This window comes from Polaromonas sp. CG_23.6, assembly GCF_029892315.1.
GTDB lineage: Bacteria > Pseudomonadota > Gammaproteobacteria > Burkholderiales > Burkholderiaceae_C > Polaromonas.
In genome coordinates this window covers 459939-515922 of sequence record NZ_JARXUY010000001.1, presented here as the reverse complement: position 1 = coordinate 515922, position 55984 = coordinate 459939, and the positions used below count along the sequence as shown (strand labels likewise).

General features: G+C 63.0%; 49 protein-coding genes and 1 pseudogene (1 of these 50 running past the window's edge). 27 read left to right on the top strand and 23 right to left on the bottom strand.

Features of this window, described 5'->3' with window-relative positions:
• A protein-coding gene (gene minC / locus H4V98_RS02505) for a septum site-determining protein MinC (RefSeq protein ID WP_196862571.1) crosses the window boundary here: on the bottom strand, window positions 1-257 show its 5' portion. 487 nt of this gene lie to the left of the window's left edge; only the first 257 of its 744 coding nucleotides appear in the window; the start codon lies at window positions 255-257; its stop codon lies beyond the left edge, outside the window.
• Window positions 258-503: 246 nt separating this feature from the next.
• Here minC and H4V98_RS02500 point away from each other — a divergent pair, with 246 nt between their 5' ends.
• Entirely contained in the window at window positions 504-1670 is a 1167-nt protein-coding gene (locus tag H4V98_RS02500) for a metallophosphoesterase (protein ID WP_196862572.1), read from the top strand.
• A 290-nt stretch (window positions 1671-1960) separates the two neighbouring features.
• Here H4V98_RS02500 and H4V98_RS02495 read toward each other — a convergent pair whose 3' ends face one another.
• Complete coding sequence (locus tag H4V98_RS02495) at window positions 1961-2809, bottom strand: fumarylacetoacetate hydrolase family protein (protein ID WP_196862573.1); 849 nt, start codon at window positions 2807-2809, stop codon at window positions 1961-1963.
• A 36-nt stretch (window positions 2810-2845) separates the two neighbouring features.
• Window positions 2846-3577, bottom strand: coding sequence for an SDR family oxidoreductase (locus H4V98_RS02490; RefSeq protein WP_196862574.1), 732 nt, complete (start codon window positions 3575-3577; stop codon window positions 2846-2848).
• A 200-nt stretch (window positions 3578-3777) separates the two neighbouring features.
• On the opposite strand from H4V98_RS02490, the gene H4V98_RS02485 reads away from it, so the two are divergent.
• The 6 genes from H4V98_RS02485 to H4V98_RS02460 all read left to right on the top strand — a co-directional run bounded on the left by H4V98_RS02485 (window position 3778) and on the right by H4V98_RS02460 (window position 10277).
• Complete coding sequence (locus tag H4V98_RS02485) at window positions 3778-4509, top strand: FadR/GntR family transcriptional regulator (protein ID WP_196862575.1); 732 nt, start codon at window positions 3778-3780, stop codon at window positions 4507-4509.
• An 89-nt stretch (window positions 4510-4598) separates the two neighbouring features.
• Window positions 4599-5600 (top strand): sialic acid TRAP transporter substrate-binding protein SiaP, encoded by a 1002-nt coding sequence (locus H4V98_RS02480; RefSeq protein ID WP_196862576.1) that lies wholly within the window; start codon window positions 4599-4601, stop codon window positions 5598-5600.
• Window positions 5601-5676: 76 nt separating this feature from the next.
• Window positions 5677-6231 (top strand): TRAP transporter small permease, encoded by a 555-nt coding sequence (locus H4V98_RS02475; protein WP_280757256.1) that lies wholly within the window; start codon window positions 5677-5679, stop codon window positions 6229-6231.
• Window positions 6232-6258: 27 nt separating this feature from the next.
• Complete coding sequence (locus H4V98_RS02470) at window positions 6259-7650, top strand: TRAP transporter large permease (protein ID WP_196862578.1); 1392 nt, start codon at window positions 6259-6261, stop codon at window positions 7648-7650.
• Between the two features lie 30 nt (window positions 7651-7680).
• Window positions 7681-9207 carry an altronate dehydratase family protein gene (locus H4V98_RS02465; RefSeq protein WP_196862579.1) on the top strand — a complete coding sequence of 509 codons (1527 nt, stop codon included), beginning with the start codon at window positions 7681-7683 and terminating at the stop codon, window positions 9205-9207.
• A gap of 14 nt (window positions 9208-9221) precedes the next feature.
• Window positions 9222-10277 (top strand): malate/lactate/ureidoglycolate dehydrogenase, encoded by a 1056-nt coding sequence (locus H4V98_RS02460; protein ID WP_196862580.1) that lies wholly within the window; start codon window positions 9222-9224, stop codon window positions 10275-10277.
• Window positions 10278-10310: 33 nt separating this feature from the next.
• Here the strand turns inward: H4V98_RS02460 and H4V98_RS02455 are convergent, their stop codons facing one another.
• From H4V98_RS02455 to H4V98_RS02435, 5 genes are all read right to left on the bottom strand, one after another.
• The gene (locus H4V98_RS02455) at window positions 10311-11372 is read right to left on the bottom strand and encodes a TAXI family TRAP transporter solute-binding subunit (RefSeq protein WP_196862581.1); all 1062 of its coding nucleotides are present in this window, start codon (window positions 11370-11372) and stop codon (window positions 10311-10313) included.
• 26 nt (window positions 11373-11398) lie between these two features.
• Window positions 11399-12538, bottom strand: coding sequence for a hypothetical protein (locus H4V98_RS02450; protein ID WP_196862582.1), 1140 nt, complete (start codon window positions 12536-12538; stop codon window positions 11399-11401).
• A gap of 251 nt (window positions 12539-12789) precedes the next feature.
• On the bottom strand, window positions 12790-13992 hold the full coding sequence (locus H4V98_RS02445; protein WP_196862583.1) for a fumarylacetoacetate hydrolase family protein: 1203 nt from the start codon (window positions 13990-13992) through the stop codon (window positions 12790-12792).
• 46 nt (window positions 13993-14038) lie between these two features.
• Window positions 14039-14881, bottom strand: a complete 843-nt coding sequence (locus tag H4V98_RS02440) for an amidohydrolase family protein (protein WP_196862584.1) — start codon at window positions 14879-14881, stop codon at window positions 14039-14041.
• Window positions 14878-15882 (bottom strand): aldo/keto reductase, encoded by a 1005-nt coding sequence (locus H4V98_RS02435; protein WP_196862585.1) that lies wholly within the window; start codon window positions 15880-15882, stop codon window positions 14878-14880. The genes H4V98_RS02440 and H4V98_RS02435 overlap by 4 nt, the downstream gene beginning before the upstream one ends.
• Before the next feature lie 147 nt (window positions 15883-16029).
• On the opposite strand from H4V98_RS02435, the gene H4V98_RS02430 reads away from it, so the two are divergent.
• From H4V98_RS02430 to H4V98_RS02400, 7 genes are all read left to right on the top strand, one after another.
• Window positions 16030-16485, top strand: coding sequence for an RbsD/FucU domain-containing protein (locus H4V98_RS02430; RefSeq protein WP_196862586.1), 456 nt, complete (start codon window positions 16030-16032; stop codon window positions 16483-16485).
• The gene (locus tag H4V98_RS02425) at window positions 16482-17192 is read left to right on the top strand and encodes a GntR family transcriptional regulator (RefSeq protein ID WP_196862587.1); all 711 of its coding nucleotides are present in this window, start codon (window positions 16482-16484) and stop codon (window positions 17190-17192) included. Before H4V98_RS02430 ends, H4V98_RS02425 begins: the two co-directional genes overlap by 4 nt.
• A complete protein-coding gene (locus tag H4V98_RS02420) occupies window positions 17189-18133 on the top strand; it encodes a dihydrodipicolinate synthase family protein (protein ID WP_231374619.1) in 945 nt (314 codons plus the stop codon). The genes H4V98_RS02425 and H4V98_RS02420 overlap by 4 nt, the downstream gene beginning before the upstream one ends.
• A 67-nt stretch (window positions 18134-18200) precedes the next feature.
• The gene (locus H4V98_RS02415) at window positions 18201-19208 is read left to right on the top strand and encodes a sialic acid TRAP transporter substrate-binding protein SiaP (RefSeq protein ID WP_196862588.1); all 1008 of its coding nucleotides are present in this window, start codon (window positions 18201-18203) and stop codon (window positions 19206-19208) included.
• 11 nt (window positions 19209-19219) lie between these two features.
• Entirely contained in the window at window positions 19220-19690 is a 471-nt protein-coding gene (locus H4V98_RS02410; RefSeq protein WP_196862589.1) for a TRAP transporter small permease, read from the top strand.
• Entirely contained in the window at window positions 19687-20982 is a 1296-nt protein-coding gene (locus tag H4V98_RS02405; protein WP_196862590.1) for a TRAP transporter large permease, read from the top strand. Before H4V98_RS02410 ends, H4V98_RS02405 begins: the two co-directional genes overlap by 4 nt.
• A complete protein-coding gene (locus H4V98_RS02400; RefSeq protein WP_196862591.1) occupies window positions 20979-21902 on the top strand; it encodes a ribokinase in 924 nt (307 codons plus the stop codon). Before H4V98_RS02405 ends, H4V98_RS02400 begins: the two co-directional genes overlap by 4 nt.
• Before the next feature lie 34 nt (window positions 21903-21936).
• Here H4V98_RS02400 and H4V98_RS02395 read toward each other — a convergent pair whose 3' ends face one another.
• The 5 genes from H4V98_RS02395 to H4V98_RS02375 all read right to left on the bottom strand — a co-directional run bounded on the left by H4V98_RS02395 (window position 21937) and on the right by H4V98_RS02375 (window position 26211).
• Window positions 21937-22158, bottom strand: coding sequence for a YdcH family protein (locus H4V98_RS02395; protein ID WP_036807443.1), 222 nt, complete (start codon window positions 22156-22158; stop codon window positions 21937-21939).
• 659 nt (window positions 22159-22817) lie between these two features.
• Window positions 22818-23837, bottom strand: a complete 1020-nt coding sequence (locus H4V98_RS02390) for a TRAP transporter substrate-binding protein (RefSeq protein WP_196862592.1) — start codon at window positions 23835-23837, stop codon at window positions 22818-22820.
• A gap of 58 nt (window positions 23838-23895) precedes the next feature.
• Window positions 23896-25188 (bottom strand): TRAP transporter large permease subunit, encoded by a 1293-nt coding sequence (locus H4V98_RS02385; protein ID WP_196862593.1) that lies wholly within the window; start codon window positions 25186-25188, stop codon window positions 23896-23898.
• Between the two features lie 4 nt (window positions 25189-25192).
• On the bottom strand, window positions 25193-25705 hold the full coding sequence (locus tag H4V98_RS02380; RefSeq protein ID WP_196862594.1) for a TRAP transporter small permease subunit: 513 nt from the start codon (window positions 25703-25705) through the stop codon (window positions 25193-25195).
• Entirely contained in the window at window positions 25687-26211 is a 525-nt protein-coding gene (locus H4V98_RS02375; protein ID WP_196862595.1) for a gluconokinase, read from the bottom strand. The genes H4V98_RS02380 and H4V98_RS02375 overlap by 19 nt, the downstream gene beginning before the upstream one ends.
• A 182-nt stretch (window positions 26212-26393) precedes the next feature.
• Here H4V98_RS02375 and H4V98_RS02370 point away from each other — a divergent pair, with 182 nt between their 5' ends.
• Window positions 26394-27419: a LacI family DNA-binding transcriptional regulator gene (locus tag H4V98_RS02370; protein ID WP_196862596.1), complete on the top strand. Its 1026-nt coding sequence runs from the start codon at window positions 26394-26396 to the stop codon at window positions 27417-27419.
• A 267-nt stretch (window positions 27420-27686) separates the two neighbouring features.
• Here H4V98_RS02370 and H4V98_RS02365 read toward each other — a convergent pair whose 3' ends face one another.
• Window positions 27687-29312, bottom strand: coding sequence for a DUF4394 domain-containing protein (locus tag H4V98_RS02365; RefSeq protein ID WP_196862597.1), 1626 nt, complete (start codon window positions 29310-29312; stop codon window positions 27687-27689).
• A gap of 393 nt (window positions 29313-29705) precedes the next feature.
• On the opposite strand from H4V98_RS02365, the gene H4V98_RS02360 reads away from it, so the two are divergent.
• Window positions 29706-31001 carry an acetyl-CoA hydrolase/transferase family protein gene (locus tag H4V98_RS02360; protein ID WP_196862598.1) on the top strand — a complete coding sequence of 432 codons (1296 nt, stop codon included), beginning with the start codon at window positions 29706-29708 and terminating at the stop codon, window positions 30999-31001.
• Between the two features lie 134 nt (window positions 31002-31135).
• Here the strand turns inward: H4V98_RS02360 and katG are convergent, their stop codons facing one another.
• From katG to H4V98_RS02335, 5 genes are all read right to left on the bottom strand, one after another.
• Window positions 31136-33319 carry a catalase/peroxidase HPI gene (gene katG / locus H4V98_RS02355; protein WP_231374640.1) on the bottom strand — a complete coding sequence of 728 codons (2184 nt, stop codon included), beginning with the start codon at window positions 33317-33319 and terminating at the stop codon, window positions 31136-31138.
• Between the two features lie 397 nt (window positions 33320-33716).
• A complete protein-coding gene (locus H4V98_RS02350; protein ID WP_196862600.1) occupies window positions 33717-36407 on the bottom strand; it encodes a bifunctional acetate--CoA ligase family protein/GNAT family N-acetyltransferase in 2691 nt (896 codons plus the stop codon).
• A gap of 74 nt (window positions 36408-36481) precedes the next feature.
• Window positions 36482-37408 carry a histone deacetylase family protein gene (locus H4V98_RS02345; protein WP_196862601.1) on the bottom strand — a complete coding sequence of 309 codons (927 nt, stop codon included), beginning with the start codon at window positions 37406-37408 and terminating at the stop codon, window positions 36482-36484.
• 227 nt (window positions 37409-37635) lie between these two features.
• On the bottom strand, window positions 37636-38820 hold the full coding sequence (bktB, locus tag H4V98_RS02340) for a beta-ketothiolase BktB (RefSeq protein WP_196862602.1): 1185 nt from the start codon (window positions 38818-38820) through the stop codon (window positions 37636-37638).
• Window positions 38821-39036: 216 nt separating this feature from the next.
• Window positions 39037-39636 carry an NAD(P)H-dependent oxidoreductase gene (locus H4V98_RS02335; RefSeq protein WP_196862603.1) on the bottom strand — a complete coding sequence of 200 codons (600 nt, stop codon included), beginning with the start codon at window positions 39634-39636 and terminating at the stop codon, window positions 39037-39039.
• 100 nt (window positions 39637-39736) lie between these two features.
• On the opposite strand from H4V98_RS02335, the gene H4V98_RS02330 reads away from it, so the two are divergent.
• The 8 genes from H4V98_RS02330 (at window position 39737) to H4V98_RS02295 (ending at window position 46252) form a co-directional block, all read left to right on the top strand.
• On the top strand, window positions 39737-39982 hold the full coding sequence (locus tag H4V98_RS02330) for a type II toxin-antitoxin system prevent-host-death family antitoxin (protein ID WP_196862604.1): 246 nt from the start codon (window positions 39737-39739) through the stop codon (window positions 39980-39982).
• 10 nt (window positions 39983-39992) lie between these two features.
• Window positions 39993-40415, top strand: a complete 423-nt coding sequence (locus tag H4V98_RS02325; protein WP_196862605.1) for a type II toxin-antitoxin system VapC family toxin — start codon at window positions 39993-39995, stop codon at window positions 40413-40415.
• Window positions 40415-42433, top strand: coding sequence for a tRNA uridine-5-carboxymethylaminomethyl(34) synthesis enzyme MnmG (gene mnmG / locus H4V98_RS02320; protein WP_196862606.1), 2019 nt, complete (start codon window positions 40415-40417; stop codon window positions 42431-42433). The genes H4V98_RS02325 and mnmG overlap by 1 nt, the downstream gene beginning before the upstream one ends.
• Window positions 42433-43098 (top strand): 16S rRNA (guanine(527)-N(7))-methyltransferase RsmG, encoded by a 666-nt coding sequence (gene rsmG / locus H4V98_RS02315; RefSeq protein WP_196862607.1) that lies wholly within the window; start codon window positions 42433-42435, stop codon window positions 43096-43098. The genes mnmG and rsmG overlap by 1 nt, the downstream gene beginning before the upstream one ends.
• Before the next feature lie 29 nt (window positions 43099-43127).
• A complete protein-coding gene (locus H4V98_RS02310; RefSeq protein ID WP_196862608.1) occupies window positions 43128-43754 on the top strand; it encodes a LysE family transporter in 627 nt (208 codons plus the stop codon).
• A gap of 55 nt (window positions 43755-43809) precedes the next feature.
• Complete coding sequence (locus H4V98_RS02305) at window positions 43810-44574, top strand: AAA family ATPase (RefSeq protein WP_196862609.1); 765 nt, start codon at window positions 43810-43812, stop codon at window positions 44572-44574.
• Window positions 44575-44699: 125 nt separating this feature from the next.
• The gene (locus tag H4V98_RS02300; RefSeq protein WP_196862610.1) at window positions 44700-45260 is read left to right on the top strand and encodes an alpha/beta fold hydrolase; all 561 of its coding nucleotides are present in this window, start codon (window positions 44700-44702) and stop codon (window positions 45258-45260) included.
• 56 nt (window positions 45261-45316) lie between these two features.
• Window positions 45317-46252 (top strand): ParB/RepB/Spo0J family partition protein, encoded by a 936-nt coding sequence (locus H4V98_RS02295; RefSeq protein ID WP_196862611.1) that lies wholly within the window; start codon window positions 45317-45319, stop codon window positions 46250-46252.
• A gap of 395 nt (window positions 46253-46647) precedes the next feature.
• Here H4V98_RS02295 and H4V98_RS02290 read toward each other — a convergent pair whose 3' ends face one another.
• Window positions 46648-47232 carry a hypothetical protein gene (locus H4V98_RS02290; protein ID WP_231374620.1) on the bottom strand — a complete coding sequence of 195 codons (585 nt, stop codon included), beginning with the start codon at window positions 47230-47232 and terminating at the stop codon, window positions 46648-46650.
• On the opposite strand from H4V98_RS02290, the gene H4V98_RS02285 reads away from it, so the two are divergent.
• The gene (locus H4V98_RS02285; protein ID WP_196868282.1) at window positions 47219-47632 is read left to right on the top strand and encodes a hypothetical protein; all 414 of its coding nucleotides are present in this window, start codon (window positions 47219-47221) and stop codon (window positions 47630-47632) included. The two genes, H4V98_RS02290 and H4V98_RS02285, sit on opposite strands and share 14 nt — an antisense overlap.
• 205 nt (window positions 47633-47837) lie before the next feature.
• Entirely contained in the window at window positions 47838-48587 is a 750-nt protein-coding gene (locus H4V98_RS02280) for a L,D-transpeptidase (RefSeq protein ID WP_231374621.1), read from the top strand.
• 215 nt (window positions 48588-48802) lie between these two features.
• Here H4V98_RS02280 and H4V98_RS02275 read toward each other — a convergent pair whose 3' ends face one another.
• Window positions 48803-51475, bottom strand: coding sequence for a CHASE3 domain-containing protein (locus H4V98_RS02275; RefSeq protein ID WP_196862613.1), 2673 nt, complete (start codon window positions 51473-51475; stop codon window positions 48803-48805).
• Window positions 51476-51880: 405 nt separating this feature from the next.
• Window positions 51881-53301: pseudogene (locus H4V98_RS02270) on the bottom strand (FAD-linked oxidase C-terminal domain-containing protein).
• A 194-nt stretch (window positions 53302-53495) separates the two neighbouring features.
• Between H4V98_RS02270 and H4V98_RS02265 the strand changes: the two are divergent.
• Complete coding sequence (locus tag H4V98_RS02265) at window positions 53496-54089, top strand: cob(I)yrinic acid a,c-diamide adenosyltransferase (protein ID WP_196862615.1); 594 nt, start codon at window positions 53496-53498, stop codon at window positions 54087-54089.
• Window positions 54090-54430: 341 nt separating this feature from the next.
• On the opposite strand, the gene H4V98_RS02260 is transcribed toward H4V98_RS02265, so the two are convergent.
• The gene (locus tag H4V98_RS02260; RefSeq protein WP_196862616.1) at window positions 54431-55981 is read right to left on the bottom strand and encodes an acetyl-CoA hydrolase/transferase family protein; all 1551 of its coding nucleotides are present in this window, start codon (window positions 55979-55981) and stop codon (window positions 54431-54433) included.
• Window positions 55982-55984 lie beyond the last annotated feature (3 nt).

The following is a 55984-nucleotide window of genomic DNA, read 5'->3' as shown; positions in this document are numbered from 1 at the left end:
TTGACGGCAATGGGCACCAGCCGATAGCTGGCCAGCAGGTCCAGCAGCGCGGGAAAGTCAATGTCGGCCACATCCCGGCCCTGCAGCGGCGACAGGTCGATGACCAGCGCGTCCTGGTCGAAAAAATCGGGAATGTCGCCGAAGCGCAGCGTCATCTCGCGCGCCAGCGCCCTCAGGTCCGTGGACTTGAGCAGCAGCGCGACCAGCGGTAAATTGGCGCTCTTGATTTCAAAGGTGGTGGGCGTGGCGACAGTCATGGGCGGGCAGGGCTTGGTGAACGAAGAAAGGCAGAAACCGACGGGGTGGTGATGCCCCTGCTGTCTGGAGACCCGAGGGTAGCGCAGGAAGCGCGGCCTTCCCGGCGGCGCGAAGCGGCATTTGTTAGCGTGTGAAACGCTGCGGAGAAATGACCCGGCGTCCGAGTCGCCTCAGGCATTGAATGCATGCAGATTGCGCCCATCTGAAAACGTTGAAAACAAAAATCGCCATTATCCCGGAACTTGATGAACTTTCTAACCCTGGCCGCCATGAGCGCCGTGCTTCATGGATACGTCGCCCTGCGCCTGATTCCGGACTTGGCGCCATTCGCGTCAGCCGAGCTTGGGCTGGGCGCTGTGCTGCTGCTCTCGGCGATGCTGATTCCGCTGGGGCTGATGGCCCGCCGGTTGGCCAATGTGCCGCTGGCCAACCGGCTGGGCTGGGCTGGCCTGCTGTGCATGGGTTTGTTTTCCACGCTGATGGTGCTGACGCTGCTGCGCGATGCGGCGCTGGGCCTGCTGTGGATGCTGAATTTTCTGCTGTCTGGCGGGCTGAAACTGGCACCCTGGCGAACGCTTTCGGCGCAAGCCGTTCCCTTGCTCGGTGGGCTGTCGGCGTTGCTGGGATTGCTGAGTGCCCGGCGCACGGCGCCGGTGGTGCGGATCGATGTGCCGATTTCCGGCTTGCCGCCAGCGTGGCACGGCTTTACCGTGGCGCAGATCAGCGACATCCATGTCGGGCCGACCATCCGCCAGCACTATGTGCGCCGCATCGTCGAGCGCGTCAACACGCTGCAGGCCGATCTGGTGGCGGTGACCGGCGACCTGGTCGATGGCCGGGTGTCTGAACTGTCAGAACACGTGGCGCCGCTGGCGGACCTGCGTTCGCGCCACGGCACGTTTTTCGTGACCGGCAACCATGAATACTATTCGGGTGCATCTGCCTGGATCGAGGAACTGCGGCGCCTGGGATTGACGGTGCTGCTCAACGAGCATGTGGTGATTCCGGCCGTGGAGGCCCTAAATGTTGCCGGCGTGGCGGCCAGGCCGCTGGTGCTGGCCGGCGTGACCGATTTCAACGCAGGGCATTTTGACCCGGCCCACCACAGCGACCCGGTGCGGGCGCTGGCGGGCTCGCCGCCGGATGCGGTGCGGGTGCTGCTGGCGCACCAGCCGCGCAGCGCTGCCGCTGCGGCTGAAGCCGGATTCGACCTTCAGCTGTCAGGGCATACCCATGGCGGGCAGTTTTACCCGTGGAATTTGTTCGTGCCCTTGCAGCAGCCGTTCACGGCGGGCCTGCACCGGTGGGAAACGCTGTGGGTCTATACCAGTCGAGGGACAGGTTACTGGGGACCGCCGAACCGGTTTGGCTCGCCTTCGGAAATTACCTTCCTGCGGTTGGTGGCCGCTTGAACTTTCGCAACCATGCAACGTCCCCTAACCCCATGCAGCCGACGGCGTCTGTTTCTGCGCAAATGACCAGGCCGCGCCTCAAGCCCTGTGAGCAAGCAGCGGCTAAAAAAATGATCTTTTGAACCCGGCCCCGCGCTTTACTCACAGGTCAACTTCACAGCAGCCACGCCGCTCAAGGACTGAGGCTGGCGTTCAAGGCAGTGCCATTGGAATGGAAGCCACAATGGCAAAAGAGCATACGAAAAGCTCTGAGGGTGTTGCGCCGTTACGCTTTTCCGTGCAACCTTCGCCTAGCGCAGGAAGGCGACCACCACCTGCCGCTGCTCGCCCAGCCCTTCAATCCCCAGTGCCATTTCGTCGCCCGCCTTCAGGTAAACCGGCGGCTTCATGCCCATGCCGACACCGGGCGGCGTGCCGGTGGTCAGCACATCGCCGGGCTCCAGCGTCATGAACTGGCTGACATAGCTGACGATTTTGGCGACGCTGAAAATCATCGTCCGGGTTGATCCGGTTTGCATGCGCCGGCCGTTGACATCCAGCCACATGCCCAGGTTCTGCGGGTCGGCAACCTCGTCGCGCGTGACCAGCCAGGGGCCAAGCGGTCCGAAGGTGTCGCAGCCTTTGCCCTTGTCCCAGGTGCCGCCGCGCTCGATCTGGAATTCGCGCTCGCTGATGTCGTTGATGGTGCAGTAGCCAGCGACGTGGTTCAGTGCCTCGCCTTCGTCCACATAGCGCGCACGGGTGCCGATGACCACGCCCAGCTCGACCTCCCAGTCGGTCTTGACCGAGCCCCGGGGCAGCATGACTGCATCATTTGGCCCCTGGATGCAGCTGGTGGCTTTCATGAAAACAATGGGTTCGGCGGGAATCGGCAGGCCGGATTCAGCGGCATGGTCGGCGTAATTCAGGCCAATGGCGATGAACTTGCGCACGCCGGTCAGCGGGCTGCCCAGGCGCGGCGAGCCGTCGACCGCCGCCAGCGCACTGGCGTCGTGCCGGCGCAGCGCGTCGAGCGCCGCATCGCCAAGCTGCTCGGGGCCGATGTCGCCGACCACGCTGCTGAGGTCGCGCAGCTGGCCAGACGCATCGATGAGGCCGGGTTTTTCCTGGCCGGGTGGGCCATAACGAACGAGTTTCATGGGTTTCCTTTTTTACTGGGGTGAATCAATTGAGCGTCAGATCGACATGCCGCCGTCGATGTTGTAGGCCTGGCCGGTGACAAACGCCGACTCGTCACTGGCCAGAAACACCACCAGCGGTGCAATTTCATGCGCCTGCGCCAGCCGGCCCATCGGCTGGCGGGCGACAAATCCCTTGCGTGCCTCGACCGGGTCGTCAAACACGTTGATGCGCTGCTGCAGCGACGGCGTATCGACGGTGCCGGGACAGACCGCATTGCAGCGCACGCCCTGCCCCACATAGTCGGCGGCGACGCTTTTGGTCAGGCCGATGACGGCAGCCTTGGAGGCGCCATACAGAAAGCGGTTTGGCAAGCCCTTGAAGCCGCAGACGCTGGCCATGTTGACGATGCTGCCGCCCTGGTTGGCCAGCATCTTGGGCAGCACCGCCTGAATCATCCAGAACTGCGCGCGCACGTTGAGCTGAAAGGCAAAGTCCCATTCGGCATCGGTGGCCTGCAAAATCGATCCGGCATGCACGAATCCCGCGCAGTTGAACAGCACATCGAGCGGCGGCAAGTCGTTGACCAGCGTTTGAATCGCCTGCTTGTCGAGCACATCGAGCACCGCCGTCCGGACATTGGCTACGCCCTCATAACCGGCCAGCAGCGCGGCATTGACATCGGTCGCCCAGACCTGGGCGCCTTCGGCAGCCATCGCCAGCACACTGGCTTTGCCAATGCCTTGGCCGGCCGCCGTGACGAGTGCAGTTTTTCCTTCGAGTCTCATGTTTGCTTCCTTGGGTTTTTCAACGACAGACCGGCCACGCGCCCTGTTTTTCACCAGCAGGCCCGCGTGCCTGATCGATAAAAAGCACAGGCTCAGGGTTTTGCCTGATGGGGAGAAACCGGTTTCATGGGATTATTAATTGGCCTTACCACTTGACCCATTCTGGCTAACCCTTAATTCTCGGTTTTACACCTTGTCGCATGAAGTCCCTGCAAACCGTCGAACCCCAGCGCCTGTACCGGCAGATTGCCGCGCAGTTGCGCACGCTGATCAGCGCAGGTGAACTGGCCGTCGGCAGCCGCCTGCCGGCCGAGCGCGACCTGGCCAAACAACTGGGCGTGAGCCGGCCGTCGGTGCGCGAGGCGCTGATTGCGCTGGAAGTCGAAGGCTGGGTCGAGGTGCGCACCGGCTCGGGCGTGTATGTGCTGGACCGCAGCAGCCAGGCCAGCCATGCCGCCGCCCGCCAGCCGCAGATTCCGGCCGACGAATGGGGGCCGCTGGAGCTGATTCGTGCCCGCCGGGTGGTCGAAGGCGAAACCGCCGCCCTCGCCGCCACCGAGGCCAGGCCCGGGCACATCGCGGCCATGACCCAGGCGCTGGCCCGGATGCAACTTGACGCCGATCAGGACGTGCTGCCGCTGGCAGGCGACCGCGACTTTCACACCGCCATCGTTGAAGCCTGCAGCAATGTGGTGCTGATCGAGACCGTCCAGCGCTTCTGGGACTCGCGGCGCGGGCCGCTGTTCGAGCGGCTGACCGGCTATTTTGAAACCCTGGATTCCTGGCGCGCCGCCATTGCCGAGCATGACGCGATCCTGCTGGCCATCCGCAGCCACGACCCGGCCGCTGCACGGCTGGCGATGCACCAGCACATGGACAACTCGCACACCCGTTTCAGCGTGAGCTGGCGGCAGGCGCAAAAGCCCCGATAGCGCCCCTACCCCACAAGCGGTGCACGACTGGCATGTGCATCGCCCGCCCCGCCCCGCCAAGCCAGCAACCCACCCATAGAGGAGACATCATGAACTGTCCAGAAAAGCGAAATACTATTAAAACCATAGCGTCCTGCGCCCTGTTAGCCTGCGCAATTGGCATATCCGGCATTGCATCGGCGCAAACCAAGCTGAAATGGGCGCATGTCTATGAAACCTCCGAGCCGTTTCACAAATGGTCGGTGTGGGCCGGCGACGAAATCAAGAAACGCACCAACGGCAAGTACGAGGTGCAGGTGTTCCCGGCGTCCACGCTGGGCAAGGAAGCCGACATCAACCAGGGCCTGACGCTGGGTTCGGTGGACATCATCCTGAGCGGCGCCAGCTTTGCCGGCAACACCTACAAGCCGCTGGCTGTCACCTACTTTCCCTTTATCTTTCGCGACGCCGAGCACCTGCTGAGTTATGCCAAGAGCGATGTGTTCAAGGAACTCGCCAAGGGCTATGACGACAAGAGCGGCAACCACATCACCGCCCTGAATTATTACGGCGCGCGCCATGTCACGTCGAGCGCGGCCAAGCCGGTGACCAAGCCCGAGGACATGAAGGGCCTGAAGATCCGCGTGCCCGACGCGCCGGCCTACCTGGCCTTCCCCAAGGCGCTGGGCGCCAATGCCACGCCGATTGCCTTTGCCGAGGTCTACCTGGCGCTGCAAAACGGCACCGTCGATGCGCAGGAAAACCCGCTGCCAACCATCGAGGCGAAAAAGTTTTTCGAGGTGCAAAAGAACATCTCGCTGACCGGCCACATCATTGACTCGCTGCTGACCATCACCTCGGGCCAGTTGTGGAGCAAGCTGTCGGCCGACGAGAAAAAGATTTTTTCCGATGTGATGCAGGAAGCCGCCGAAAAGACCGGCCGCGAGATCATCGCTTCTGAAATCCGCCTGGCCGAGGAGTTCAAGAAAAGGGGCAACAACGTCATCACGGTGGACAAGAACGCCTTTCGCGAAGCGGTGCTGAAAAACACCAAGCCGACCGACCACGGCTACCGCCAGCAGGACTACGACCGCATCACCGCGCTGAAATAAGCGATGCGCGCTGGCCGCCTTGCTTTCGGGCCTGGCGGCCCGTCTTGTGACCCGATTGACTGTTTGCGGAGTGCCCATGAGCGACAAAATCATTAGCGACGACGGCGAATTCCACACCGAGGATGAGGAATTCGACCTGTCCACCACCACACCCGAGGCCTGGCTGGCACTGGCCTTTTTCTGGCTGCTCGGGCTGACGGTGTTCTACCAGTTCATCACCCGCTATGTGTTCAACGACTCGGCCGCCTGGACCGAGGAAATCGCCCGCTACCAGTTGATTGCGGTGGTGTTCATCGGCGCGGCCATCGGCGTTGTGAAGAACAACCACATCCATGTCGATTTCTTTTACCGCCACATGCCCACACGCATGGGCCGGCTGATGTCGGGCTTCGTGGACTGGGTGCGCATCGCCTTTTTTGCCGCCGCCGTGGTCATGACGGTGCAGATGATGCTCAAGATCGGCAACCAGACGCGAATGACGGTGGTGGACCTGCCGATGAACATCGTCTATGGGTTGTGCCTGCTGGGCTTTGCCGTGATGCTGCTGCGCTCGGTGCAGGTCGCCGTGGTCCATTACCGGCGCGGCTACAGCGTGCTGGAGCGGCCCGACTCCACCATGCAGGACCGGTAAATCCTCTGTCATTCAACAGGCTACGACATGCTGAAAATTTTCTTCCTGATCTTCATGGGCGCCGGCATTCCGGTGGCCATCGCCATGGCGGGCGCATCGCTGGTCTACATCCTGTTCAGCGGCAGCTTGCCGCCGTTTGTGGTGATTCACCGCATGGTCTCGGGCATTGACAGCTTTCCGCTGCTGGCTGTGCCCTTTTTCATATTGGCCGGCAACCTGATGAACAACGCCGGCATCACCACGCGCATCTACAACTTCGCGCTGGCGCTGGTCGGCTGGCTCAAGGGCGGGCTCGGCCATGTCAACATCGTCGGCTCGGTGATTTTTGCCGGCATGAGCGGCACGGCGATTGCCGACGCGGCCGGGCTGGGCACCATCGAGATCAAGGCGATGAAAGAGCACGGCTATTCATCCGAATTCGCCGTCGGCGTGACAGCGGCGTCGGCCACGCTCGGCCCGATCATTCCGCCCAGCCTGCCCTTCGTGATTTACGGGATGATGGCCAATGTGTCCATCGGCTCGCTGTTCCTGGCCGGGTTGTTGCCGGGCCTGATGCTGGCACTGTTGATGATGGTGACCGTGGCTTACTTTGCCCACAAGAACAAATGGGGCGGCGACATCCACTTTTCAGGCAGCCGCTTTGGCAAGGCGATGGTCGAGCTGGCCGTGGTGGCGGGCTGGCCGCTGGCGATGTGGGGGCTGATCCAGGCGGGCGCGCCGTCGCAGCTCACGGTGTTTCTGGGGCTGGTCCTGCTGTTCGTGCTGGACAAGGTCTTCCGCTTTGAAGCCGTGCTGCCCATCATGACGCCGGTGCTGCTGATCGGCGGCATGACCACCGGATTGTTCACGCCAACCGAAGGCGCGATTGCGGCCTGCGTCTGGGCCATGGTGCTGGGCTTTGCCTGGTACCGCACGCTCAAGTTCAGGATGTTCGTCAAGGTCTGCCTGGACACGGTGGAAACCACAGCCACCGTGCTGTTCATCGTCGCCGCTGCATCGATTTTTGGCTGGATGCTGACGGCCACCGGCGTGACCGCCGGGATTGCCGAATGGGTGCTGGGTTTCACGCAGGAAGCCTGGGTGTTCTTGCTGCTGGCCAACCTCTTGATGCTGTTCGTCGGCTGCTTCCTGGAGCCCACCGCCGCCATCACCATCCTGGTGCCCATCTTGCTGCCAATCACGCAAAAGCTGGGCATCGACCCGGTGCATTTCGGGCTGGTGATGGTGCTCAATTTGATGATCGGCTTGCTGCACCCGCCGATGGGCATGGTGCTGTTCGTGCTGGCGCGGGTGGCCAAGCTGTCGGTCGAGCGCACCACCATGGCGATCCTGCCGTGGCTGGTGCCCTTGCTGGTCAGCCTGGGGCTGATCACCTACTTTCCCAAGGCGGTGCTGTGGCTGCCGAAAATGTTTTACTGACCCGATGAATCGATTGCAGAGGCTATTTTTATGACTCCCTTTATCCGCCTTCATCCCGCCGACGACGTGCTGATTGCCCGGGCCCAGCTGGTCGGTGGCACCCAGGTTGAGCACATCACCGTCAAGGGCCTGATCCCGCCCGGCCACAAGGTCGCCACGCGCGCGCTGGCGGCCGGCGAGCCGGTGCGGCGCTACAACCAGATCATCGGGTTTGCCAGCAAGCCGATTGCGCCCGGCGAGCATGTGCACACCCACAACCTGGACATGGGGCCCGACAAGGGCGACTTTGCACGCGACTACGCCATTGGCGCCGACGTGAGGCCGCCCGCGCCGCTGCGAGAAGCCACGTTCATGGGCATCAGGCGGGCTGACGGCCGCGTGGCGACGCGCAATTACATCGGTATTTTGTCCAGCGTCAACTGCTCGGCCACGGCGGCACGCGCCATTGCCGACCATTTCTCGCGCCAGACCCACCCGTCGGCGCTGCAGGATTTTCCGAACGTCGATGGCGTGGTGGCACTGACCCACGGCACCGGCTGCGGCATGGACACCGAGGGCATGGGGATGCAGATTCTGGAGCGCACGCTGGCGGGCTATGCCACGCATGCCAACTTTGCCGGTGTGTTGGTCGTCGGCCTGGGCTGCGAGGCCAACCAGATCAATGCCTGGCTGGCGCACAGCGCGCTGAAGGAAGGCGACAATTTTCGCGTCTTCAACATCCAGGACAGCGGCGGCACGCGAAAGACGGTGGAAAAAGGCATTGCGCTGGTGCGGGAGATGCTGCCGCGCGCCAACGACGTGCAGCGCGAGCCGTGCAGCGCCGCGCACATCACCATCGGCCTGCAATGCGGCGGCTCGGACGGTTACTCGGGCATCAGCGCCAACCCGGCACTCGGCGCGGCAGTGGACTTGCTGGTGGCTCACGGCGGCACCGCCATCCTGAGCGAAACGCCTGAAATCTATGGCGCCGAACACCTGCTGACGCGCCGCGCCGTGCGCCCCGACATCGCCGAAAAGCTGATTGCCCGCATCAAGTGGTGGGAGCATTACACCGAGATCAACGGCGGCGAGATGAACAACAACCCGTCCCCCGGCAACAAGGCGGGCGGGCTGACGACGATCCTGGAAAAGTCGCTGGGCGCGGTCGCCAAGGGCGGCACCAGCAACCTCGAAGCGGTCTACGAATATGCCGAGCCGGTCAGCACCCACGGTTTTGTCTACATGGACACGCCCGGCTACGACCCGGTCAGCGCCACCGGCCAGGTGGCGGGCGGCGCCAACGTGATCTGCTTCACCACCGGACGCGGCTCGGCGTATGGCTGCGCGCCCTCGCCATCACTAAAAATTGCCACCAACTCGGCGCTCTGGCAGCGGCAGGAAGAAGACATGGACATCAACTGCGGCGAGATCATCGACGGCGGCGTGTCGGTGCAGGCCATGGGGCAACGCATTTTCGAGCAGGTGCTGGCCACGGCGTCGGGCCGGCAAAGCAAGAGCGAGCAGCACGGCTACGGGCAGAACGAGTTTGTACCGTGGCAAGTTGGCGCGGTGATGTAAACCCAAGGATTTTTATGCAAAAAGTGATTCCGGCGCATACCCTGCGTGCGCAATGCGCTAGCGTTTTAATAGCGGCCGGCAGTTCGGCGGCAGAAGCCGAAAAAGTCGCCGCCAACCTGGTCATGGCCAACCTGAGCGGCCACGACTCCCATGGCGTGGGCATGCTGCCGCGCTATGTCGATGCAGTGCTCGAAGGCGGCCTGGTGCCCAACGCCAGCGTGCAAACGGTACTCGATGCCGGCGCCCTGCTCAGCCTGAACGGCCAGCGCGGCTACGGCCAGGTCATCGGCGAGCAGGCGATGGCACTGGGCATCGCCAGCGCCAGGCTGCACGGCAGCTGCATCATGGCGCTGGCCGAATCGCACCACCTGGGGCGCATCGGCCACTTTGCCGAAATGGCCGTGGCCGAAGGGCTGGTGTCGCTGCATTTTGTCAACGTCAAGTCGCGCGCCGTGGTCGCGCCCTGGGGCGGCAGCGACGGGCGCTTTGGCACCAACCCGTGCTGTATCGGCATTCCGCTGAAAGACCAGCCGCCCTTCGTGTTGGACTTTGCGACCAGCCGCGTGGCCCAGGGCAAGATGCGCGTCGCCTACAACCAGGGCAAGACGGTGGCGCCCGGCCTGCTGATGGACGCGCACGGCCAGCCGACCACCGACCCCGGCGTGGTCGTCGTGCCGCAGCCGAACGGATTTTTTGGTGCCTTGATGCCCTTTGGCGAACACAAGGGTTACGGACTGGCCATTGCCTGTGAACTGCTGGGCGGCGCGCTGACCGGCGGCGGCACCTGGCATTCCACCAACGTCCACAGCCGGGCGATCCTCAACAGCATGCTGACGGTGCTGATTGACCCGGCCAAGCTGGGCACCCAGGCGGCGTTTGACACCGAGGCCCGGGCTTTTGTGGACTGGCTGCGCCAGAGCCCGCCGGCAGAAGGATTTGACACTGTGCAGATTGCCGGCGAGCCCGAGCGGGCGATGCGCCTGCAGCGCGAGCAGGACGGCATTGAAATAGACCTGCAGACCTGGCAGGAAATTGTCCTGGCCGCCGGCAAGGTTGGGGCCAGCATTTGATTCCACCGGGTTGAGGTACCAATGCCTGGGGCGTTATGGACACAGGCCAAGAATGCGTTCCTGCTGCGAACACATTTTGGCCGGCTGGCGTGATTTGACCGCTGCAGCCGGCCGGGCGGTTTCGGCCACACAGTTCCGCAGTTCGCGCGTCGTCGGGCGGTAGTAGATCCAGCCCCGGCCGAGTTCGGGCAGGGCCAGTTCCACCTCGCCCCACTTCGGATGGCCTTTTTCCCTGAGCTGCGAAAAATTCTGGCATAGCGACCGCGCCATGCCGCGCAGGTGGTTTTCGGTGTCCCTGAGCTGAAAGTCGTAGGTCACCAAAAAGGCCTTGACCGCCAGTCCCGGAATGTCGGTTTCAAGCAGGCTGGGGTAATTGCTGGCGCGCACGTTGACTGGAAAGTAGGTCTTGAGAACGGCTTCGCTGGAGGCATGGCCGGGGTCGAACTTGAGCAGCTTGATCAGCTTTCGCGACTCGGGCTTCATGTCCACCAGCAGCTTGGCGGGCTGGCCCGCAATGACGGCGACCACATCGAGCGTCTTGTCGGTGACCAGTTTGGCCAGGGCTTCTTCGTTAGACAGGTAGCTGGTGCTCTCGGGCATGGTTTCTTTAAACATCAGGCGGTAAAGCGTGGCCGATGTCAGCGCCGTGCCGCTTCCGGACTCGCCGGCGTTGAGCTTGGCGTTCCTGATCTCGTGGATGAAGTTGCGCTCCGAATCGGCCCGCACGATGAAGTAGATTTCCTCGTTGTAGAGCGGCATGATCACGCGCAGTGGCTTGATCAAGTCGCGTGCGGCAGAATTTCCGGCGGCTGCCACATCAAGAAACGACTGGTAGACGTCGGACTGCACCAGTGCCAGCTTGACGCCGGGCTCGTAACGCAGCAGCTTGACGTTCTCGGCCGATCCGGCTGAAGGCACCGCTTCGAGCTGGATGTCGGCAACCGGCGCCACGAACTGCGCGAGATCGCGCCCGATCTTGATGTAGGTGCCGCGCTCAGAGGCGGTGACGATTTTGTAATTTACTTCCGCTGCCGCCATCGAGGCGTGACAAAGCATGGCGGCTGTCAGTAATGCGCTCAAGACCTGTTTGTGCATGCTGTTTTTCTTTCAGTTCATGGAGCTCAATTGCAGAGCCCCAAAGTTTCAACGGCCGGAGGACATTCTTTAAGGGCCGGCGGGGCGGGGCGGGATTTTTCCCTGGCTTGAACCGGCGGTGAAGGGCTGGCAAGCGGTTGGGCCGCCCTGTCGGGCCGTGAAGGCGCGGGCAGTTTGGCGGCTTCGGTAACACCTCTGGCACCCGGCGATGCCGCCAGCACAGGCGATGCAGGCGCGACAGACAGTACGGGTGCTACAGGGGCAGCAGGGGCTGATGGCGCTGCAGCAAGTGCAGCTTGCGGCTGCATTTTTTGCGCCAGTCCCTGACGAACAGACGCCAGCCCGCTGGCCGCAAGCCGTGACCGGTTGTCGTCGTCGCCAAATCGGGTGGAATACGTCCGCAGGCTGTCTGCCAGCAGCATTTGCGCGCGCGCCAACCATTCGGCGCGATGGGGCGCGTTTGCAGGATTTTTCCGAAGACTCAAGTCCGCATAGTGTTGTCCCAGCCGGTATTTCGCGTCGGCAGACTCGACCGAGGCCGCGCCCTTGAGCTTGTCCGAGATCCTGCACGACATCAACAAACCCACTTCGGCGTCGCGTTCGCGACCTGCCGCCGAGGCTTCATTGCTCAGGACGACGAAAGAGGCAATGTCAATGGCCGCCAGACCGGTCACGTCGGCCTGCATGGGAAACTTTCCGTCCTTGTCACCCGCCGCAGGCACCACTGGCTCAGACGGACACATGACGGCTTGCGCCGATACCGGCCCGGCCGATCCGGACCGTGCAGCATTCGGGTTTTCTCCGCCAGGCAGGTTTGACGGGCCGCTGTTCAGCAGCAGCCATCCACCCAGTCCCAGGGCTCCGCCAATGGCGATAAACCACGGGGCAAAGGCCGCAAGGTGCCTTGGCTGTGCCATGACCGGCCCCAGCGCAGGGGCAACTGGTTCTCGCGGACCCAGCCCTTGCGGAAACGAAAACCCCTCGGACTTTGGTGGATCAGGCGCGTCGCTCAATGCGAACCCCTGAGCTTTCCGGGCATCCAGCAGGGCCGATGGGCCGAGGGCTGGCGTTGGTTCCGGCGCAGGTGCTGGCGGCGCAGCTTCGGCCTTGGGCAATTCACCGGTGGTTGGCGAGCGCGGTGCGTTCCACGCTTGTGCCTGAGGCACTGCGCCGGACACCGTACGCTTCGCGAAAAATTCTACTAAACGCCTGGTGATGCTCATCGGCCGACGATATCCCGGCAATGCAAGCCTTCAAGACCCCACAACAATACGTTGCAAAGTTTGCAAAAGCGTGCTTTGGCCCGCGAAGGCTGAAAGCCTGCTTGGCAGGCTTTCAGCCTTCGCGGGGATTTATTTCACCCTGATGAAAAAGTCGCAAGCAAAAAGCCATTTTGAAATGGCCATTGGTTACCCTGTCAAGGCGTCGTAGCGTCTGCGGTTTGCGTCAGAAGTCCGCGTGCCGACAGGTTGGCATAGAACGCGCGCAGCCCGAAGGTCCACGGCGCCACCCGGTCAGTGTGGTTCACTTCGTTCACCAGCCGGCCGAGTTGCGGGCTGGAAATGTGCACTGCGTCGCCCAACCGGTGGGTAAAGCCGCTGCCGGGCTGTCCCCGGTCTTGCGTCGGCGCAAACATGGTGCCAAGGAACAGCATCACGCCATCGGGATACTGGTGGTGTGCACCCAGCGTCTGCGCCACCAGGTCCAGCGGGTCGCGGCTGATCTGCGCCATCGAGCTGCTGCCCTGCAACTCGAAACCGTCAAGCCCTGCTACCCGCAGGCTGACGGTGCAGCGGCGCACGTCGTCCAGGCAATAGCTGGCGTCGAACAGGCGGATGAAGGGCCCGATGGCGCACGAGGCGTTGTTGTCCTTGGCCTTGCCCAGCAGCAACGCGCTGCGGCCCTCGAAATCGCGCAGGTTCACGTCGTTGCCCAGGCTGGCGCCCACGGTGTCGCCCCGGCTGTTGACGGCCAGCACGATCTCGGGCTCGGGGTTGTTCCAGGCCGAACCGGGATGGATGCCGATCTGCGCGCCGCTGCCGACGCTGGACAGCACCGGCGCCTTGGTGAACACCTCGGCATCGGGGCCGATACCCACTTCGAGGTATTGCGACCACAGGCCTTTTTCGATCAGCAATGCCTTGAGCTGCATCGCCTGCGGCGAGCCGGGGCGGATGGCGGCCAGGTCGCCGCCCAGCAGTTCCACCACCTGCTGGCGCACGGCAACTGCCTGACCAGCGTCGCCCCGGGCCTGCTCCTCGATCACCCGCTCGATCAGGCTGGCGGCAAAGGTCACGCCGGCCGCCTTGATAACCTGCAGGTCGCAAGGCGCGAGCAGGCGCAGCGCCTGCGGGTCGTCGGATTGCACCTGCGCGCCGGGCATCAGTTGCTCGATGCTGCCGACCCGGCGCCCGGGGGCGGCGCGCACCTCTGCCACCGGATCGGCCGCATCGAGCAGGTCGCTCATGGTGGCGAAATGCGCCGACAGGTCGTACACCCCGTCCGGGCGCAGCACGATGACCGATGGCCCCGGCACCGGGCCGGGAACCCACGCGCGGCCCACCAGTGTTCCGGTGAGTCCGTCGTCAGGCAGCCAATGCGTGGCAGGCGGTTTTTTCATGGGAATGTCTCCGTTTTTAAGTGGTGATTGCGTGAAATGGAAAGATTCAGATATCGGATGCCGGCGGCAGCCGGTAAAGCCGCCGGGCATTGCCCTCCATCACGGCGTGCTGCGCCTGCGGACTCAGTCCAGCGAGCAATTGCCGCGTTTCGGCAAACCATGGGCCAAAGCGGCCAGCCAGTTCAAGCACCGGCCAGTCGCTGCCCCACACCAGCCGGCCGGCGCCAAAGCAGGCCAGCACATGCGCCGCCCACGGCTGCACGGCGCCAGGCGCGGGTGCGGGTCCGGCCTCGGTCAGCAGGCCGGAGAGCTTGCACCAGGCGCTGGTCTGCGAAGCCAGCCGGGCCATGGCGTCGGCCCACGGCTGCCACTGGCCGGCGCCAATGTCGGGCTTGCCGGCGTGGTCGATGACGATGCGCAAATCGGGATGGCGCTGTGCCAGCGTCAGGAGGTGCGGCAGATGCACCGGCTTGACCAGGGCATCGAACACCAGATGGCAGTCGGCCATGGCCTGCAGCGCGGGTGTGAGTGCGGGCTGCAAGATCCATTCGGCGTCCGGCAGGTCCTGCAGCATGGGACGCAGGCCCTTGAGCCGGGGATGGCGCGCCAGTTGTTCGATGCGCGCGGGTGCATCGCCAGCGGCCAGATCGGCCCAGCCGACCACGCCCAGCACGGCCGGGTGGGCGTCGGCCTGCGCCAGCAGGAAAGCGGTTTCCGCTTCCGTGGGCGCGGCCTGCACCAGCACGCCGCTGGTCACGCCGTGCGGCGCTGATTGCGCCTGCCAGTCGCCAACCGTCACATCGCGGTAGAGGGGCGCCAGTGCGGGCGTCAGCCAGCCATAGTCGCCGCGCGCCAGTTGCCAGCAATGGAAGTGGGCGTCGATGCTCATGGGGTCGGTGCCTCGGCCGAAATCAGCCCCTGCGCCCGCAGCGCGGTCCAGAATTCAGGCGCCACCGCATGCCGCAGCATGGCGTGTGCGTCTTCCCATTGCGCCACGGTGCGTGCGCCCAGCATGACGATGTCCACCGCCGGATGCGCCAGGGGAAACTGCAGCGCCGCTGCCCGCAGGGGGACGCCAAAGTTCTCGCACACCGACTCGATCTGCGCCGTGCGTTCCAGCCATTCACGCGCGGCCGGTGCGTAGTTGAAGGTGGGCGCCACGGCGCGCGTGCCGGTGGCCAAAATGCCCGAATTGAACACCCCGCCCAGCGCCACGCGCACGCCGCGCGCCGTGCACTGCGGCAGCAGCTCGGGCAGGGCGCTGGGGTCCAGCAGGCTGTAGCGGCCGGCCAGCATCAGCACATCCAGGTCGCCCTCGGCGAGCACCTGCAGCACCACCTCGACATCGTTTGTGCCCAGGCCGATGGCGCCGACCAGGCCTTCGGCCTGAAGCTGCCGCAGCGCCGGCAGGGTGTCGTCCAGCACCTGCCGCAGCACGCTTGGCGCGTTCGCCCCGTGCGTGGCCGCATCGGGGTCGTGCACGTAGGCCACGTCGAGCCGGGCCAGGCCCAGGCGCTGCAGGCTGTCCTCGACACTGCGGCGCGTGCCGGCGGCGCTGTAATCCCAGCTTTGCCGGAACGGCAGGATGTCCACATAGCCATGCTGGGCGCGAGGGGCGTCCGCATCGGGCGCGAGCAGCCTTCCCACCTTGCTGGACAGCACGAAGTCGCCGCGCGGCTGGCCGCGCAGGGCCGCGCCCAGCCGGTGCTCGGACAGGCCGTGGCCGTAATGCGGCGCGGTGTCAAAACTGCGGCAGCCGCTCTGCCAGGCCGCCTCCACCAGTTGCCGCGCTGCGTCGTCGCCGACCGCTTCAAACAGGTTGCCCAGCGGCGCGCCACCCAGACCGAGCCGCAGGCCGCTGCCGGCGCAGGGAGGAAAGAAAAAGGTCATTTCAGGGTAAATCCCAATAAAAGTTTAACTATCGTATAGCTAACATGTCAGTCATTGATACCGGGATATCCCGGAGTTTCTGTTATGAATTGCACGCCTTTCATGCCCTGAAAAACGCTTCACTGATCCGCAAACCACGCTTGACCCATGCTGAAAAATATCCCTGCGCTGCTGACACCCGATGCCCTGCATGCGCTGGCCAGCATGGGCCATGGCGATGACGTGGCGATCGTCGATGCGAATTTTCCGGCAGCCGGCATGGCCGGCAAAAGGGGCGCGCGGCTGGTGCAGCTGGCCGGCGCCAGTGCCACGCAGGCGCTCAAGGCCGTGCTGCAGGTCCTGCCGCTCGACGATTTTGTGCCGCAAGCGGCCTGGACCATGCAGGTGGTCGGCGACGCGGATGCGATTCCCGAACCCGTGGCCGAGTTCGCGGCCGAACTGCGTCAAGCCGGAGAAGTGCCCGCTGCCACCCTGGAACGCTTTGATTTTTACCAGCGCGCACAGTCGGCTTTCCTGATCCTGCGCACCGGCGAGACGCGCAAGTACGGCAACATTTTGCTGCGCAAGGGCGTCATCGCCAGCGACGCGGGGGACGACGCATGAGCACCCTGCCCCACGCCTCGCCTTTGAGCCTGCGCGCACAGGCTTACGCAAGCTTTCAGCAGCAGATCGTCGATGCCAATATCCGGCCCGGCCAGTTCATCTCGCAGCGCGAACTGATGCAGCTGCTCGGCATGCCGCTGGGCGCGGTGCGCGAACTGATTCCGCGCCTGGAAGCCGAAGGGCTGCTCAAGACCGTGCCGCAACGCGGCCTGCAGGTGGCGCATGTCGATCTGAAGCTGATCAACAACGCCTTCCAGCTGCGCCAGCTGCTCGAACGCGAAGCCGCCAGCCGTTTCGTCACCACGGTGTCCGACCGCGACCTGGCCGCCATCGAGCAAAGCCATCTGGACATCGTGCAGCGCGCGCGCAGCGGAAGAGCGATTGACGATGCGCTGCTCAAGGACGCCACGGCGGTGGACTGGGGCCTGCACGACCTGATGATCGACGCATTGGGCAACGAGCTGATTTCCGAGGTGTACCGCATCAACAGCCTGCGCGTGCGACTGATCAAGCTCGAAGGCTCGACCCTGTCGCCGCAGGTGCTGGTGCCGGCCATGCAAGAACACCTCTGGTTTATCGAGGCCCTCAAGCGGCGCGACGCGCAGGCCGTGCTGGAGCGGCTGGGCCACCACATTGAAAGCGCGCACCTTCGCGTGCTTGGACTGCCACGGCCTGCAATGCCGTGGTCTTTGGAGAACCCTGGATGAGCATGCCCCCCAATCCTGAACAAAAATCCGCCGCCTTCCGTGGCATCTGGCCGGCATTGCTCACCCCGCTCAAGGCCGACCTGGGCATTGACCACGCCCTGCTGGCGGCCCATTGCAAGTCGCTGATTGCCCGGGGCTGCCACGGCGTGACGGCCTTTGGCACCACCGGCGAAGGGCCGTCTTTTTCCATGGCCGAGCGCAAGGAGGCCATCGAGCAGCTGATTGCCAACGGCATTCCGGCCGCGCAGATCATGGTGTCCACCAGCTGCGCCGCGCTGCCGGAAACGCTCGAACTCACGCGCCATGCGGTCAGCGCCGGCGTGCACGGCTGCCTGATGCTGCCGCCGTTTTTCCTCAAGGGCGTGTCCGACCAGGGCGTGATCGACGGCTACCGCCATGTCATTGACGGCATGGGCAGCGACCTGCCCCGACTCAAGCTGTACCTGTACCACATCCCGCAGGTCAGCGGCGTCAGCCTGTCGCACCACGTCATCGCCACGCTCAAGGCGATGTACCCCGACACCATCCTGGGCATCAAGGACAGCGCCTGTTCGACCGCGCATTCCATCGGACTGGCCGAGGCCTTCATGCAAGACCTGACGGTGTACGTCGGCTTCGAGCCCGACCTGCCGGAGATGGGCCGGCGCGGCAGCACCGGGGCCATCAGCGGCCTGGCCAACTTCATGCCGCGCGTGGTCAGCCGTTTGGTGACGCAACCCGATGCGCCGGCCACGCCGGCCGAACGCGAACGTGTGGTCCGGCTGATCGGCCTGCTGGACGACTATTCGCTGATGCCGGCGCTCAAGGGCATCATGGCGATGCTCAGCGGCGAGCCCGGCTGGCTGCGCGTGCGCCCGCCGCTGGTCGCCCTGACGCCCGAAGCGTTCCAGCGGCTGGAAAAAACCCTTCGGGATTTCGGCATTGATCCAGAATCCGACTGAGCCCGTTTCAGCCGATGGAGCCGGTTTTGACACGTTAGCCACCGATAAACAACAAGGAGACAAATTCATGAACATTCCCCTGCTTCGCCGCACCCTGCTGGCCAGTGCTTCAGCCGTGCTGCTGATGGGCTCGCTGCTGTCCCCCGCCCAGGCCCAGAACAAGGTGGTGCTGCGCGTGTCCACCCCGGCCGTGCCCGACGACTGGCACGCCAAGATGTGGACGGTGTTCAAGGACAACCTGGAACAATCCGCGCCCGGTGAATTCGACGTGCAGATCAACCTGAACGCCTCGCTGTTCAAGCAGGGCACCGAGCCGGCCGCCATGGCGCGCGGCAACCTGGAGCTGTCGTCGATTTCCGCCTTCGACATCGCCAAGCTGGTGCCGGAGTTTTCGCTCTTCACCGCCGGCTATGTCATTCGCGACCCGGCGCACCAGCAAAAGGTGTTCAACGGCCCGATCGGCGCCGAGATGTTCAAGACGGTGGCGGAAAAGATGGACGTGACGCCGTTGTCCACCGTCTACCTGGGCACCCGCCAGGTCAACCTGCGCGAAGTGCGCAATGTCAAGACGCCGGCCGACCTGAAAGGCGTGAAGCTGCGCATGCCGGGCACCAAGGAATGGCTGTTCCTGGGCGAAGCACTGGGCGCCACCGCCACGCCGCTGGCCTTTGGCGAGGTCTATCTGGGGCTGAAGACCGGCACCATCGATGGCCAGGACAATCCGCTGCCGTCGGTGCGGGCTGCCAAGTTCTACGAAGTGACCAAGCAGATCGTGATGACCAGTCACCTGGTGGACGGCATCTTCATTGCCATTTCCAACAAGGCCTGGGGCGCCATGAATGCGGCGCAAAAGCAGAAGGTCACGGCAGCGGCGCAGGCCGCGTCCACCTACAACAACGACAACCGCCTCAAGGAAGAAGGCCAGCTGGTCGAATTCTTCAAGCAGCAGGGCCTGCAGGTGACGACGCCCGATGTGGATGCCTTTCGCAAGTCGGTGCAAGCGACCTACCAGAACTCGGACTACGCCAAGGTCTGGCCCAAGGGGCTGCTTGAGCGCGTGAACCAGACCAAATAAAGGAGATGTCCATGCTGGAGCGTTCACGGCGTATCGCCGAAGGCGTGGCGGCGGCCGTTTTCGCCCTGCTTTTCGGGGTGTTCGTGGTGCAGGTCGGCATGCGCTTCCTGTTCAACCGGCCGCTGGCCTGGTCGGACGAGCTGATCGTGGTGCTGTACATCCTGATGGTGTTCTGGAGCGCGGCCACGCTGCTCAAGGAAAAAGAACACGTCATGCTCGATTTGGTGTACTCCGCCCTGCCGCCCGGCGGGCAGCGGATTTTCGGCCTGCTGGGCGCCGCCCTGACGGCCGGGCTGCTGCTGTGGATGCTGCCCGAGGCGTTTGACTATGTGCGCTTCATGCACCGCGAGAAAACGCCGGTGCTGGACATTCCCTTTTCCTATGTGTTTGCGCCCTTCATCCTCTTTGTGGCGGTTATCGGCCTTCAATATGTCGTCAAGTTTGTCCGTTTGCTCGGGCGCAACTGGAAGGAGCAGCTATGAGCCAGGCCTTGATGGTGTTGCTCGGCATGCTGGTCGTGACGCTGGTGCTGCGCCTGCCGATCGGCTTTGGCATGCTGATCAGCGGCGTGTCCTACCTGGTGTTCAAGCGCCAGGACCTGGGGCTGGTGGCCGAGCAGGTGCTCAACGGCCTGTACAACAGCTATATTTTGCTGGCTGTGCCGCTGTTCATCTTTGCCGCGTCGGTGATGAACTCGGGCACCGTCAGCGAGCGGCTGTTCGACTTTGCGCTGGCCATTGTCGGACGCCTGCGCGGCGGGCTGGCGCATGTCAACATCATCGTCAGCGTGATTTTCTCGGGCATGAGCGGCAGCGCGATTGCTGACGCGGCCGGACCCGGCATCGTGAGCATCCGCATGATGCAGAAAAACGGCTACAGCGCCGAATTTGCCGGCGCGCTGACGGCCGCTTCATCGACCATCGGCCCGATCATTCCGCCGTCGATTCCCTTGGTGATCTATGCCATGGTGTCGGGTGCGTCGGTGGGCGCGCTGTTTTTGGGTGGCGTCGTTCCCGGTCTGCTGATGGCCGTGGCGCTGATGCTGGCGGTGCACTTTGTCGCTGCCAAACGCAATCTGCCGCGCGGCGAGAAGATTGCGCTGCAGGCCTATCCGCGCATCTTGCTGCGCGGCATCCTGCCGCTGACGTTGCCGGTGGTGCTGCTCGGCGGCATCTACACCGGTATTTTCACGCCGACCGAAGCGGCGTCGGTGGCGGCGCTGTATGCATTGTTCCTGGCCAGCATCGTCTACCGCGCGCTCAGCTGGCGGCGGTTCTACGAGATCCTGGTCGAGTCGTCCAAGGCCAGCGCCTCGGTCACGCTGATCATTGCCTCGGCGTTTGTCATCAACTACGCCTTCACGGCCGAAAACGTTCCCGGGCTGGTGGCCGCGTGGCTGACGGGCATGGAACTGTCGCCGCTGGGTTTTTTGCTGCTGGTCAATGTGCTGTTTTTGGTGCTCGGCTGCTTCCTGGACACCTCCATCATGCTGCTGGTGCTGGTGCCCATTTTGCTGCCCACCGCCAAGCTGCTGGGCATCGACCTAGTGCACCTGGGCGTGGTGCTGGCCGTCAACATGATGATCGGGCTGGTCACGCCGCCTTTCGGCATGCTGCTGTTCGTCATCAATGCGCTGGCCGGCGTGTCGCTCAAGGGCATGATCCGGGAGGCCTGGCTGTTCATCGGCGTATTGCTGGTGGCGCTGGTGCTGATGACGGTGTTTCCGCAAATCGTCCTGTGGCTGCCGCACAAAATGGGCTACGGCGGCACATGACGGCGAGCCAATCCTTCGACGTGGTCTGCGTCGCCAGCTGGAACGCCGACCTGGTGTCGCATGTCGCCCGTCCCGTGGCGCGCGGCGAGACGCTGATGGCCCGCGCCTTCAGTATCAGCCCCGGTGGCAAGGGCAGCAACGCCGCCGTCGCCGCCGCCCGCCAGGGCACCCGCGTGGCGCTGATCGCGCGCATCGGCGACGACGACTTCGGCCGCATGGGCATGGACCTGTGGAAGGCCGAAGGCATTGCGACAAGCCATGTCGAGCAGGCTGCCGGCGAGCGCAGCGGCGTGGCGCAAATTCTGGTGTATGACGACGGCGACAACAGCATCGCGGTGTACCCGGGCGCCGGCGCCGGCCTGGGCGCGCGGCATGCGCTGGCGGCCACGGACCTGCTGGCGCATTGCCGGGTCGTCATGGCCTCGTGCGAAGTACCGGTCGAGGCCACGCTGCAGGCTTTTCGGCTGGCTCGGCAGGCCAATGCCCTCACCGTGCTGAATCCTGCGCCAGCGCGCCCGCTGCCCGAGGAACTGCTGGCGCTGGTCGATGTGCTGACGCCGAATGAAAGCGAGTTGCTTGAACTGGCCGGACCCGGCTGCGCGGGGTCGGTCGATGCGGCTGCCCTGGCCTTGCTGGCACGCGGCATGCGCAACGTGCTGGTGACGCTGGGCGCCGCAGGTTGCCGGCTCTACCAGCGTGGCCAGTCGCCGGTCGATCTGGCAGGCCGCGCCATGCCGGTGGCCGACACCATAGGCGCCGGCGACACCTTCACCGGCACGCTGGCCGCAGCCCTGGCGCGTGGCGAAGCGCTGCCTGCGGCGATGCAGTGGGCCAACGCGGCCGCCGCGCTGTCGGTGACGCGGCATGGCGCGGTCACCGGCATCCCGACCCGTGCCGAGGTGGCAGCCCTGCTGGCTTGAACCGGCTGCATGGCCAGTTCAAGGTCCTGGCGTTTCAGCTTTCGGTTTCAGCCTTTTTCAGGATCGCGTAAAGCTGGTCCTTGAGCTGCAGTTTTTCCTTTTTCAGCACTTCGATCTCGTCGGGCGTTGCCATGTCGATGCCCGACTCCATGTTCGTGATCTTCTGGTCCGCGGCATTGTGTTCGTCGAACAGGCGGGTGAAGTGGTTGTCCGTGGTTTTCAGTTGGGTGATGAGGTCGCGGTATTCGGGAAACATAAAAACTCCTGATAAAACAACGCGCGCTTGGCCCGTAAAAAAGCCGTGCCACCAACGCGAGGTGATGTCATTCACTATAGGTCGCTGCCAGACTGGCGCGCGCAGTGTTTATTCCCGACTGCCTGCAAGACGAATGCCGGCCTGTTTCAAAACGACGTTTGCGCCGTGCCCAACAGGCGCATCGTGTTGCCATTCAGGATGCCGGCCACTATTCAAGCCGCAGACCGCCGCCGTTGTGCCCGGCGTGAAAGATTTCCGGCAGTCTGTCTTGCTGAAAATGCGAGCATGACCAAGCCGTTATTGCCGCCAAAGCAAAATTACGTAATGACTCAGCTCCCTCGAAGCTCTCCGTAATCTCTTTTGTCATTGCGGACTTGATGAGCCTGCCCCGGACTTGATCCGGGGCAATGCATGACCCCGTTTGCGGAGAAGTCATGGTTCCCGGGTGCTGAAACCCCGGGCTTGATCCGGGGCCGGGATGACAGAGGCTCATTTCATTGCGCTTTAAACTGAAAAGTGACCTGAGTAGTTACAAAATTACAAGAAAAAAGTGCTGTTTGCGCAATACGGCTAAGCACAAGCAGCTATTTATTTGATAGTAATTTTAACCGGGCGGCCTGTCAGCGCAGAGCGCAAAACCTGACGCCCCGCCCCGTCGATTACTTCGTGCCGCGAATCCGGGCCAGTTCTTTTTGGGTTTCATTCCACAGGTCCATGCCGACTTCCTTGCTGATGTCGGCGTACACGCCGGTCAGCTTGCTGCGCATGCGCTCGGCCTCGGCGGGTGGCAGCTCATTGACCAGCATGCCCTTGGACTTGAGGTCGGCCATGGCACTGGAGGCTTCTTCGCGCGTGTCCTTGCGTTCAAAGTCACGGCTGATTTTGGCGGCATCGGTCAAGATCTTCTGCTCGGTCTTGGACAGCTGGTCCCACCATTTCTTGCTGACCAGCACGATCCACGGGCTGTAGACGTGGTTGGTCACCGTCAGGTACTTTTGCACCTCGTAGAACTTGCTCGACAAGATCGTGTTGTACGGATTTTCCTGGCCATCGACCGTCTTGGTTTCCAGCGCGCCGAACAACTCTGAAAACGCCATCGGAATCGCGTTGGCGCCCAGTGTCTTGAAGCTGTCCAGGAACACGTTGTTCTGCATGACGCGCAGCTTGATGCCGTCCAGGTCTTCGACCTTGGTGACCGGGCGCTTGCTGTTGGTCAGGTTGCGAAAACCGTTTTCCCAGTACACGAGCCCGACCAGGCCTTTTTCCTGCAGCTTGTCCTTGATCTTGTCGCCAACCGGGCCGTCGAGCAGCGTGTCGGCTTCCTTGGTGTTGCTGATGAGGAAAGGCGTGTCCCACAGCGCCATTTCCTTGGTGATGCCAACCAGCGTGGCGGTCGAGCCGACCATCATTTCCTGCGCGCCGCCAATCAAGGCTTGCTGCATCTGCGTGTCGGGGCCGAGCGCGGCCGCGCCGATGGCGCGCACCTTCATCTTGCCGCCCGAGGCCTTGGCCACTTCATCGGCAAACACCTTGGCAGCACGGCCCTGGTTGCTGGCTTCGTTCAGGCCGTAGCCGAAACGGATCAGGCGTGGCTTGATGTCCTGCGCCAGCGCGGAAAACGAGGCGCTGAGCACCGCGACGGTAGCGGCGGCAACAACGGTTCTGCGAAGAAAAGTCATGGGAGTCTCCTGGAGTTAAGGGGGAAAGGAAAAAGGAAAAGGAAAAAGGAACTGGGTTTCAGCGCATCCACGCAACAGGTGCGGTGACGATCTGGGGGAACAGCACGAACAAAAACAGGATCAGCGTGTAAGTGATCAAAAACGGGTTCACGCCGCGAATCACCTGGTGCAGCGGCATGCGGCCGACGCCGGCCACCACATTGAGCACTGTGCCGACCGGCGGCGTGATCAGGCCGATGGCGCCATTGAGCACAAACATCAGGCCGAAGTACACCGGGTCGATGCCGGCCTTGACCGCAATCGGCAGCATCACCGGCGCAAAGATCAGGATGGTCGGCGTCAGGTCGAGCGCGGTGCCGACGACCACCAGCACGATCATCATCACCGCCATCAGCAGGCGCGGGCTGTCCACCAGCGGACCCAGCCAGCCGGTCAGGGTGCTGGGCAGGTCGGCCAGCGTGATCATGTAGCTGGCGACCTGGGCGCCGGCGCACAGGAACATCACGATGGCCGTCGTCTTGGCGGCACGCACCAGCACGCCCTGTATCTCGGGAAGCTTCATTTCGCGGTGCACGAACAGCGCAACGAACAGCGCGTAAAACGCCGCCACCACGGCCGCTTCGGTCGGCGTGAAAAGGCCGGTCTTCATGCCGCCGATGATGATGATCGGCATCAGGAGCGCCCAGAACGCCTTGACCGTGGCGCGCAGCCGTTCCTTCATGGGCAGCGGCTGGCCTTCAGACAGGTCGGTGCTGCGCAGCACCCATTTCCAGGCCACGATCAGGCCCACGCCCATGACGATGCCCGGCACGATGCCAGCCAGGAACAGCGACGAGATCGACGTGTTTGTGGTGACGCCGTAAATCACGAAGGGCAGTGACGGCGGAATGATCGGCGCGATGATGCCGCCCGAGGCCACCAGCCCGGCCGAGGTGTGCATCGGGTAGCCCTGCTTGCGCATCATCGGCAGCAAAATGGTGGCCAGCGCGGCGGTGTCGGCCAGCGCCGAGCCGCTCATGCTGGCCATCAGCACCGACGCGCCAATCGCCACATAGCCCAGGCCGCCGCGAATGTGGCCGACCCAAGCCTGCGCCATGGCAATGATGCGCTGGCTGATGCCGCCCGAGTTCATCAGCTCGCCGGCCAAGATGAAGAACGGCACGGCCAGCAGCGGAAAGCTGTCGACCCCGGCGACCAGGTTTTGCGCCAGCAGCTGGGTGTCCCAGAAGTCCAGCACCCAGGCCATGCCGGCGCCGGTCAGCACCAGCGCCAGGCCCATGTTCATGCCGATGCCCATGAGCGTCAGCATGCCGACGGAAAAAACGATGAATGCGAGGCCTTCGTTGCTCATGGTGTTACTCGACTTCCACGTTGTGGCCCAGGTCCAGCGGCGTGCGCCGGACGATCTCGAACAGCGCCATCAGGCCGATGGCCGTGGCGCACAAAAAGGCCGGCAGCGGCAGCAGCGCCGTTGAATAGCCCAGCACCACCGACCGGCTGCCATAACCGACCACCACTTGCTGCCAAGCGCCCCAGCCGATCAGCACGCAGGCCAGCAGCACCAGCAGCCGAATGAAAATCGTCATGGCCATGAACAGCGCGGGCCGGTGCTTCAGCATGCCGACCAGGCTGGTAAAAGCCATGTGCTCGCCCGCCGGGTAGGCAGCGGTCGCGCCGATGAACACCATCCAGACGAACAGCAGGCGCGAGAGTTCTTCGCTGGCGGGCAGGCCGCTGCCAAAGCCGTAGCGCAGCACGACATTGACGAACACCGCCAGCGCCATCACGCCCAGGCACCCGGCCAGCAGCATGTTGCTGATGCGCTGGAAGCGGCTTTTCGGCGCTTCGATCAGGGTTTCGGGGTGCATGCCTGCTCCTTGTCAGTGGCCAGCCATTGGCTGACGTCGGCTTGCAGCGTGGCCAGCGGTTTGAGCGCATCGACGCGCAGCACGCCGGCTTCGCCGGTGGGGTCTTCCAGCGTGGCGAACTGGCTGTCCACCAGCGTGGTCGAGAAAAAATGCTGTTGTGCCCGGGCCGACACCCGCGCCTGCGACTGTTCGCGGCTGATGTCGAGGAAAACGAAGCGCAGCCCGGGCGCAGCCTGGCGCAGGCGCTCGCGGTAGGTGAGTTTCAGCGCCGAGCAGCTCAGCACCAGGCCTTCCGGGTGGCTGCGCAGCTGCTCGCCCAGCACGCCAAGCCAGCCTTCGCGGTCGGCGTCTGTCAGGGCAATGCCCTGGCTCATCTTGGCGCGGCTCGCCGGGCTGTGGAAGTCGTCGCCTTCGACCAGCGCCAGGCCGGTGGCTTGCGCCACGGCGGCCCCCAGGCTGGACTTGCCGCAACCGGCCACCCCCATGATTACCAAAGATTCCGTCATATGTTCAAAGTTTGGATAGCGCTATCCTGCCGAGCCAAAATAAAAGGCGAATGCCGGGAAAATCTTTTTAAAAATGGCCAGGAAGCGGCAACTCAGGGATTTTCCGGCTGGCGTTCACCTTGGGATAGCGCTATCCTATGCGAGCATCCCATATCGACAACTCAGTAGTTTCCCTAGGATTCATGACTTCAGCACCCATCCGCTCGCGCGCCACCGGTCGCGTCACCCTGGCCGATGTGGCGCAGGCCGCCGGCGTCAGCCCCATCACCGTGTCGCGTGCGCTGCGCGGCGAGCGCGCCGTCGATCCGGCGCTGGTCGAGCGGGTGCAGGCGGCGGCGTGCACGCTCGGCTACGTGCCCGACCCAGCGGCCCGCGCGCTGGCGTCGCAGCGCAGCGCGCATGTCACGGTTCTGATCCCGATGCTGTCGAATGCGCTGTTCGTCGATGTGTTCGAAGCGGTGCAGCGCAGCCTGCGGCCGGCCGGCTACCAGACGCTGATGGGCGTGACGCACTACAACCTCGACGAAGAAGAACTGCTGCTGCGCGAGCAACTGCTGCAGCGCCCGGCCGGCCTGCTGGTGACCGGGCTGGCGCGCAGCGACGCCGCCCGCGCCTTGATTGCGCAAAGCCGCGTGCCTTGTGTCCACCTGATGGAAATGTCCCAGGCACCGGGCGTCTACAGCGTCGGATTTTCGCAGTTTGAAGCCGGCGCCGAGATGACGCGGCACCTGCTGGCGCGTGGCCGCCGGCGCATCGCCTTTGCCGCTGCGCAGCTGGATGCACGCACGCTGCAGCGGCTCGATGGCTGGCGCCGCGAACTGGGCGCGGCCGGCCTGCACGATGCGGCGCTGGAATGGCTGGACCCCGCGCCGTCGTCGATGGCGCTGGGCGCGCAGATGTTCGCTCAGATCATGCGCGAGCAGCCCGATGTGGACGCGGTGTTCTTTTGCAACGACGACCTGGCGCAGGGCGCCCTGCTGGCCGCACTGCGCCTGGGGCTGGCCGTGCCGCAGCGCGTGGCGGTGGCCGGCTTCAACGACCTGACCGGCAGCGACCAGATGCTGCCGCCGCTGACCACGGTGCGCACGCCGCGCGCCGAGATTGGTACGGCGGCTGCGCGCATGCTGCTGTCGCTGATGCGTGGCGACGCCGTGGCTGCGCCCTGCGTTGACCTGGGCTACGAACTGGTGGTGCGGGCGAGCAGCTGACAATCTTCAATGCTATTGAAAAAGTAGCTGCTTACGCCCGTCCCTATTGCGCAAAAGCCTGATTTGGCTTAAATCTGGTAACTACTCAGGTCACTTTTCAGTTTAAAGCGCAATGAAATGAACCTCTGTCATCCCGGGCTTGACCCGGGAACCATGACTTCTCCCCAAACGGGAGCATGGATTGCCCCGGATCAAGTCCGGGGCAGGCTCATCAAGTCCGCAATGACAAAAGAGAATGCAAACAGCTTGAAGGGCGCTGAGCAGTTGCTAAAACCTGATGGCAAGGTCCAGCACCGACGGCCCGGCGCTGCCGCCAATCAGCGAGCGCGTGGCATCGCCCGTGGTGTTGCGGTACAGCGTGGCGGCGCCGGTGGTCAGCGACACGGTGTACAGCGTGTACGGGCCGCTGGCGCCAGTGCGCAAGGCCGCCAGCACCAGCCCGTTGGCGCCGCCGGCGATGTCCATTGATGCGGCACCGCTGAACGGCACGGCCAGCGCCCCCACATTGACCAGCGTGCCGTCGTTCGGCGGGACCTGCTGGGCCAGCACGCTGCTGGCGGCGTCCAGGTCATACAGCACGGTGCTGCGCGTGCCGGCAAAGCTGTTGCTGTAGGCGCCGCCGGCCACCAGGGGCGGCACGCCGGCGCGGTTGATGGCGCCGTCGGTGGTGGTTGCGCCAGTGTCGGCATTGATGCGCAGGTTCAGTCCGTTGTCGTTGATCACGCGCAGCCGGTCGGCCACCGGGTTGAAGTCCACCGTGAAGCGTGCGGCATTGCCCAGGCCGTTGTAGGGCAGCGTGGCGTCGGCTGCATCGGCGCTGAGCGTGGCCACCACGGTAATGGCGCCGCTGTCGGCATCGACCGTCAACAGGCGCGCGGTGCTGGTCAGCGCGTAGAGCTTGCCGTTGGCCGGGCGAAAGTCGATGCCCAGCACCGATTCGCCACTGACCAGGCCACTGATGGGTACGCTGGCCGACAGTGTTGTGGGTGTGGCCGGGTCAAAGCTGGCCAGGCGGCTGTCTGTGGTCAGCGCATACACCTTGGGCGTTGCCGGCTGGATAAGTGCCATCCCGGTCAGTGCCTCGCCGGTGCCGATGGTGCCGATGCGCGTCGCGGTGCTGCCGGCGGTCAGCGGCACGGTGTACAGCGCCGTGCTGCCGGCGCTGGTCAGCGCGGCATAGGCGGTGTTGTTGCGGGCGTCGATGTCAAAGCCGTTGGCGCCGGCAAACGTGCCGCCGAGTGCAATCGGCGCGGTCAGCGTGCCGTTGTTCGGCGGGTCCTGCAGGTAGACCTGGCCGGCGGCGGCGTCGAGGCTGTAGAGCTGGGTCGAGGTGGTGCCGGCGACCGCGTTGGTGTAGGCGGAGGCGGTGATGGCGGCGGCTGCGCCGTTGATCACGCCGTCGGTGATGGTGGCGCCGGTGGTGACGTCAATACGCAGGTTCAGGCCGGTGTCGCTGACGACGCGCAGCCGGTCGGCGACGGGGTTGAAGTCAACGCCGAACTGGCTGCCCGTGAGGGCGGTGTAGGGGTTGTCGTCTCCGGCCGCAGCAGCAAGCGCGACCTTGAACGTGGCCACGCCGGTGGCGGCGTTCAGCGTGTAGAGCCGTGCCTGGTTGCTCAGTGCATACAGCAGGCCGTCGGCCGGCCGCACGTCCAGGCCGACCAGTTTTTCATTCGGCAGCAGGCCGCTGACGGCGATGCTGCCCTTGAGGGTGGCGGGCGTTGTGCGGTCGAACGACAGCACGCTGCCCGAAACCGTCAAGGCCACGGTGTCGCCGACGGCTACGGGACCGGCAACCGGCGTCGCCGGCTGGTCATCATTGCTGCTACCGCAAGCGGCAAGGGCGGCAACGGCCAGCAGGGCCGGGACAAAGAAAGCGCGTGAAGTTTGCATGATGGGGTTCCTCAGATGGTTGAAAGGCGGTGGCGTTTCAGCACGCCACAGAGGTACTACCCGCGAGACCTGAATTTGGATGCACCTGCCCGGCAGCATTACTTCCGCTTACCGTTGTCGCTGCAAGCCCGGCAAGGTGCAACAGCGTGACCTGTGTGCCGACGCTTCGGCCTGTCCCCTGGAATCGTGCCTTTGGTGGGGGTGAACGGCTGCTGCAGCACGCCTGAAAAGCGCCACCAACACATGCAACAAACGCAAAGTTCAGACCCTCTGGCTGCCGATCGGCTGCGGCTGAACCCTGACCGGGCCTCTTGCCCGTCCCTGTCAGGTAGTCAGGGGCGATGCTATTTGATAATGAAGGGGTGCCCAGATCGCAGCCACCAGAAAGCAGCCATGTCCATTCAAACCCTGTACCAGCAAAAACGCATGTCGGCCGCCGACGCCATCGGCGTTGTCATGAACGGCGATACCGTGGTGGTACCGACCGCCGTGGGCGAGCCGCCTGCCCTGTTGACAGCGCTCTCGAACGCACGGCGCGAGTTCCGCAATGTGACCGTTTCGCAAATCCTGCCGGTGCGCAAATACGACTATTTCGACCCGGAAACCACCGGCCATGTGCGGCATGCCGCCTATTTCTTCAGCGGCATTTCACGCGCTGGCGGACAGGAAGGCTGGACCGATTTCATCTCGGCCAATTTCTCTGAACTGCCCGACCTGCTCAACCGCAAACTGCTGCCTGCCGACGTGGTCTTGTCCATGGCTTCGCCGATGGACGCATACGGCTTTTTCTCGCTGTCGCTGGCGCCCGACTACACCATGGCTGCTATCGCGCAGGCCCGGGCGGTGGTGCTGGAAGTCAACCCCAACGTGCCGTTTGCCAACGGCAACTGCCACATCCACATTTCGCAGGTCACCGCGCTGACGGAAAGTGAAGACGCACTGATGGAAGTCGGGCTGCCAAAAATAGGCCCGGTGCAAGAAGCCATCGGCAAGTACGTCGCCGACATGATCCCGGACGGCGCGACGCTGCAGATCGGCTATGGCGGCATTCCGGACGCGGTGGTGATGCAGCTGACGCACAAGCACGAGCTGGGCGTGCACACCGAAATGATCGGCGACGGCATCATGACGCTGGTCGAGGCCGGCGCGGTGACCAACCGGAAAAAGAATTATTTGCCTGGCAAGATGGTTGCCACTTTTGCGCTCGGCTCGAAAAGGTTGTACGACTTTTTGCACCGCAACCCGGCGGTCGAGATGCACCCGGTCAACTTCACCAACGACCCCTGGCTGGCTGGCCAGAACGACAACCTGCATGCCATCAATGCGACGATGCAGATCGACTTCATGGGCCAGTGCGGCTCGGAAAGCTTGGGGCACGCGCCCTACTCGGGCACTGGCGGCCAGACCGACTTTGTGCGCTCGGCGAACCGCTCCAACGGCGGCAAGGCCTTCATCGTGCTGCCGTCGACCGCCAAGAACGACACCATCTCGCGCATCGTGCCGGTGCTGTCGCCCGGCACGCATGTGTCCACCAGCAAGAACGACATCAACTATGTGGTGACCGAGCACGGCGTGGCCCAGCTGCGCGGCAAGAGCGCCCGGCAGCGCTGCGAGGCGCTGATCGCCATCGCGCACCCGGACTTTCGCGGCCAGCTGCGTGATGAGGCCCGGCGCATGAAGTTGCTGTGACAACGAAGCAGCGCCGGCATTGAACCGGCGCTGTTTGGAAAAATGGTTCAGGCGCGCTGGCCGCGAACGGGGCCGGAATCATCCGGTGCCCGGTTGCGGCCACGCATCAGCAACCCTTGGGATTTTTTCCCGGATCAGGCCAGGTCGTAACGGTCCAGGTTCATCACCTTGGTCCAGGCCGCCACAAAGTCATGCACGAACGCCTGCTGCGAATCGCTGCAGGCATAGACTTCCGCCAGTGCCCGGAGCTGGGCGTTGGAACCAAAGACCAGATCCACCACCGTGCCGGTCCACTTGATCTCGCCCGAGGTCCGGTCACGCCCTTCCAGCACGTCTTCCGAAGCTGCCGACTTTTGCCATTGGGTGCGCATGTCCAGCAGGTTCACGAAAAAGTCGTTGGTCAGCGTTTCGGCTTGCCGGGTGAACACACCGTGCTGGGCTTGCCCGACGTTGGCATTCAGCGCACGCATGCCACCGATCAGTACCGTCATCTCTGGCGCCGTCAAGGTCATCAGGTTGGCACGGTCGATCAGCATTTCAGCGGCTGTGCGTGAGTGGTTCTTCTTGATGAAGTTGCGAAAGCCATCGGCAGAAGGTTCCAGCACGGCGAACGAGTCCACGTCGGTCTGCTCTTGCGACGCATCGGTTCGCCCTGCGGTGAACGGAACCGTCACGTCGTGACCGGCCTTTTTGGCAGCGGCTTCAACCGCTGCGCAGCCGCCCAAAACAATCATGTCAGCGATGGACACTTTCTTGTTCCCCGACTGCGTGCCGTTGAAGTCCCGCTGGATGCCTTCCAGCGTCTGCAGCACCAGTTTGAGTTGCTCCGGCTGGTTCGCTTCCCAGTCTTTTTGCGGTGCCAGGCGAATACGCGCGCCGTTGGCCCCGCCGCGCTTGTCGCTGCCGCGAAAGGTTGCCGCCGATGCCCAGGCCGTCGAGACCAGTTGCGGGATGGACAGTCCGGAGGCAATCACCGTCGCCTTGAGCGCCGCGACGTCGTCCGCACTGACCAGTTCGTGATCGACAGCAGGCACCGGGTCTTGCCACAGCTCCTCGCCTTTTGGAACCAAGGGGCCCAGGTAGCGGGCGATCGGTCCCATGTCGCGGTGCGTCAGCTTGTACCAGGCCTTGGCATAAGCGTCGGCGAACTCTTGCGGGTTCTGGTGGAAATGCCGGGAAATTTTTTCGTAGGCCGGGTCCATCCGCAGCGACAGATCGGTCGTCGCCATGAAGGGTGCATGGCGCTTCGACGGGTCGTGGGCATCAGGCACGGTGCCCGCGCCAGCGCCATTCTTGGGCGTCCACTGGTGCGCACCGGCAGGGCTCTTGGTCAATTCCCACTCGTAGCCGAACAGCGCGTCGAAATAGCCGTTGTCCCACGTGATGGGGCTGGCCGTCCAGGCGCCTTCCAGCCCGCTGGAAATCGTGTCGACGCCCTTGCCGCTGCCCATGCGGCTGGTCCAGCCGAAGCCTTGCTCTTCAATGCTGGCGCCTTCGGGTTCCGTGCCCTTGAAGTCTTCAGACGCTGCGCCATGGCATTTGCCAAAGGTGTGTCCGCCCGCGCAGAGCGCAACGGTTTCATAGTCGTTCATCGCCATGCGGGCGAAGGTCTCGCGAATGTCCCGTGCCGCAGCGACCGGGTCGGGGTTGCCGTCCGGTCCTTGCGGGTTCACATAAATCAAGCCCATCTGAACGGCGCCCAGAGGCTGCTCGAGTTCACGATCGCCGGTGTAGCGTTCGTTGCCCAGCCAGGTGTCTTCAGGACCCCAGTAAATATCCTCGCCGGGTTCCCAGACGTCTTCGCGACCGCCGGCAAAACCGTACGTTTTCAAGCCCATCGAATCCATGGCAACCGTGCCCGTCAGGACGATCAGGTCAGCCCAGGAGATCTTGCGGCCGTATTTCTGCTTGATCGGCCACAGCAGGCGGCGCGCCTTGTCCAGGTTCACGTTGTCTGGCCAGCTGTTGAGCGGTGCAAAGCGCTGCGTGCCAAAGCCCGAGCCACCGCGGCCGTCGCCGATGCGGTAAGTGCCGGCACTGTGCCAGGACATGCGAACGAAAAACGGACCGTAGTGGCCATAGTCAGCGGGCCACCAGTCCTGGGAATCGGTCATCAAGGCGTGCAGGTCTTTCACCACCGCATGCAAGTCAAGCGACTTGAACTCTTCAGCGTAGTTGAACGCCTTGCCCATGGGATTTGACCGCTCGGAATGCTGCTGCAAGATATTCAAACTCAGATGATTGGGCCACCAGTCAGCGTTTGTCCGGGCGCCTGCCACGGGAGATTTGAGCGCTCCGCTAGAAAAAGGGCATTTCATTTCGTTTGTCATAATTCTCACCTTGGTTGTCGAAATTGATTACAAGCTCGACTATAAAGTTATGACATTGATCCATCAATGCAATACTTTTAATCGGTGCGATAGGGTTTTGCCACCCCGGGCTTTAAGGCGCCTGTTGGGCCTGCCAGGATTTGATACGTTTTTAAACGCAATGCCGGCAAGCGCAAAGAGGCGAAACGCCAAACAGAAAGACTGCCTTTTCGCACGGTACAAAGGTCAGTACCGGCTCAAAATTCACCAACTGGTGTTTTTGCCGGTCTGTTCACGCAACAGCCGTTGATCATCCCCACCTTACACGCATTGGCAGACAACGCGACCGGACCCTGCTGGATGACCGGGTGTCCGCAGGGCCACAGTGACCCGGTTGACGTTTGTGTTACAGCGTATGTGTCACCAGCCTGAAATCCGGGTCTTCGGCAAACGGCTTGATGGTGTAGCCCAGGCTTTTCATGAGCTTGAGCATGCCGGGGTTTTGCGCCAGCACCAGGCCCTCGATTTCCGACAAACCCTTTTCGCGTGCCACGTCCATGATGCTGAGCATCAGCCGCGAGCCCAGTCCCTTGCCGTTGAAGTCGTCGGCCACCACCAGCGCAAACTCGCAGCTTGACTGGTCGGGGTTGGTGACGTAGCGTGAAACGCCGACGATGCGTTCGGTTTCCGGCAACTCGCCGTTGGCGCCCGAGCGGCGTTCCTTGAACACCGCGACCAGTGCCATTTCACGGTCGTAGTCGATCAGCGTGAAGCGCGCCAGCATGCTGGGCGGCAACTCGACCATGGACGAGATGAAGCGGAAATAACGGCTTTCCTGCGACAGGTGCGACATCATTTCCTGCAGCATGTCGGCATCGTCCGGATGGATGGGGCGCACGGTGTATTCACCGCCGCCGCGCAGCGGCCAGACCTGTTCGTAGCGTGCCGGGTACGGCAGGATGGACAGATGGTTATAGGTGTTGGCCCGGCCGCTGATGGCCTGCGGCGCGTTGTCGATGGCGATGCGCGCATCGACCGCGACGGCGCCGGATTCGTCGACGATGATCGGGTTGATGTCCATCTCGCGCAGCTGGGGCAGCTCGCAGACCATTTCCGAGACGCGCAGCAAAATCTGCTCCAGCGCGTTCATGTCCGCCGGCGTGGCGCCGCGCCAGGCACCCAGCGTTTCGGCCACACGCGAGCGCCCAATCAACTGGCGCGCCAGGAACTGGTTCAGTGGCGGCAATTCCATCGCCCGGTCGTTGATCAGCTCGATCATCGTGCCGCCGGCGCCAAAGGCAATCACCGGGCCGAACGGGTCATCGGTGACCAGTCCGACGCACACCTCGCGACCGCGCTTGGCGCGCGCCATGGTCTGCACTGTGACGCCGTTGATGCGCGCATTGGGCTTCAGGCGCGAAACGGTCTGCATCATCTGGGTGAAGGTGTCGCGCACGCCGGTGGCGTTCAGGATGTTCAGCGCCACGCCCTCGACATCGGATTTGTGGCTGATGTCGGGCGAGTCGATCTTCAGCGCCACCGGAAAGCCCAGCTGCGTGGCGATCATCATCGCTTCGTTGGCGCTGCGCGCCAGGATGGTCTTGGTGACCGGAATGTGGAACGCCGACAGCAGCGTCTTGGACTCCATCTCGGTCAGCACCTTGCGGCGCTCGGCCAGCACGTTTTCGATGATCAGCCGCGCGCCCTCGATGTCGGGCTTGGCCAGCGTGGACAGCGGCGGCGGCGTTTGCTGGAGCAGCTGCTGGTTCTTGTAGAAGGAAGCAATGTTGCCAAACGCGCCGACCGCCGCCTCGGGCGTGCGAAAGGTCGGAATCGATGCTTCATTGAGAATGACCCGCCCCGCCACCACCGACGCATCGCCCATCCAGCACGACAGCAGCGGCTTGCCCATGCTGCGCTTGACCTCGGCCAGCGTACGCGCCACTTCGGCGGCATCGATGCCTTCCTTGGGCGAGAAAATCGCCAGCACGCCGTCGATCTGCCGGTCCCTGCCGGCGGCCTCGATGGCGGCCTTGTAGTGTTCCGGTGTCGCTTCTTCGGACAGGTCGATCAGGTCGCACAGCGACGCCAGTTCGGGCAGCAGCGGCTTGAGCGTGCTGGCCGATTCAGGCGACAGCTTGCCCAGCTCCAGATGGATTTCATTCACCCAGTCGGCGGCCAGCACGCCGGGGCCGCCGCCATTGGTCACAATGGCCAGCCGGTTGCCCACCGGGCGGTAACGCGAGGCCAGGCACTTGGCGGCTGAAAACAGCTCGACAAACGAGCGCACGCGCACCGCGCCGGCGCGGCGCAGTGCGGCATCGAACACATCGTCGCTGCCGACGATGGTGCCGCTGTGGGTTTGCGCGGCTTCGTTGCCGGCCGGCCGGCGCCCGGCCTTGAGCACCACCACCGGCTTGGCATTGGCCGCCGAGCGCAGTGCGCTCATGAAGCGGCGGGCGCTGGAAATGCCTTCGAGGTAAATGACGATGCTCTGGGTGTGCCGGTCGTTGGCCAGGAAATCGAGCACCTGGGCAATGTCCACCGAGGTGTTCGGCCCGAGCGACACCACTGACGAAAATCCGACGCCGTTCTTCGTGGCCCAGTCAAGGATGGACGACGTCAGCGCGCCGGATTGCGACACCAGCGCCAGCGAACCCGGCCTGGCCATGGGCCCGGCGGCGCTGGCGTTGAGCAGGAGGTGCGGGCGCTGCAGGCCCAGGCCGTTGGGCCCCATCAGGAAAACCCCTTCGCGGCGCGCAATCTTCTTGAGTCTGGCCGCGCCGTCGGCATTGATGCCGCTGGTGATCACCAGCGCCGCGCGGCAGGTCATGCGTCCGGCTATCTCCAGCGCAGCTTCGACTTCATCGGGCGGCAGCGCAATGATGGCCAGGTCGGCACCGGTTTGCGCCAGGTCCGCCAGCGTGCCGGTGGTGTGGATGTCCAGAAACTGCAGGGTGCCGGTGTACTTCTGCGCGCGCAGGGCCTGGTGCAGCACCTTGGCGCGCGAGGTCAGGCTGTCCGGATCATCGACCTGACCGGCAAACACAACAATGGACTGCGGGGCGAAAAGCGGGGTCAGGTAGTGTTTGTCCATCAGGGGGCTTTCATTGTGTTGTTGTCAAATTCGATGGGCCGTGGCCTGCCCTGCGCCGCCACCGGCAAATTCGGTCAGTCGGCGCCAATCAGCACCTTGACATGCGCCGCCACGCTGCGCGCCAGCGGACTCAATACATAGCCGCCTTCCAGGCAGGAAATGACCCGCCCCTGGCAATGCTGCCCGGCCACTTTCACGATCTGCCGGGTCACCCATTCGTAGTCGGCCTCTACCAGCCCCAGGTTGCCCATGTCGTCTTCGCGATGGCCGTCAAAGCCGGCGGAAACATAGATCAGTTCGGGCTTGAAGGCTTCCAGGGCAGGCAGCCAATGGGTGGTGACGGTTTCGCGGAACCTGTCGCTGCCCGAGCGCGACGGCAAGCCGACGTTGACCATGTTCGGCCCGGTGGCGTTTTCGCCGGTGAAGGGGTAGATGCCCTGCTCGAAGATCGAGCACATCAGCACCCGTTCGTCGCCGCGAAAGATGTCTTCGCTGCCGTTGCCATGGTGCACGTCGAAGTCGATCAGCGCCACGCGCTGCAGGCCGTGCTGCGTGAGGGCATGGCGGATGCCGACGGCCACGTTGTTGAAAAAGCAAAAACCCATGGCGGCGTCGCGCTGCGCATGGTGGCCGGGCGGGCGCACGCAGCAAAAGGCGCTGGGCGCCTCGCCCGTCAGCACCAGATCAGTGGCCAGCACCGCAGCGCCGGCGGCGCGCAGGGCGGCCGTGACGGTGAACGGGTTCATGTCGGTGTCGGGATCGACCTTGTGGTAACCCTCGGTCGGCGAGGCGGCCATGAGTTCGCTGACATAGCGCGACGAATGGGCATGCGACAGCTGCTCCTTGGTTGCCAGCGGTGCGTCGTAGGGGTGCATGTAGTCGAGCAGGCCCTTGACCAGCAGCATGTCATTGATGGCGCCCAGGCGCTCTGGGCATTCGGGGTGATGCGCGCCCATTTCGTGGCGGGCGCAATCGGCATGGGTGATGTAGGCGGGCAGCATGGGTTTGTCTCCTTGTGGGTTCGCGCGGGCGACTTCGGCCGGATGCGTTTGTCACTCTAGTCTGGCTCTTTTTCTTCCGTATTGATGTCAGGCAAGGCTTGCAGTTTCACGCAATACACTGCGCGGCGCTGACAAGGTCAAGGCACATGCAAAAACGCCCCGAGCCCCATGGATCGGGCGCGGGGCGCTGTCAATAACGGGTGTTCAGGGGCGCCAAGCGCCGCCCTTTACATCCGCTCGAAAATCGCCGCAATGCCCTGGCCGCCGCCGATGCACATCGTCACCAGCGCGTAGCGGCCCTGAATGCGCTGCAGTTCGTGCAGCGCCTTGACGGTGATCAGCGCGCCGGTTGCGCCAATCGGGTGGCCCAGCGAGATGCCCGAGCCGTTCGGGTTGACTTTGGCCGGGTCCAGGCCCAGGTCGCGCGTGACGGCGCAGGCCTGCGCGGCAAACGCCTCGTTGGCCTCGATCACGTCCATGTCAGCCACTGTGAGGCCGGCTTTCTTCAGCGCCAGTTGCGTGGCGCTGACCGGGCCGATGCCCATGTATTTCGGATCGACGCCGGTGTGCGCGTAGGCCACCAGACGGCCCAGCGCCTTCAGGCCACGCGCCTTGGCCACGCCGGCTTCCATCAGCACCACGGCGGCGGCGGCATCGTTGATACCCGACGCGTTGCCGGCGGTGACGGTGCCGTTTTCCTTGAGGAACACGGGTTTGAGCTTGGCCATGTCGGCCATGGAACAGTTGGGGCGGTAATGCTCGTCAGTGTCATAGGCGACTTCGCCCTTGCGGCTTTTCAGCATGACCGGGACGATCTGCTCCTTGAAGTAGCCGGCCTCAATGGCTTTTTGGGCGCGGTTGTGGCTTTGCACGGCCAGCGCGTCCTGCTCTTCGCGGGTGATGCCCCACTTGGCGGCGATGTTCTCGGCCGTCACGCCCATGTGGATGGTGTGGAACGGGTCGTGCAGCGCGCCGACGACCATGTCGATCAGCTTGGTGTCGCCCAGGCGTGCGCCAAAGCGCGTGGCCAGGCTGGCGTAGGGCGCGCGGCTCATGTTCTCGGCGCCGCCGCCAATCGCAATGTCGGCGTCGCCCAGCATGATCGACTGGCTGGCCGAGATGATGGCTTGCAGGCCCGAGCCGCACAGGCGGTTGACGTTGAACGCTGGCGTGCCTTCAGCGCAGCCGCCGTTGATGGCCGCCACGCGTGACAGGTACATGTCCTTAGGTTCGGTGTTGACGACATGGCCAAACACCACATGGCCGACATCCTTGCCTTCAACGCCGGCACGCGCCAGCGACTCGCGCACCACCAGCGCGGCCAGTTCGGTAGGCGGCGTGTCTTTCAGGCTGCCGCCAAACGTTCCAATGGCGGTGCGTACACCGCTGACAACTACAACTTCACGGGTCATGAATATCTCCTGGATTTAAAAAAGCCGCTTGAAGTGTGAACCGGTTTGGCTACGTCCGGCTGACACGGGAACTGGAAAATATCAGTATGGCATTGATGGCGAATACGGCCGAAGCATTCTCTTGATCTGTATCAGTTATAGATAAAAAATGGCTTTTGCGCAACTCCCGCCTGTAAACACTGCTATCAAAAAAATCAAGCTGTTGACGCTGACAAGTCAGGCGGCCAGGCGCTGCGCGGCGAACAGCACTTGGTCAATCACGGCCTGCACGCTCTTGCGGTGGCTGTCATTGACCAGTTCGCCCTGCGCATCGAATGCATCACCCGCTTTGCCCAGAGCAAAGGTCTTGGGCGCCACCCAGCATTGCGAGTTGAACAGCAGCGGCACCAGGTGGCTTTGCGAGCGCAGGCCGCCCAGCGCGCCGGGTGACGCACTGAGCACGCCGACCACCTTGCCGGTGAACGACCTGAAGCCGTCGCTCCATTGCGCATCGCCCTTCACCGGGCTGGTCACCCAGTCAATGGTGTTCTTCAGCAGCGCCGTGTAACTGCCGTTGTACTCGGGCGAGCAGACGATCCAGGCCGGGTGGTCATACATCATTTGCTTGAGTTTCATCACGTCAGGTGGCGTGCCGCGCGCTTCCAGGTCGGCGTTGTACATCGGAATGTCGAAGTCCACCAGTTCGATGTGCGTGACCTCGGCGCCGCTGGCCTGCGCCAGAGTGGCCGCCACGCGGGCGAGCTTGCGGTTGAAAGAATCGATGCGGGTGCTGCCGGCAAATACCAGCAGCTTGGGACGGGAAATGGATGGGTTCATGGCCTGATTTCATCACAGCTGGCGGGAAAACCCCCGAAAAGCACTGCGCAGGGCCAAAGCCCATAAAATGTACAAAACTATTATTTTGTACAAATGAGCCATGCACACCATTTCCCTGAGTGAATTCCGCGCCAATGCCTCGGCCATGATCGACCGGGTCGAGCAAGGCGAAACCGTGCGCATCTTGCGGCATGGCAAACCGGTGGCCGAACTGGTGGGTATCAAGCCCGACCCGTCTGGCCTCGTGCCCAGCTACCAGCGTCCGTTCAAACCCTTGCTGGAATTGCCGCCCGGCTATTCGGCGGTCAAGGCACTGCTTGATGAGCGCGACAGCGCACCGTGGTGAAAACCCCCGTATGAAAATTCTTTTTGACACCTCGGCACTGCTCAAACGCTATTTGCCCGAAAGCGGACGTGATGTGGTGCTGGCGCTGGTTGCGCAAGCCACGTCAGTCGTGGCCGCGCCGCATTGCAAGGTGGAGCTTTATTCGGCGCTGAACCGGGTACGTCGAGAAACCCAGGCGAGCGAAGCGTCTTACCGGGACACATGCGCCGAAGTCGAGAAAAATTTTGCCGAAATGCAGGTCGTTCTCCTGTCCGCCAATGTTGAGCGGTACGCCATTCGCGCTCTCGAAATCAGCAGCATGCGCGGCATGGACGCGCTGCATGTCGGCGCCGCGCTGGCGGCCGGGGTTGATTTGTTTGTGACGGCGGACATTCGCCAGTTCAACGGCGCACAAGCGCTTGGCTTGAACGCTACTTTATTGAAAGATGTGTGATGAGTTCACCCTATATTTACCCGCAGGAATTTGACGTGATCGTGGTCGGTGGCGGCCATGCCGGCACCGAGGCCGCTTTGGCCGCTGCCCGCATGGGCTGCAAGACGCTGCTGTTGACCCACAACATCGAGACGCTCGGCCAGATGAGCTGCAACCCGTCGATTGGCGGCATTGGCAAGGGCCATCTGGTGAAAGAAGTCGATGCCATGGGCGGCGCAATGGCGCTGGCTACCGACGAGGGCGGCATCCAGTTCCGAATCCTGAATTCGAGCAAAGGCCCGGCAGTGCGCGCGACCCGCGCCCAGGCGGACCGCGTTTTGTACAAGGCAGCGATTCGCCGCATGGTCGAGAACCAGCCTAACCTGTGGCTGTTTCAGCAGGCTGTCGATGACCTGATGGTCGAGGGCGACCGCGTCGTCGGTGCGGTGACGCAGGTGGGCATCAAGTTCCGCTCGCGCACCGTGGTGTTGACGGCCGGCACTTTTCTGGATGGAAAGATTCATGTCGGCCTGAGCAACTATGCGGCAGGCCGCGCTGGCGACCCGCCAGCGGTGTCGCTCAGCAGCAGGCTGAAAGAGCTCAAGCTGCCGCAAGGCCGGCTGAAAACCGGCACGCCGCCGCGCATCGACGGCCGCTCGATCGACTTCAGCAAGTGCGGCGTGCAGCCGGGCGATGGCATGCCGGGGGGCACACCAGGGCCGGTGCCAGTGTTCAGCTTCATGGGCGGCAACATACCGCATCCAAAGCAGATGCCCTGCTGGATCACCTACACCAATGAGCGCACGCACGACATCATCCGTTCCGGCTTTGACCGCAGTCCGATGTTCACCGGCAAGATTGACGGCGTGGGACCGCGCTATTGCCCGAGTGTGGAAGACAAGATCAACCGCTTTGCCGGCAAGGACAGCCACCAGATTTTCCTGGAGCCCGAAGGCTTGACGACGCATGAGATTTACCCGAATGGCATCTCGACCAGCCTGCCCTTCGACATCCAGTACGCGCTCGTGCGATCGATGGTTGGCATGGAAAACGCCCACATTTTGCGGCCCGGCTACGCGATTGAATACGATTACTTTGACCCGCGGGCACTGAAAACCAGCTTTGAAACCCGGGCGATTTCCGGCCTGTTTTTTGCCGGCCAGATCAACGGCACCACAGGCTACGAAGAAGCCGCTGCGCAAGGCATGTTCGCCGGCATCAATGCCGCATTGCAATGCCAGGGCAAGGAAGCATGGCTGCCCAAGCGCGACGAAGCCTATCTGGGCGTACTGGTGGATGACCTGATCACCAAGGGTGTGACCGAGCCGTACCGCATGTTCACCAGCCGGGCTGAGTTCCGGCTGATGCTGCGCGAGGACAACGCCGACATGCGGCTGACAGAAAAAGGGCGTGAATTGGGCCTGGTCGATGACGCTCGATGGGACGCATTCAACCGCAAACGCGACATTGTTTCACGTGAAACACAGCGCCTGCGCTCACTCTGGATCAATCCGAACAACCTGCCGGCAAGCGAAGCCGAACGTGTTCTGGGCAAGGCGATTGAACGCGAATACAACCTGGCCGACCTGCTGCGCCGCCCTGATGTCAACTACGCCGGACTGATGTCGCTCAGCGATGGCAAATATGCCAACCCGGAAATCCCGACGGGAAACTCCGATGTTTCACGTGAAACATCAACGGTAGATGCTTTGCCGGCAGACCTGGTGAAAAGTGTGATTGAGCAAATTGAAATCACGGCGAAGTACGCCGGTTACATCGACCTGCAAAAAGTGGAGGTAGAGCGCGCTTCGCATTACGAAAATCTCAAGCTCCCCGCTGATCTGGATTATTTGCAGGTGACGGCTTTGAGCTTTGAAGCGCGTCAGACATTGGCCAAGCACCGCCCTGAGACCCTTGGACTGGCGTCCCGCATTCAGGGCGTTACCCCGGCCACCATTTCATTGCTTTTGGTGCACCTTAAAAAGAATCTCTGGAAAAATACAGTTCCGCTCAAGCCCGCTGAACAGGCGGAAGTTTGATGGTGAAGTTGGAATCAGATTTGCGCGCCACTTTATTGGCAGGACTTGCAGCATTGCAACTGGAGTTGAGCGAGCTGCAAATCACTCAGCTCCTGGACTACCAGGCGATGATTGGAAAATGGACGCGAGTCTACAACCTGACATCGGTGCGCGACCCGTCGGAAATGATGACGCACCATTTGCTCGACAGCCTGTCTGTGGTGCCGGCTTTGAAGCGTTACCTGCTGGGTGCTGGGTTGGACCAGGGCAGCCGCCTGCTCGATGTGGGTTCGGGTGCAGGCTTGCCGGGCGTGGTGATTGCGATTTGCTGCCCGACTGTGAACGTTACTTGCGTGGACACCGTGGCCAAAAAAGCGGCGTTCATCAAGCAGGCAGCGCTTGCCTTGAAGCTGCCGAACCTTACGGGCTTGCATGCGCGCGTCGAAAACCTGACCCAGCCTTTCGACCTGATCTGTTCGCGGGCGTTTGCGTCGCTGGTTGATTTCACGAGTTGGTCAGTGAATGCGCTGGCGCCGCAGGGTGTGTGGATTGCCATGAAAGGCAAGCATCCAGGTGATGAATTGCTGGCATTGCCTGAAAACATTGCAATGTTTCACGTGGAACAATTGAAGGTTCCTGGTCTGGAAGCAGAGCGCTGCCTGCTTTGGCTGCGCCCCGTGTCGTAAACTCAGGGTCTCTACTACTGGAACCTTTCATGCCGGGCTCGTTTGTTGGTGTTGCCGACTATGGCGCTTTTGTTGTTGCCATCCTGGTCTTTCTGGCCATTCCTGGCCCCGGCAATCTGGCTTTGATCACCTCGACCGGCAAGGGTGGAATTCCGGGCGGCATGGGTGCCACTTTTGGCGTGATTGCCGGCGACCAGTTGCTGCTCTGGGCGGCTGTGGCGGGCGTATCAGCCCTCATGTCGGCCTATCCCGCTGCTTTTCATGCTGTTCAATGGTTGGGTGCGTTGTACCTGGCCTGGCTGGGTTTGAGGATGCTCCTGGCCAAACCGGGAGCTGCGCCCATTTTGCAGATCAAGCCGCGCTATTATTTTCGCCAGGCTTTGTTGATCACCCTGCTCAACCCGAAGGCTATCGTGTTTTACCTGGCCTTCTTTCCGCTATTCGTTGACCCGGCGCAGCACCAGGGCCTCAAGACCTTTGGCGTGATGGCTGCCACCATTGCGGCACTGACATTTCTTTATGGCTTGACGGCTGTACTGCTGACCTGGAAGTTGGCAGCACGCATTCGGGCCAATCCAAAAATATCGATGACGCTCGAAAAAGCGGCTGGCATGTTTCTGATTGCCTTTGGCATCAAGCTCGCCCTTTCCCGGTAAACCCGACACTGCAATCTTCGCTTTCCCCAACGGAACGACAACTCAACAAGACGCTATGGCCAAAATATTCTGCATTGCCAACCAAAAGGGCGGCGTGGGCAAGACCACCACCACCGTCAACCTGGCCGCCGGCTTGAGCCAGATCGGACAGCGCGTGCTGATGGTCGACCTGGACCCGCAGGGCAATGCCACCATGGGCTCGGGCGTGGACAAGCGCAAGCTGGAAATGACGGTCTACGACGTGCTGCTTGAAGTTGCTTCGATTGTCGATGTGCGCGTTCACAGCGAGAAATGCGGCTATGACGTTCTGGGCGCCAACCGTGAATTGTCCGGCGCAGAGATCGAACTGGTGCCCCTGGAGCGGCGCGAAAAGCGCCTGAAGCAGGCGCTGGCCAAGGTGGACAAGGAATACGATTTCATCCTCATCGACTGCCCGCCGTCGCTGTCGATGCTGACGCTGAACGGGCTGTGCGCGGCGCACGGCGTCATCGTGCCGATGCAGTGCGAATATTTTGCGCTTGAAGGCGTGACCGACCTGGTCAACACCATCAAGCAGGTGCATGCCAACCTGAACAAGGATCTGCAGATCATCGGCCTGCTGCGCGTCATGTTCGACCCGCGCATCACGCTGCAGCAGCAGGTCAGCGAACAGCTCAAGGGTCATTTCGGTGACAAGGTGTTCAACACCGTGATTCCACGCAACGTCCGCCTGGCCGAAGCACCGAGCTATGGCCTGCCCGGCGTGATTTTCGACCCGAACTCCAAGGGTGCGCAGGCCTTTGTGGCCTTTGCCCAGGAGATGGTCGGGCGCATTCTGTAGGCAGCAGGCCGGATTTATTGATTAAAACAACGATTTGCGCATGTCCGGTATATGCAGACAGCTATTAAAAACATAGCAAATCGAAGTTTCCGAGTTTTGTCCGCACTGAATGCCTGAGCGACGCCATGAACCCCTCCAATGTCCTGATTCTTCCCGGCTGGCAAAGCAGCGGCCCGGACCACTGGCAAAGCCGCTGGGAGCGCCTGCATGGCTACACCCGGGTGGAGCAGCACGACTGGATGCGCCCGCTGCGGGGCGACTGGATTGCGCGGCTGGAAGATGTGCTGCTGGCGTGCGATGTCGAGCGGGACGGCCCCGCCGTGCTGGTCGCGCACAGCCTGGGCTGCCAGCATGTGGCCGCCTGGGCCGCGCACAGCCGCAACACCCACCGGGTGAAGGCTGCCCTGCTGGTCGCGCCGCCCGATGTCGAGCGCGACGACGTGCGCACGCTGCTGCCCAGCTGGTCGCCGGTGCCTTTGACAACGCTGCCGTTCAAAACAATGCTGTTCGCCAGCGGCAACGATCCCTTTTGCAGCCCGACGCGCACCCGGCAGTTTGCCTTGGCCTGGGGTGCCGACCTCACTGACGTCGGTGCATGCGGCCACCTGAATGCCGAAAGCGGCTTGGGTGACTGGCCGCAGGCGCATGCGCAGCTGCTCCGGCTGATGGGTGATACTCCCGCCTGAGCGCGACCCGTCCGCACCACCCTTCCTACCGATTAAAAGAAAGACAAGACAACGCCATGGTCACCAAAAAACAAAAAGGCCTGGGTCGCGGGCTTGAAGCGCTGCTTGGCCCCAAGGTCGATGACTCGCCCGAGGCGGCCGATGCCTTGACTGCGGCCAGCAGTCCCGGTTTGCCGGCTTCGCTGCGGCTCGACGACCTGGTGCCGGGCCAGTACCAGCCGCGTACGCGCATGGACGAGGGTGCGCTTTACGAGCTGGCTGAATCCATCAAGGTGCAGGGCATCATGCAGCCGATTTTGGTGCGGCGCCTGAAAAGCGGCGCCAACAGCGGCAAGTACGAGATCATTGCCGGCGAGCGGCGATTCCGCGCGGCGCGTCTGGCCGGGCTCGACAGCCTGCCGGTGCTGATTCGCGACGTGCCTGACGAGTCGGCAGCTGCCATGTCGCTGATTGAAAATATCCAGCGCGAAGACCTCAACCCGCTGGAAGAAGCGCAGGGCCTGCAGCGCCTGGTGAAGGAGTTCGGCATGACGCATGAACTCGCCGCACAAGCCGTGGGCCGCTCGCGCAGCGCCGCGTCCAACCTGCTGCGCCTGCTGAACCTGGCCGATCCGGTGCAGACCATGCTGATGGCCGGCGACCTGGACATGGGCCATGCCAGAGCGCTGCTGGCGCTGGACCGGGCCACGCAGATCACCGCTGCCAACCAGATCAGCGCCCGCAAGTTGTCGGTGCGCGAGGCTGAAAGCCTGGTCAAGAAACTCGGCAGCGAGTTTTCGCTGACACCCAACAAAACCCCGCCTGAAAAAGCGCGCGATACCCTGCGGGTGGAAGAAGAACTGGCCGACCTGCTGATGGCCGCTGTCGATGTGCGCATCAAGAAACAGGTCAAGCGCAACGGCAAGCGGGAAGCGGTGGGCGAGCTGGCCATCCAGTTTTCGTCGCTGGACGAAATCAACGGTCTGATTGAGCGCCTGCGCCGTACTGCTTGAGGCCAGCAGGGGGCGGGAAGATGCATCGGCGCGATGAAAAATGGTTTTCCCGCGCCCGTAACAAAGTTTCATCCGTCAGGTTACTCAGCCATTCCATGGTGGAATAGCAAAAGTTTCACCTCAAACCGACAGCGTCAGGGCGACTGGTTTGGCATGGAGGCTGGCTTTGTTCCTACGAGGTCTGGGGGGTCCGGTAATTTGCAGGCGCTGGCAGCAGCACAGGCATTCCGCCTGACGCCGGTTCTTTTTACCGGGCGCGATTGATATCGCCAGCGACCGCAAGTGTGCTTGCGACCGAGCCCAAGACATGAAAAAAGCGGCATTCCCCTGAAGGAAATGCCGCTTTGACAACTTGTGAAAGTCCTGTTTTGAGGACTTTCAGATGCCGCTGATGGTTAACGGTAGATGTTCTGACCGCCGTTTTGCTTCCATTCGTTTTCGAAGTGCATGGCATCTTCGTCATTGCGGGTTTTCACGCCCATCAGGATGCCGCCGTTTTTCACGCCTTCCTCATATTCCTTGACACGCTCTTCAGGCATGTTCCAGCCAATCAGGGCGCCAATCAGACCACCGCTGGCGGCGCCTGCACCGGCACCGGCTGCTGCAGCAGCCAGAGGGCCTGCAATCACCAGGCCCAGGCCGGGCAGGGCGATGCTGGTGCCGACAGCGGCAATGCCTGCCAGGATGGCGCCGATGGTGCCGCCAATGGCGCCGCCAATGCCGGCGCCTTCAGCCGCCTTGTTGCCCAGCTCTGTTTCCTTGCCCATCGCGCTGTCTTCCGAAAAGTGGCGCTTGCGCGTGTCGTCCGACATCACCAGGTTGACGTCGTCTTTCGAGTAGCCGCGCGTGTGCGCTGCGTTGTAAGCAGCTTCGGCACTCGCGCGGTCGGGAAACAGGCCTGTCACCATGTTGCTCGACCCGGTGGTGGACGTGCTGCTGCTGGCGTAAGGGGTGGAATTGGTGTTCATGTTCGCGTTCATGGGATTCTCCTTTTCAACTAAAAAACAAAAAAACTGGGTCCATCAGTTGCGGTCGGCACGTGCTGGGCGGTTGGTTCCCATGGCGCCGCTGCGTGTCATGCCGCTGCGGCTGTTGCCGTTCATGGCGCCTGAATTTGCAGTGCTGCCATTCGTCGCGGCGGGGGCTGTGGTGGTGTCGTTCATGGCTCCACTGGCGCGCTGCATGGGCGATGGCGCGGTGCGCACCACGGTGGCGGTGTCACTGCGCGGCACGGCTTGCCGGTTGGCTGTTGCCGCTTCCTGTGGTGTCACTCCGACTGTGGCGGGCGCTGATGCGCCTGTTGCCGGCATGGGGGTCTGCGCTGAAACGCTGGCCATTGCAACTGCCATTAACGCTCCGAGGGAAATCAATCTGATTTGACTTTTCATGGTTCTGTCCTTCTGAAAAACTTTGCGGCCAACACGCACAACGTGTTTTCGTTCAGCTTCGAATAAAAGCTGAATTGACTATAAAAATTCAAGTTTCCATTCGGTTTCAGCGGTGACCGTATGGCGCCGTAGGAGGAAGCCGCTAGTTAATCCTTCATGGTTTCCGAGCCTCGGACAATGATTTACCATTTCCGTCCATGAACTCCCGCCCTGTTGATTCACTGCTGAAAACCAGCTTTCCGCTTTGTTTGCGCGCCATGAAAAGTGCGTTGTTTTGCACCAGCCTGGCTGCGTTGCTTGGCTTGGCCCCGCCGTCGTGGGCGGCATCCCTGGCGGATTTTGCGGCTGCGGCTGTCAAGCCCGGGCCACTTCCTGCCGCACAGGATGTGGCCCGCATGGCCACCTGGATTCGCGCCACCGGCAATCATCAGGGGCTGCCTTTTGCCGTCATCGACAAAAAGGCTGCCATGCTGCATGTCTTTGCCGCGTCAGGCCGGCTGCTGGGTTCTTCGCCGGTGCTGCTGGGCCTGGCGGTGGGCGACGATTCGGTGCCGGGCATCGGCACGCGCAAGCTGTCGGACATCCGGCCGGCCGAACGCACCACGCCGGCGGGCCGCTTCATGTCCGAGCCGGGCCGCAACCTGCAGGGCGAGGACATTGTCTGGATCGACTATGACGCGGCCGTCTCGATGCACCGCGTTCGCGCCAGCAACAAGGCCGACCGTCGGCTGCAGCGCCTGGCAACGCCGACGGCGGCCGACAACCGCATCTCCTACGGCTGTGTCAACGTGCCAGCTGCGTTTTACGACGCGCACGTCAAGCCGGTGTTCGGGCTGCAGCCGGGGGTGGTTTACGTGCTGCCTGAGACCCGCCCGTTGGACACCTTGCTGGGTATGGCCGATGGCAGCGCGCTGAAGCCGCACCCTATTTCCGTCGCAACCCACTGATCGCCGCAGCGCATAACCCGCTACGCGGTCAACTCAACCCTCCAGCGTGTTTTTATCGAGTTGCAAGGCCGCAACAGCGCACCCGCCTGAGCGGCAGCTTCGGCATAAGATGAAACCGCATTTTGCTACTGTATCAATAGCTAGTGGTGCAATGCCAGTAGGCGGAAAGAGCTTTTTTTGGCCTTGAAGCCGTTTGTGGCAAACCCGAACGTGCGCTAGGAAACAGACCGCAATATCTTCTCGATGTCGTTGTAATCGGCTGGCTTGACCAGGTGGTGGTCAAAACCGGCATCCTGCGAAAGCTGCCGGTCGGAGTCCTGGCCATAGCCTGTCAAGGCGACCAGCACCACGTTCTTGAGCTCGGCCTGCTGGCGAATCCGCTGTGCCACCTTGTAGCCGTCGAGCCCCGGCAAGCCGATGTCGAGCAGCACGACATCAGGATGGTAGTCAATGGCCGCCTGCACCGCCGCCGGGCCGTCGTAGGCCAGCCGGGTGTCATGACCGGTCATTTCCAGCAGCATGGCCAGGCTCTGGGCGGCGTCGACGTTGTCATCGACCACCAGGATGCGCTGCGGTACTTTTGGGGCCGGCCGGGTGTTGCCATCCTGGGCTGGGGTTGCTGGCGCAAGCACTGTCGGCATGGCCGGCAGCCGAACCACAAACTCGCTGCCCTGGCCCAGCGTGCTGGACACCGTCACCGTGCCGCCATGCAGTTCCACCAGCTGCTTCACCAGGCTCAGGCCAATGCCCAGCCCGCCTTGCGAGCGGTCCAGCGAATGGTCTGCCTGCGTGAACAAATCAAAGATGCGCGGCAGCAGCGCGGGCGCCATGCCCAGGCCGTTGTCACGCACCCGGATCGCCACCAGCGGCTCGGCCGCCTGCCCGCCGCTGGCCGCCGGCTCGGTTTCAACGCTCAGCCAGATGTGTCCGCCATTGGGCGTGTACTTGGCCGCATTGGTGAGCAGGTTCACCAGCACCTGTTCCAGCCGCGCGGCATCGGCATGCACAAACACCGGCGCCTGCGGCAATGAGACGCTGAGCTCATGCCGCTGTTCTGCAATCAGCGGATTGGCCGCCTCTACCGCGCCTTCCACGATGCTGTTCAGGCTGACTGGCTCCAGGCGAAGCCGGACATTGCCGGTGGTGATGCGCGAGACTTCCAGCAGGTCGTCCACCAGATGCTTCAGGTGCTTCAACTGGCGCTCCATGATGCCGCGGCTTTGCTGTTGAAGCGGGTCGGCGTCTGCGGGCAGGCGCAGCAATAGCAACGCATTGGCAAGCGCCGCCAGCGGGTTGCGCAACTCATGGCTGAGCATCGCCAAAAACTCGTCCTTGCGCTGGTGCAGCTCCACCAGCGCCTGTGCCTGTTCGGCGGTCTCGTGCTGCAGACGCGCACGTTCGGTCACGTCGTAGCAGCAGGTGATGGCGCCTGTGATGTCGCCCGCCTTGCCAAGCAGCGGCACCACATGGGCAATGACGGTCATGCTGGGGGCAGTGGGCCGCTCGATCACGAAGGCTTCGTCATAAATCGCTGGAATATTGCCCTTGAGCACTTCGGCCGTGCGGGACTGCAGGGTAGGCGCCCGTGTCTCGTCAGGCAGATGGTCTTGCTGCGGTGCCTGAAAAAATGATTTGTCGCCTTTGCCGTCCTCAGGCTCGGCGCCCCAGAGTTCCAGCGCCGCACGGTTGCATTCCTGCAGCCGACCCGCCGCGTCGGATGAAAAAATGGCAATCGGTCCCCAGTCAAACAAGGCGCGAAAACGTGCCTCGCTCTGGCGCATGGCTTCTTCGTTTTTCACCCGCTCGGAAATGTCCCTGAAAAGGACCGCCACACGCCCACTTTCCGGATTGCCCAGCCGGAAGGCATAGGCATCGAACCAGCGGCCCGCCAGGCCCTTGGCTTCGCTGACAAAACGGTGCGGTTCGCCGGTGAGCGCGACCTTGCCGTAGATTTCAAACCACTGGGCCTCCATGTCGGGCACCAGCTCCAGCATTCGCTTGCCTTTGGCGTCCGACATGCCGGTCTGTTTTTCAAAGGCCCGGTTGACTTCCAGAAAACGGTAGTCGACCGGCGCCTTGCCATCGTCAAAAATGAGTTCGACGATGCAAAAGGCTTCATCAATCGAGTCGAACAGCAAATGGTACTGCCAGGCACTGTGCCGAAGTTCTTTTTCGGCGTGCTGGCGGCCCGCCAGTTCCCGGCGCAGGCAGACAAAAAGCAGCAGCAGCGCCAATGCCCCCAGGGTGCCGCCAAGCAGCATGGCTTGCAGCGTGCGGCGTATGTCTGCAGCGCTTTGCGTGGCATAACTCTTCAGGTTTTCGGCTTCCTCGGCCTTGGTTTCTCCCACCAGCACGCGAAGCTGGTCCATGGTTGTCTTGCCCGCCAATGCCGTGACCGCCTGGCTGGCGGCCAGCAGGCCCTGGGTCTGGCGCACGGCGATGGTTTCCTGGAAGATCGCCATCCTTTGCCCGAGCAGTTGCGTGAGCGTGACAATCCGCTGCTGCTGGCGGGCGTCGCCTGCGGTCAGCAGGCGCAAGCTTTCAAGCCGGGCTGCGAACACGCCCACGGATGCGTTGTAAGGCTCCAGGTACTCGGGCAATCCGGTGATGATGTAACCGCGCTGCCCGGTTTCTGCATCCTTGAGGCTGGACATGAATTCGTCAAGCTGCGAGATGACCGCCAGGCTGTGCCCTTCGCGCTGCCCCCAGGCAGTCGCAGCCTGCAGGCTTTTATAAGCCAATACGCCGACGCCGACCAGGCAAGCCAGCACCAGCACCAGCAAGCCATTGACCCGCCTGCGCTTGCCGGCATCGGGCGGTCCGACGGGACTGTCGCCGTCATGGCTTTGCTGCGCTTTCCGGTGCGCTGCCTGTTCTGCCGTGGTCATGGCCATGTCCTGTCCGCTTGCGAACGCTTGGGCCGCGTGCTGAAGACGGATGGACTGCAAAAGTGAAAGGGAAGGAGTGTCATCAGCCGTAAAAAAAGTAAAGCTGCCAGAAACCGAAGTCATCTTGACAGGTATTCACTCGTTTCACGAAACGCTGTGTGCCGGTAAAAATCCGGCAAAATTTTCTGAAAACGTTTTAGGCCAGGGTTCTATTGCTATATTTTAAATAGCGTATTGCGATGCAGCAGCTGTGCTTCAGCCGACAAACGAGTCGTTATGCGGCAGGCAGATAGCTGTTTTTTTCGGTGAAGAAAAGCCTGCTTTCATATCGATGAAAACACAAAATGCAACATTTAAAATGATAAAAATAATAAATTAATCAAATTTATCGCAATCAACTTGCCTTTACAGCGAAAAAATCTTGCCCGGGTTCATGATGTTTTTCGGGTCCAGCGCACGTTTGATGGTTCGCATCATGTCCACCGCGCCGTCGCCGGTCTCGCTCAGCAAAAAGTCGATCTTGCCCAGGCCAATGCCGTGCTCGCCGGTGCAGGTGCCTTCCAGCCGCAAGGCGCGCGCCACCAGCTTGTGGTTCAGGATTTCGGCGGTTTCACGTTCTTCGGGTTTGTCCGGGTCGATCAGGTAGCCGAAATGGAAATTGCCGTCGCCGACATGGCCGACCAGAAAATAGGGAATGCCGCTGGCGTCGGCTTCAAGCACCGACTCCAGCAGGCAGTCGGCCAGGCGCGAAATCGGCACGCAGGTGTCGGTCGAAATCGCCCGGCAGCCGGGCTTGCTCTGGATGGCGGCAAAGTAGGCGTTGTGCCGCGCCGTCCACAGCCGGGTGCGCTCCTCGGGCGTGCTGGCCCATTCAAAGGCATTGCCGCCCTGGCCGCTGGCGAGTTCCTGCACCAGCTCGGCTGCTCCTTCACGCTGTTCGGCGTGCCGTGGAACTCCATCAGCAGCATGGCTTCCTCGCGCAGGCCGAGCTTGCTGTGGGCGTTCACCATGCGCACGGTGTTGGCGTCGATCAGTTCGACGCGCGCAATCGGCACGCCCAGCTGGATGATCTCGATGGTCGTGCGCACCGCCGCCTCGATGCTGGGAAACGAGCAGATCGCCGCTGAGATGGCTTCGGGCAGCGGGTACAGCCTGACGGTGACTTCGGTGATGACGCCCAGCGTGCCTTCGCTGCCGACCATCAGGCGCGTCAGGTCGTAGCCGGCGGAGGACTTCTTGGCGCGCGTGCCGGTGCGGATGATGCGGCCGTCGGCGGTGACGACTTCGAGCGCCAGCACGTTTTCGCGCATGGTGCCGTAGCGCACGGCGTTGGTGCCGCTGGCGCGCGTTGCGCTCATGCCGCCCAATGTCGCGTCGGCGCCCGGGTCGATGGGAAAGAACAGCCCGGTGCTCTTGATTTCTTCATTCAGCTGCTTGCGCGTCACGCCCGGCTGCACCGTCACCGTCAGGTCTTCGGCATGAATGGCCAGCACCTTGTTCATGCGGCTCACGTCGATGCTGATGCCGCCCTGAACGGCGAGCAAATGGCCTTCGAGCGAGGTGCCGACACCAAAGGGAATCACCGGCACGCTGAACTGGCTGGCCAGCGTCACCGCGTCGGCCACGTCCTGCGTGCTTTCGGCAAACACCACCGCAGCCGGCGGCAGCGAGGTGAACGACGACTCGTCGCGGCCGTGCTGCTCGCGCACCACCAGGGCGGTCGAGCAGCGCTCGGCAAAGCGGGTTTTCAGCGCGTCGATCAGGGCCTGCGGCGTTTCGCGCTGGAGGAATTCGGGCAACAGGTGGGGGGGCAGCGGTGCGTTCATGGGTGTCTCCTGAAGGGGAGGCCCGAGTTTACGACCGGAAGTGTTCTCCACGCTTTTGAGCTGGCCGTGCGCCGGGCCGGCAAGGCCTGGGGCGGGCAAGGCCATCGCCGGCTTGGCCGGGCTGAAGCTTGATAAGCTTGCCGCCTGCCCATCAACCTTTCCAACCCACTGCGCCTTGCGCGCACCTCAATGCCATGGCCAACAGACTTTCACAAATTGCCACCCGCACCGGCGACAACGGCACCACCGGACTGGGCGACAACACCCGCGTTTCCAAGGACAGCCGGCGGGTTCACGCCATGGGCGATGTCGATGAGCTGAACTCGAACATCGGCGTGCTGCTGTGCGAAGACATGCCCGCCGACGTGCGCGACGTGCTGGTCGAGGTGCAGCACCAGCTGTTCAACCTGGGCGGCGAGCTGTCGATTCCGGGCTTCGAGCTGCTCAAGCCCGAAGCCTTGCTGCAGCTGGACGAGGCGCTGGAAACCTACAACGCCCAGTTGCCGCGCCTGGCCGAATTCATCCTGCCCGCCGGCAGCCGCGCTGCGTCGCTGGCCCATGTGTGCCGCACCGTCGCCCGCCGCGCCGAGCGCGGTGTGGTGGCGCTGGGCCAGCAGGACGCGCTGAAAGACACGCCGCGCCAGTACCTGAACCGCCTGAGCGACCTGATGTTCGTGCTGTCGCGCGTGCTCAACCGCATGAACGGCGGCGACGACGTGTACTGGAAAAGCGAACGCATGGCGCGCATGGCGCAGGACGACGCGGCAGGGGCGCCGACCGGGTCCTGAGCAGGGCCATTATTGTGTAATTGCTATTGAAAAAATAGCTGACGGCGCACGACTGGTATGCGCTAGAGGCTAAAAATGCTTGAAAAGAAGCCACTGCTCGGCATCCTCGATGGGCTTTGTATTTCTGTCATTGCGGACTTGATCCGCAATCCATGACCCCGCTGGGGAGGAGGCATGGATCCCGGGTCGAGCCCGGGATGACAGATAAGGGATGACAGAGGCGTTGTACGACAGAGCAGTGGGATGACATTCCCTTCCTCTTTTGTTGGGCGATCACCTGAAAGGCGAGCTGGGGAGTCACAAAACCCCGCAGCCGTCCCCGTGCATGCCGCCCAGCGCCATCAAACCAGATGCAGCGGCTCCTGCAGCGCGCTCACCGGCAGCATGTAGCCGGTTTCAAGGAAGCGCGCATGCCACGACAGCGCTTCTTCGAGCAGGTGCGGCGTGTGCTTGCCCGAGGCGCCCGCGAGCGAGCGCTCGAAGTAGTCGCGCAGGGCGGGGCGGAAATCGGGATGCGCGCATTTTTCGATGATCAGCCGTGCCCGCTGTGTTGGCGACAGGCCGCGCAGGTCGGCCAGGCCTTGCTCGGTCACCATGATTTCCACGTCGTGCTCGGTGTGGTCCACATGCGAGACCATCGGCACGATGCAGGAAATGGCGCCGTTCCTGGCGACCGACGGCGTCATGAAGAACGACAGATAGGCATTGCGCGCAAAGTCGCCCGAGCCGCCAATGCCGTTCATGATGCTTGACCCCATGATGTGCGTCGAGTTGACGTTGCCGTAAATGTCGGCCTCGATCATGGCGTTCATGGCGATCACGCCCAGGCGGCGCACCACCTCGGGGTGGTTGCTGATTTCCTGCGGCCGCAGCACGATGCGCTGGCGGTAGAAGTCGATGTTCTGGTTGAAGTCGGCCAGCGCGTCGGGGCTGAACGACAGCGCCGTGGCCGACGCCATTTTCAGCGTGCCCGAGCGCAGCATGTCCAGCATGCCGTCCTGCAGCACTTCGGTGTAGGCCGTCAGGTTCTTGAACGGGCCGTCGTCCAGGCCGGCCAGCACGGCGTTGGCGATGTTGCCCACCCCCGACTGCAAGGGCAGCAGTTCGGCCGGCAGGTGGCCAAGATTCACCTCCTGCTGCAGGAATTCGATGATATGCGCGGCAATGCGCTTCGAGTTTTCGTCGGGCGCGGCAAAGGCCGAATTGCGGTCGGGCTGGCGCGTCGGCACCACGGCCACCACCTTGCTCAGGTCGCACGTCAGGTAGGCCTCGCCGATGCGCTCGCCCGGCTGGGTCAGCGGAATCGGCTGGCGGTGCGGCGGCAGGCGGGTGCCGTAGTAGATGTCGTGCATGCCTTCCAGGCCGGCGTTTTGCAGGCTGTTGACTTCCAGGATGATCTTGTCGGCCTGGTCCAGCCAGGTCTTGTTGTTGCCCACCGATGACGACGGAATCAGCCGGCCGTCAGGCAGGATGCCAGCAACTTCCACCACCGCCACGTCGAGCTTGCCCAGAAAGCCGAACCAGACGAACTGCGCCACGTTGGACAGGTGCATGTCGGTGTACTGCATGTCGCCGGCGTTGATCTGGCGGCGGCAGGTCGGGTCCGACTGGTAGGGCAGGCGCATGTCGATGCCGTGGACCTTGGCCAGCGCGCCGTCGAGTTCGGGCGCGGTCGAGGCGCCGGTCCACAGGCCGATGCGGAATTCCTCGCCGGCGGCATGCAGCTTTTCGATGCGCCGGGCCAGCGCCTGCGGCACCGACTTGGGGTAGCCCGCGCCGGTGAAGCCGCTCATGCCGACATGGGCGCCCGCCGGAATCAAGGCGGCGGCCTCGTCGGCCGACATGATTTTTGCTCTCAGGACAGGGTTTTGCACACGATCGGCGAAAGACATGGG

Excerpts from the sequence above, each read along its gene's own strand:
- H4V98_RS02435 (WP_196862585.1), bottom strand. The coding sequence starts at position 15,882 with ATGACCTTTTTCTTTCCTCCCTGCGCCGGCAGCGGCCTGCGGCTCGGT.
- H4V98_RS02430 (WP_196862586.1), top strand. The coding sequence starts at position 16,030 with ATGCTGAAAAATATCCCTGCGCTGCTGACACCCGATGCCCTGCATGCG.
- H4V98_RS02410 (WP_196862589.1), top strand. The coding sequence starts at position 19,220 with ATGCTGGAGCGTTCACGGCGTATCGCCGAAGGCGTGGCGGCGGCCGTT.
- H4V98_RS02425 (WP_196862587.1), top strand. The coding sequence starts at position 16,482 with ATGAGCACCCTGCCCCACGCCTCGCCTTTGAGCCTGCGCGCACAGGCT.
- H4V98_RS02400 (WP_196862591.1), top strand. The coding sequence starts at position 20,979 with ATGACGGCGAGCCAATCCTTCGACGTGGTCTGCGTCGCCAGCTGGAAC.
- H4V98_RS02260 (WP_196862616.1), bottom strand. The coding sequence starts at position 55,981 with ATGTCTTTCGCCGATCGTGTGCAAAACCCTGTCCTGAGAGCAAAAATC.
- H4V98_RS02495 (WP_196862573.1), bottom strand. The coding sequence starts at position 2,809 with ATGAAACTCGTTCGTTATGGCCCACCCGGCCAGGAAAAACCCGGCCTC.
- H4V98_RS02310 (WP_196862608.1), top strand. The coding sequence starts at position 43,128 with ATGCCGGGCTCGTTTGTTGGTGTTGCCGACTATGGCGCTTTTGTTGTT.
- H4V98_RS02480 (WP_196862576.1), top strand. The coding sequence starts at position 4,599 with ATGAACTGTCCAGAAAAGCGAAATACTATTAAAACCATAGCGTCCTGC.
- H4V98_RS02285 (WP_196868282.1), top strand. The coding sequence starts at position 47,219 with ATGTTCGCGTTCATGGGATTCTCCTTTTCAACTAAAAAACAAAAAAAC.
- H4V98_RS02365 (WP_196862597.1), bottom strand. The coding sequence starts at position 29,312 with ATGCAAACTTCACGCGCTTTCTTTGTCCCGGCCCTGCTGGCCGTTGCC.
- H4V98_RS02385 (WP_196862593.1), bottom strand. The coding sequence starts at position 25,188 with ATGAGCAACGAAGGCCTCGCATTCATCGTTTTTTCCGTCGGCATGCTG.
- H4V98_RS02485 (WP_196862575.1), top strand. The coding sequence starts at position 3,778 with ATGAAGTCCCTGCAAACCGTCGAACCCCAGCGCCTGTACCGGCAGATT.
- H4V98_RS02280 (WP_231374621.1), top strand. The coding sequence starts at position 47,838 with ATGAACTCCCGCCCTGTTGATTCACTGCTGAAAACCAGCTTTCCGCTT.
- H4V98_RS02300 (WP_196862610.1), top strand. The coding sequence starts at position 44,700 with ATGAACCCCTCCAATGTCCTGATTCTTCCCGGCTGGCAAAGCAGCGGC.
- H4V98_RS02390 (WP_196862592.1), bottom strand. The coding sequence starts at position 23,837 with ATGACTTTTCTTCGCAGAACCGTTGTTGCCGCCGCTACCGTCGCGGTG.
- H4V98_RS02465 (WP_196862579.1), top strand. The coding sequence starts at position 7,681 with ATGACTCCCTTTATCCGCCTTCATCCCGCCGACGACGTGCTGATTGCC.
- H4V98_RS02370 (WP_196862596.1), top strand. The coding sequence starts at position 26,394 with ATGACTTCAGCACCCATCCGCTCGCGCGCCACCGGTCGCGTCACCCTG.
- H4V98_RS02295 (WP_196862611.1), top strand. The coding sequence starts at position 45,317 with ATGGTCACCAAAAAACAAAAAGGCCTGGGTCGCGGGCTTGAAGCGCTG.
- H4V98_RS02375 (WP_196862595.1), bottom strand. The coding sequence starts at position 26,211 with ATGACGGAATCTTTGGTAATCATGGGGGTGGCCGGTTGCGGCAAGTCC.
- H4V98_RS02350 (WP_196862600.1), bottom strand. The coding sequence starts at position 36,407 with ATGGACAAACACTACCTGACCCCGCTTTTCGCCCCGCAGTCCATTGTT.
- H4V98_RS02325 (WP_196862605.1), top strand. The coding sequence starts at position 39,993 with ATGAAAATTCTTTTTGACACCTCGGCACTGCTCAAACGCTATTTGCCC.
- H4V98_RS02275 (WP_196862613.1), bottom strand. The coding sequence starts at position 51,475 with ATGACCACGGCAGAACAGGCAGCGCACCGGAAAGCGCAGCAAAGCCAT.
- H4V98_RS02330 (WP_196862604.1), top strand. The coding sequence starts at position 39,737 with ATGCACACCATTTCCCTGAGTGAATTCCGCGCCAATGCCTCGGCCATG.
- bktB (WP_196862602.1), bottom strand. The coding sequence starts at position 38,820 with ATGACCCGTGAAGTTGTAGTTGTCAGCGGTGTACGCACCGCCATTGGA.
- H4V98_RS02460 (WP_196862580.1), top strand. The coding sequence starts at position 9,222 with ATGCAAAAAGTGATTCCGGCGCATACCCTGCGTGCGCAATGCGCTAGC.
- katG (WP_231374640.1), bottom strand. The coding sequence starts at position 33,319 with ATGAAATGCCCTTTTTCTAGCGGAGCGCTCAAATCTCCCGTGGCAGGC.
- H4V98_RS02380 (WP_196862594.1), bottom strand. The coding sequence starts at position 25,705 with ATGCACCCCGAAACCCTGATCGAAGCGCCGAAAAGCCGCTTCCAGCGC.
- H4V98_RS02470 (WP_196862578.1), top strand. The coding sequence starts at position 6,259 with ATGCTGAAAATTTTCTTCCTGATCTTCATGGGCGCCGGCATTCCGGTG.
- H4V98_RS02290 (WP_231374620.1), bottom strand. The coding sequence starts at position 47,232 with ATGAACGCGAACATGAACACCAATTCCACCCCTTACGCCAGCAGCAGC.
- H4V98_RS02475 (WP_280757256.1), top strand. The coding sequence starts at position 5,677 with ATGAGCGACAAAATCATTAGCGACGACGGCGAATTCCACACCGAGGAT.
- H4V98_RS02455 (WP_196862581.1), bottom strand. The coding sequence starts at position 11,372 with ATGCACAAACAGGTCTTGAGCGCATTACTGACAGCCGCCATGCTTTGT.
- H4V98_RS02440 (WP_196862584.1), bottom strand. The coding sequence starts at position 14,881 with ATGAGCATCGACGCCCACTTCCATTGCTGGCAACTGGCGCGCGGCGAC.
- H4V98_RS02405 (WP_196862590.1), top strand. The coding sequence starts at position 19,687 with ATGAGCCAGGCCTTGATGGTGTTGCTCGGCATGCTGGTCGTGACGCTG.
- H4V98_RS02360 (WP_196862598.1), top strand. The coding sequence starts at position 29,706 with ATGTCCATTCAAACCCTGTACCAGCAAAAACGCATGTCGGCCGCCGAC.
- H4V98_RS02265 (WP_196862615.1), top strand. The coding sequence starts at position 53,496 with ATGGCCAACAGACTTTCACAAATTGCCACCCGCACCGGCGACAACGGC.
- H4V98_RS02395 (WP_036807443.1), bottom strand. The coding sequence starts at position 22,158 with ATGTTTCCCGAATACCGCGACCTCATCACCCAACTGAAAACCACGGAC.
- mnmG (WP_196862606.1), top strand. The coding sequence starts at position 40,415 with ATGAGTTCACCCTATATTTACCCGCAGGAATTTGACGTGATCGTGGTC.
- H4V98_RS02420 (WP_231374619.1), top strand. The coding sequence starts at position 17,189 with ATGAGCATGCCCCCCAATCCTGAACAAAAATCCGCCGCCTTCCGTGGC.
- H4V98_RS02335 (WP_196862603.1), bottom strand. The coding sequence starts at position 39,636 with ATGAACCCATCCATTTCCCGTCCCAAGCTGCTGGTATTTGCCGGCAGC.
- rsmG (WP_196862607.1), top strand. The coding sequence starts at position 42,433 with ATGGTGAAGTTGGAATCAGATTTGCGCGCCACTTTATTGGCAGGACTT.
- H4V98_RS02415 (WP_196862588.1), top strand. The coding sequence starts at position 18,201 with ATGAACATTCCCCTGCTTCGCCGCACCCTGCTGGCCAGTGCTTCAGCC.
- H4V98_RS02305 (WP_196862609.1), top strand. The coding sequence starts at position 43,810 with ATGGCCAAAATATTCTGCATTGCCAACCAAAAGGGCGGCGTGGGCAAG.
- H4V98_RS02445 (WP_196862583.1), bottom strand. The coding sequence starts at position 13,992 with ATGAAAAAACCGCCTGCCACGCATTGGCTGCCTGACGACGGACTCACC.
- H4V98_RS02345 (WP_196862601.1), bottom strand. The coding sequence starts at position 37,408 with ATGCTGCCCGCCTACATCACCCATGCCGATTGCGCCCGCCACGAAATG.
- H4V98_RS02500 (WP_196862572.1), top strand. The coding sequence starts at position 504 with ATGAACTTTCTAACCCTGGCCGCCATGAGCGCCGTGCTTCATGGATAC.
- H4V98_RS02490 (WP_196862574.1), bottom strand. The coding sequence starts at position 3,577 with ATGAGACTCGAAGGAAAAACTGCACTCGTCACGGCGGCCGGCCAAGGC.